This window comes from Chlamydia poikilotherma, assembly GCF_900239975.1.
In the GTDB taxonomy this organism is placed as follows: Bacteria; Chlamydiota; Chlamydiia; order Chlamydiales; family Chlamydiaceae; genus Chlamydia; species Chlamydia poikilotherma.
Map to the genome: position 1 here is coordinate 634,387 of NZ_LS992154.1, position 57,671 is coordinate 692,057.

Sequence of the window (57,671 nt, forward strand, 5' to 3'; positions counted from 1 at the left end):
TAGGCCCTAGAACTTTGATTTCTATGCGAAAAGCTTAAGAGAATAAAAAAATTTATGGTCATTGAAATACCTAGATTATTCAAAAAATATAGCTGAAAATGATACCCCATTTAATACTTTCTAACTAATTAATCTCCTATTATTTAAGTAAATTTCTAATGTTAAGAATATTAACATTAGCCCCAACTTTTCTTATGGATATCTGAATATAGGGCATTCACTACAGGTTTATATCAAAAATAGAAGATCATAATTACTATTTGCAAAAAAGCCTTAACGTTCTCTAATAATCAGTACATGGTTTCCCGCAGGATCTGTGCGTATTCTTCGAATACCAATGGTACGTGGATTAGTAAATCCCCGCAATTTGGACAGCTCTTCCCTTTGTTCAGATAAGTAGTCTAATACATGAAGATCTGCCCATTCTTGAGGAGAATAACCAGGTTGGTTATTAATTCTGTAGGAACCCATAGACTCAAATTTTAATCGCGGAAAATCTGGATGTGTGAAAAAAATATCGTCATTATCCCCTAAAAGATCGTCACTATCTATTTTAGATTTAATACCTATACCCATTCTATTCAGAATTGATTTTCTTCCTATGTTTCTTAGACGTTGATGTTCATTTAGGATTATATCTAAATTCTCTCGATCAAGAGGTGGTAGATGAAAATTCATAGCTTTAAGTTGATCTTTCGTAAATATATAAGGTAGGCTTTCATTTAATTGTTCAGGAGGACTGATAAAAGTAGTCTGTTCAGACCATCTCTCACATCCCCTGTATTTGTAATATAAGGCTACCTTAATGATTATCTTGATAATAAAGACTATAATCGCAGGAATAACAAACAAATAAAGAAATAACGTTTTCAACCTCTCCTGAAAGAGTAGTGGTATTTGAATATCCATGTAAACAAGCTGTCCCTGTGGATTTATCCCCTCAACGTATAGAACTCGGGATCTATCTCTAAACTGGAGGATTCTATCCACTCTCTCTACTAAAGATTCTAAGTCACCTGTCCCTCTACCCAACCTTGGAAGATCTATAAGGAAATTATTTGAAAAAATCATAGATGAGAAGAAATGCGAAATCATGAATTCACTAGAAGAATTAAAATTGGAATTCAAATAAAACGATTCGGAGACTATAGAAATCCCCTAGAAGAAACGATAGTTGTTTAATACAACGTTAAAAGATCCATTCGAACTACGAACTATCTTTACATTCATCGTGAAGTGCCGTGATCCGGCTCTCATCAGCTAAAAAAGATACTAATAAACCCAAGAAAAATTATCACGAAAATCTGATTTGCATCATTGCAAATGCATAAAATAAGAGAAACTACTTTGCATCAGCCCTCCTGAACAATCAAATAAAAACCCTCTCCATATATTTTTAGAGATCGAATCGAACTTTAGTAATATTATAGATTTGATCTTCAGAAAGATTGTCGTGTTCTTTTCATAAGAAAGCTTGTATCTAAAAGCGTACAACAGTCCTTTTCGATCTTTGATAAGTAATTGAATATCTTGTTTAAAAGAATTATTTTTGTATCGCTATCCGCAAATGAAGAAACTATAGCCTCTACGTTGAGTTGTATAATTTCTTTAAGATTTAAAGGTAAAGATTCGACAAGAGTCAATTCAGAATCTTCATCAATAGGAAGTCCGGATAAAAGCAACATCGTGTTTTGCAAAGAAAGTCCTCCCATTTGAGGATTATCAGAACTCAATGCTACTCTAAGCTTATGCTCTCTGAATAAAGCAAAGAAAGGATGCTCATCAAGGCTATTAACGGCTGTTTTACCTATTTTTTTTAATTCAGAATATTGATGTAATGAAGCTCCGAGTATAAGGTTAATAGCTGGGGCCATAACAAGCGTGATGTTTTTTAACTGGATTTCACGGATAGTTGGCAAATGTTCGATTGCTTGGAATCCATGTGCTATCCTTTGTAAAGGTAATGCCTGCAACGTTTGGCTCAAATATAAAAATCCCGTCCCCTCTCCTGCATGAGCTTCACAACCAAATCCCTTATCATACGCTTGGCGATAGCCCGTGGTTAATTTATTAGGCGCTGCCTGAGGGCAAATTTCAGCTCCCGCAGATTGCAGGCCAACAAAAAGATTGGGAAATAAAGACTCAGCTTCACTAAGCCAATTTGCAGCCTCCTCTGATCGTTCTTGTGTAGTTTGCTGGAGATTAGAGGAACCCGTTTTATTAAAACAATTAAGAAAACGAAGGATGACTCCTTGACTCTCAAAAAGTTGAGAGGCTCTAAAAAACAAAGCATATAAGCGTGAACGAGCTTCTTGAGGTTCAAGCAATGGATAAATTGCGTAAGCTATACGGATATTTTGCTGGACTTCAGCATAAATGATGTTATCTTGTCGGCATTGTTGCAAATAATTCTGTAGAACAAACCAAAGATCATTTTCATTTTGAATTCCTCCCGGAGGATATCTATGTCCCTGTACAGTAGCCATAACCCTATCAAAGCTAGAAAAATCACGAGAAATGACATTATATTTTAATAAAGAAACATCAGGATTCCGTTCGTAGCGAATGCTCTCAAAATTTTGGAATATTTCAGAATAACTATTATGAGGGTTTCCGTTAGATAAGGAAGTAGATATCCACAGGCTATTTTCCCACTTTATAAGACCATTTCTAACTCCCAACTCCCAAGCTGTTTCTGGTGAAATTGTCCCTGGAAGATGCACATGGATATCTGCTTTAGGAAGATCTTTAATAAACTGACTTGTACAGGACATACTCTGATACAATTCAGAGGATATCCGTGATAGCTGTTGAATAAAAAAAAAAGCCTCTTATCGATCATATCCGATTTTTACTTTCTTAGTGTCAGATCTTATTCCCACTCAATAGTTGCTGGAGGTTTATCAGAGATGTCGTAAACCACTCTACTAACTTCAGGGATTTCGTTAATGATGCGTGATGAACAACGGTTAAGGAATTCTCTAGATAAAGATGGCCAGCACGCTGTCATAAAATCAGTAGATTCTACTGCTCGTAAAGCTATTGTATAACCGTAATGACGACAATCTCCTTTTACAGCAACAGACTTAATTGGTAAGAAAACAGCAAATGCTTGGCTAACTTTATGGTATAAATTAGCTTTCTTTAGTTCTTTAATAAAAATATCATCAGCATTTTTTACTATTTCTACGTATTCTTGGCAAACTTTCCCAAGAACCCTAACTCCTAAACCAGGCCCAGGAAAGGGGTGTCGAGATATTAGGGAATCAGGTAAACCCAGAACCCTACCTAAAGCTCTAACTTCATCTTTAAAGAGAAAACGTAGAGGTTCTAAAAGTTTCAGATTCAATTTTTCTGGAAGTCCGCCGACATTATGGTGAGACTTGATTACTTGTGTTGCATCACAAGATTTGGCAGATTCAATTACATCAGAGTAGATAGTTCCTTGAGCCAACCATTGAACTTCAAGATTTCTGGATACTTCGTCAAAAACTTCAATAAAGGAGGATCCAATAATTTTACGTTTTTGTTCAGGATCTTCTATTCCATCTAGGTCTCGGAAAAATTTTTCGGAAGCATCTTCTACAATTATCTTTAATCCCAGAGAAGAGAATTGCTGTTTTACCTCCTCAACCTCATTTTTTCTTAATAATCCTGTGTTAACAAAGACACAAGACAATCGATCACCTAAGGCATTATGGAGCAAAACTGCTAAAACAGAAGAATCCACACCCCCAGATAGGCCGAGTAATACTCGTTCTGTTTCTCCTACCCTATCTTTAATGTTATTGATCAATTGTTTCTCTATTGTTTCAATTTTCCAAGTTTCTGAAGCTTGACAAACATGTTTCACAAAATTTGATAAGATTGTATCACCTATTGCTTGAGAATCTGAAACTTCAGGATGGAATTGAAGACCAAAGAGTTTTTTCTCAGGACATTCTATAGCAGCAATAGGACAATGTTTAGAACTAGCTGTAACAAAAAAATCATCAGGAGGAACAGCGACAGAATCACAATGACTCATGCGAATTTCAGTATGAAAACTATCCTTGTCAACAAGACCTTTAAAAAGTTCACTTGGATAAAAAACTATAGGCGTGTAACCAAATTCATTTCCGCCTTCTCTTACTTCGCTTCCAAAATCTCTAGCAATAAGCTGCATACCATAACAGACTCCAAGTATAGGAATATTAATGTTATAGATTTCTCGATCCACTTTCGGACTATTCTCATGATAAACTGAATGAGGACCTCCAGAAAAAATTAAGCCCGAGGGAGCTGATTGAAGAATATTCTGTAAAGGTGTATTCCAAGGAAGCACCTCACAAAATACAGACAATAAACGTATCTTTTTCGCTAGAATGTTGGTGTATTGAGAACCAAAATCAAGAATGAGAATCTTACTCAAGATAGATTACCTTTTACTATTTAGAGATTAGATAATTTGGAGCATGTTGAATGTGTTGTAAATTATGAATATGACTTTCAGCTCGTCCAGAATGGGTAATTCGGGCAAATACAGCGTTCTGGCGTAATTCTTCTAAATTATGAGCTCCCAGATAGCCCATGCCTGATCGAATTCCCCCTAGAATTTGATAAAGCACATCATCAAGAGAGCCTTTGTAAGGCACAAGTCCTTCAACACCCTCAGGAACAAATTTTTTCGCATTATTCTTTTGGAAATAGCGCTCAGCACTCCCTCTTTTCATTGCTCCGAGAGAACCCATGCCTCGATATGTCTTATAAGCTTGTTCATTAATCCGAACAACTTCTCCTGGTGTTTCATCAGTTCCTGCTAGCATACTACCAAGCATAACACAATGGGCTCCAGCGGCTAGAGCTTTAACAATGTCTCCAGAATAGCGCATGCCTCCATCGGCAATGACTCGTACAGAAGAATCACGCAATGCTTCAGAAACGTCGATAACCGCTGTCAATTGAGGCAATCCCACACCTGAAATGATCCGCGTTGTACATATAGATCCGGGACCAATCCCTACTTTAACAGCATCTACACCAATTTCAGCCAAACAAAGAGCTGCTGCTCTTGAAACAATATTCCCCACAATGAGAGTTACTGAAGGATAATTCTTTTTAATGGTTAAGGCTGTATCAAGTACCAATTTAGAATGTCCATGAGCAGTGTCTACCACTAAAGCATCTATACCTACTTCAACTAAAGCATCAGCTCTTTCTAAACCTTCTTGACCAATACCTACGGCACCGCCAACTACTAAAGAAGAACTTTGTGATTTTATTTGTTTTACAATAGAAACCTGTGCACTCGTATCCATATTTTTATGAACAATTCCAAGTCCTCCAGCTACAGTCATCGCTCTAGCCATAGACAACTCTGTCACTGAATCCATTGCTGCAGACAAGATAGGGATAGTTAAAGGTAAAGATCCTGAAATAGAAGAAGCTAAACAAGTATCTTGAGGAAGAACGTCAGAGTACTGAGGAACTAATAAAACGTCGTCAAAAGTCAAGGCTTCGCGCATATACTTCTCAATGAGGAAAATGATTAGGACCAAACGCTGATTGAGGAACTCATTCTTCTCATCAGAAACAAATAAAAAGAAAATCGCATTCGAATAAAACTAAAAAGACTCCGATTAAATTAGAAGGATCGTAATACCACTATACAATAATTTCAATGGATTATTGAAAATTTTTAGAAAAAATTTTCAACGAAGGCATCAAGTTATAGATGGCTACCGACGGCAGAATATGCTAAAGTTAAAGATGGTTTGATTTAGAACTCAAAATAGAAAAAATGGGAGCCTATAAATAGCTCCCAGAGCAAAAGCTACTTGCTTCATCCTTATTATAAGAGAAATTTAATAACGCAATGGAGAGTCTTTGTATTCTTCATGAATAGTCTTTATTAGCTGTTCATTAGATAAAAATGTCGTATCCAGATAATCTTGAGCAAAATTATCTCCGAAATCCTCTTTTACATTATCAGAATCTACTGCAGCCCAAATCATAGAATAATAACCTTTTACAGGCAAAATATCACTGGAACATACTTGCGATCCAGCAATCCAAGCAAAAGCTATACTATGGTTGCACTTCCCTAAAGACGTATAATCAGATACTATAACAGGCACAAATTCATAAACTCCTTCACGACGACGACAAGCTACAAAATCATCTTCTCCAATAGCCAAAATAATACCGTTGCAAGATTTTCCTGATGCACGTTTTAAATTTAAAAAACCGCGATTTTTAGGACCATCTGCTTCGGTTAATCTAGCACAACCCCCTAAGAGATCAATATCCAAATTAAATATTCTCACATAATCATGTAACCAAACAGCGTGAGGATGGTATTCCTCAAGAGTATTTCTTGCTGAAATTGGATTCATGAAACTCCCATAAACAAACATAGGAATATAAGGAGAGGTTAGATGCATTTTTGCATGTATTTCCCTCCAGATCCTACGAGATTCTTTATTCGCCCTCTCAATAACTTTAGGGTCCTTATTTTCCTTTGCCAAGCATTGAGCTGGCGTATAAGCGGCAGGATATGAAGAAAAATCAGAGATAGGTAAGTTAATACAAAATACCTGATCAACACTATGATTCTTTAAAGAAACGGGTTCAGAACAACCACTAAGAACTAATAATAAACATCCGAATAGGCATGTTATTGATTTATACATTAAAAATCCCTCCTATATCATGAGAAAAAACCAACTGATATCGTATGAGCACTTCCTAATTAACTTCTATGAAAGTTAGAAATTTATTAAAATTTTGAATATATTCACATAAGTTTTAATAAGATTACAAAACATTATAAAAACACCTATGTGCATTCCAGACAACCTTCAAGATATAAGTTTCAGCAAGATTCTATCATTAACGAATACAGAAACAAATCCAACTAACCGGTAAGTTAATTAAAAAAATCTATAAGAAGCGAAAACAAGAAAAACAAGTATCCTCATGAGACTAAATGTCTTTTCTCTGTTCAAAGATTGTTATGAGCTATCTATCCCATCTAAGAATTCAGATGACCCATTGCGGTTAAAAAAAAATTTATATATCCTACTTAACCAAAAATTAATAAACCAATTAGGGATTCGGCATGTCAAATCCAATACCTACACAACACCCAAATATTTCTTCTCTTCACTCAATTACAAGTCAAACTGAGATTGCAATGAATTTTTCTTCACGAAGGTCGTCTCTAAGACTATTTCTAGATACAATGTTGATTGTTTTAGGTTTTTCTACTGTAGTTTCAATCTTTGTAGCAATGTTTTTTCTGAATGGACTCAGTATGTTAAATGCAACAACAATTGCCTTGTCAGCATCTTTGATTCTGATGGGTATTGTATTTATTAGTGTTGGAGTACTTTTCTTTGTGAATAATATAGAAGAAGGACTCTCTGGAATTTTAAGAAAACGTTTAAAGGAAACAGAGTCAGAAATAAAAGAGCTTAAAAGTCAGATTCAAACTTACGAAATTAACCTTGCATTTGCTCCATCGGAAGATCCTGTAGAAACTTCTGAAACAATAGAAATACCTACATCTCCAGAAATAATTATAGACTCTGTAGGGGTGGACTAGATGATAATTCATTAAATAAAAATTTAGATCAGACTTCAGTTAAAATATTGCAAAAAACAAAGAATCAAAAAATCAATCATTTAGACTAATTGTTTTAAAATTATTGTTATCAAAAATCACCCTTTCACCGCCATTCGAACACTATTTTTTTGTTTTTATTCAATATTTTTATCGCAAACAAAGTTGTAAGTTGCTAGATTCTCTTGCTTTTAAACCAAAAATTGCGCATGAGGCAAGGATATGAGAACACAAAACTTCTTTCTATCGAAAATCAGATTATTGGGTGCTTTATGCCTAGCTTCCCTTTCTGTTTTAATTACTGGATGTACTGCTGAGGATATATTTACTACCGACAAACATCTAATTGAAGAAGCTAAAAGTTTAGCTCCAATTTTCACAGAAACGAAAGATACTGATCATGTCTGGGATACAATAAAAAAAGCTTGGGGATTATCTGAGCGGTTGAATTACGTTCCTATAGTAATTTATGACGATCTTATGAATCCTGTAAGATTTCAAACTAAAGGAAAAAGTCTTTGGAATATTCCTGTAAACGTTTCTAACAGCAAGCGTATTTTCAATTACGATGCACGTACCGATAAAAAAGATAATTCTGCAAAAAATTACGCAGACATTAACGCTCTAGATTTAGGAAATTCTAAGCAAGCTTCTTATTTTTCTGCTATTTTACACGGCATTGAAAAAGAAACATTTGTTAATTTATGTAAGCATTATCCACAACATAGTTTAGTACCTGTAATTGTAACTAGATCATTTGGTCCAGATACTACTTATACTCTTGGATTTATGTTCTCAGTAACAAATCCTGCTTTACAAACTCGTCAAGACGTACTTCCTAATCAAGAACGTTTCTTAGAAATCTGGAATAGCATCAGCTCTGACGATGTTACCTATTTTTACGGAGAGAATTTCCCAGCTGATTATATCAATACAACAGTACTTGCTAATGGGGAGCCTATCAACTCTTTAATCCCAGCAAGTAAATATCTAAAGTAATCTTTAGAATACTTATTAGAATACTTAATTGTGAAACCCCGCAAATATCCGTGCGGGGTTTTTTCATTTAAAGCTAATTACGAACAAATACCCATCGTTAAAAAAGCACTTCTTATCCACATCTTGCTCATCAAAAACCTAAACAACCTTACGAAACTAATTTAGATTTTTTTAACCAAACATGGAAACATTCCTGCTTGGTAAAAAATCCTTACGTATGGGTTAGAGGATATGACATTATTTTCTTGTTCTGCCCTAAAGTCTTCTTTATTAAGTTTACTCCCTATTTTAGGATCTATTCGGACCTTAGCGCGTCTTTACAGTATTTATTCTGTTAAAGATAGAAGTAAGGATATAACTTCAACTTTAACAGTACACACCCTAGTAGGTATTTTTGAAACTTTAGGCCCAGACATAGTTCCTATCTTCTATGACCGTTTTAGGAACCATTCGTGGTCTAGCGCGTCTTTTTTCATGTTTGGTCTGTTAAAGGCACTATAGAGCAAATAAACAACACGATAATTCATACAATTACGGGTATTTTAGAAATGCTCGGTTTAGGAATAGTTCTTTTGATATTTAGAATTGCCTTAGCAGCGCTGCTTGTTCCTATAGTATTTCTATAATTACCGCATTTATTAAACACCTCTCCCAGAATTCATGTCCAAAAACACCTTTATTGTTTTATTTCAATGATTTGTGTTATAATTCTATCCTAATTGAAAAATTTATGTGGAGAAAAACCATGTTCATTAATAGTTATGAAAACCCTAATACTTTTCTAGAAAGAACTTCCAATCACCCAAGTTTCATTAAAAGTGCCTACGCGCGTTATGATAGAGGTATCAGATCTCCTCTGAAGGAAGATCTAAAATCTTTGTTGTTGGGAGCACTTCCTATCTCGGGATCTATTCGCGGCTTAGCGCGTCTTTACAGTATTTATTCTGTTAAAGATAGAAGTAAGGATTCTAAAAAAGATGTAATCACTCATACAGTAATCGGTATCCTGGAGTTCCTTGGATTTGGCGCTCTCTTACTAGTATTGAGTATTGTCCTAACTATTATTGGAATTTTCTTCCTCATCGCCGTCGGAACTATAGGTCTGTGTTGTCAAAGTCTGAAACGTAAGTTAAGTTCTTAACAAAATCTTATCTATCCAACAAATGTTAACTCTCTTTATGTATTTTCCTCTCGTAAACCATGAGTAAACGCTTTGTTTATCTGTCATTTCTAGTTTTGTTTTAATTACTTACGCGATAAAGTGCTTTTGATTTATAAAATTTTTTCATGGATCAGGTATGCTTACACGGTATGAAACAAGTTCCGATTTTGTACTAGGAACCGAGAACCATCCAGAATGGATTAAAAGTGCCTACGCGCGTTATAATAGAGGTATCAGATCTTCTTCTCCTCTGCTTGATTTGTTCTTAGATGGTAAGAAAAGCTTAATATCTAGCGCATTAAGCTCTCTTCCTGTCTTGGGATCTATTCGCGGCTTAGCGCGTCTTTACAGTATTTATTCTGTTAAAGATAGAAGTGAGGATTCTAAAAAAAATACTGTTTTCCACACGATCGCAAGTATTCTAGAAATCCTAGGCCTAGGAATTTTCATGCTTATTGCTAAAATTCTTATCCTTAGCCTCATTAATGCTTATTTTCTTTATTAGGATCTAAGTTGAACTTAATCTAAAGAAGGCAACTCGATTTGTGAAAATAACCTCGCCTTTTCCAAGGAGATCTTTTGTTTTTTAAAGTTAGATCTCCTTAATATTTTTAATAAATTAATATTTCTTCGCTTCATTTCTTGTATCAAAGTAGCTCTTAAGCAAAATAGATACAAATTAACTTATCTTCTCTATATACTTTTAGATCATTTACTAATCTAAATTCTTCCATAATCAATTTATCTAGGAATGCCAACTCCTAAGGAGTCTCAAACTAAGGAGAATCTATTTTGCATAACGAAATGATTTTTATAGCACAAACCGTGCTAATCGTACTTTCAGGAATATTTTTCGCTTCTAAAAGTACAGGATGGCTAACAGGATGGTTAGCTACTCTATCAGTAATCATGAATGTATTTGTATTGAAGCAGATTTTCCTTTGCGGTTTAGAGGTGACATCCGCTGATGTCTATATGATCGGCATACTTTCCTGCTTAAATTTCTCTAGAGAGCTCTATGGACAAAATAAGGTAAATGAAGCCATGATCGGTTCCTGGGTTATCACAATAGCATTCCTCACTCTAACGCAATTGCATCTTGCTCTTATTCCTTCATTAAATGATACAACCCAAAATCATTTTATAGCGCTATTCTCACCAACATTAAGACTAACTTTAGCCTCTCTTATCACTGTAATTCTCGTTCAGATTGTCGATCTCAAGCTCTTCTCGTATCTAAAAAGCCTATTTCAAGATAAGGCTTTTGGAACCCGCTCAGCCATATCCTTAATCTCGTCACAAATTTTAGATACCCTATTATTTTCTTTCCTGGGTCTCTATGGCATCGTATCTAACCTCACTCATGTCATCCTATTTTCTCTCATCACAAAGGTATGTGTAATTGCTATGTCAGTTCCTGTTGTGGTTCTTGGTAAATATTTTAGAAAAAGAAAAGAAGCTTAAATCTCCCCATAAATTCTATTTACAGTAAAATATAGGCTCGATACGCTTGCTTTCCTCTTTTCAAGCAAGATATAAAACAACAGTGTTCCCTGGGGATAATTCAGGTTCCTAATCGTGGCATTAAAATTTCACGTCCTTCACCAATCTAAAAAATCACGAGCTCGTGTAGGCAAAATAGAAACTGCACATGGAGTCATAGATACCCCTGCTTTTGTTCCTGTTGCGACTAATGGTGCTTTGAAAGGCGTTGTCGATCACAGCAATATCCCACTCATGTTTTGCAACACCTACCACCTCTTGGTACATCCTGGAACAGAAGCTATTGCCGCTATGGGAGGGCTACATAAATTTATCAATAGAAATGCTCCAATAATTACAGATTCTGGGGGCTTCCAGATCTTTAGCCTTGCCTACGGCTCAGTAGCAGAAGAAATTAAAAGTTGTGGGAAAAAGAAAGGTTCTTCATCCATCTTAGAGATTAATGACGAAGGCGTGTGGTTCAAATCCTATAGAGATGGCCACAAACTCTTTCTATCCCCGGAAGTTTCTGTACAAGCTCAGAAAGACTTAGGAGCTGATATCATTATTCCCCTTGATGAGCTCCTACCCTTTCATTCTGATGAAAAGTATTTCCGATCATCGTGTTCTCGAACATATGTCTGGGAAAAACGTTCTTTAGATTATCATGAAAAAGACCCTAGATATCAATCTATGTACGGGGTAATTCATGGGGGTATAGATCCAGAGCAAAGAAAAATAGGTTGTCGGTTTGTTGAAGATCATTCTTTTGATGGATTTGCTATTGGAGGCAGCTTAGGAAGAAATCTAAAGGAAATGGTACCTGTTGTTGATGTTACTACTTCATACTTATCCAAAGATCGTCCTGTACATCTTTTAGGAATAGGAGATCTTCCCTCGATACACGCTACAGTTAGCTTCGGTATAGATTCTTTTGACAGCTCCTATCCAACTAAGGCGGCACGCCACGGCTTGATCCTATCATCTCAAGGTCCTATCAAAATTGCCAATCAAACTTATGCTAATGATCTTTCTCCTATAGATCCTGAATGCACATGCATAACATGCAAGTCAAATATATCCAGAGCTTATTTACGACATCTTTTCAAAGTACACGAACCTAATGCAGGAATATGGTCCTCTATCCATAATTTGCATTATATGCAAGAGGTTATGAAAAATATCCGAAAACAAATCTTAAATAACGAGATTTAATCCAACTTATCTTTAGAATTAATCTCATTAATCAATTCTAATGTGATTTAACTTAAACCACTTAAAATTATAATTAATGAGAATACGAAATAGAAAATTGCTTTTTATTAAAAATAAGCATAATTTTTCTGAGTTCTATGTAAGAGACTCCCTTCACAATTATATAAGAACCATTTTTATAAAATAAAAAAACTTATACTTAATAATTATTATACTCCAAGCATAGATATGGATTGTTTTATCTATAGGTATAGAAATAATACGGAGTTTTTTTTTGATCACCAGAATGCCTGCTGGTTATTTAAAGAAGGCTTTATTAGATCAGAAACCCATATGTTACCTTACACTATGGATTGGGAAATCAATATAGCTAATACTGATGAAATCAAAGAACTCCTTATTCGCTGTATTCCTATAATAGGCAACATTCTTGGCTTCGGAAAACTTTATAGCCTATGGTCCACACGAGATCCTTCGGATCGATATGAAGATATCCTATTCCATACGCTCTCGGGAGTATTAGAAGCCTTGGGATTAGGTATAGTAGCTTTAATTTTAAAGATCGTTAAAACAATAATTTTCTATATCTTTGAATTTCTTGAATGCCTGTTGTATACAGGAATTTCTATACTTTTCTCAACCTCCCCGTCTTCAGAAAGATTTTCTCTTATATAAATAAAGATAATCTTGATTTTCTAAATGCTAAATAAACGACTCAATCCTTCTAAAAAGAAGATTTGATTAAAATTATTATTTTAATAATACATTTTTTTAACGATTTTAACGATCAGACAGTAAGCAACTTATATATTTTATTTGTTTTATTATTGAAATTATTCACAAATAAAAATAAAATGCTTCGCGCTAATTTTTAATAAAATAGTTGAATATTTTATTATACAAGATAAATTGAACTAACCAGGATAGTATTCATGTTCATAAATACCTATAATAGTAGTGAGGAATTTTATAATACTACACAAAACTTCCCTACACTTTTTAAACTTGGCTTTATTCGCGATCAATTCGGACTCAAAGATTGGAAATTTGATTGGTTAATTTCCAATGATATTGAAGATTTAGATTCTGATGGAATTTTTATACAAATTTTACGCGCTCTTCCTATTATAGGGACAGTTATGGGTATAAGTAGGATCTATAGCGTATGGTCTACAAATACCTTGGATGATAGTCTGAAAGATAAAATCATTCATACAATAGTCGGGCTGATTGAAACCTGCGGATTAGGCGTCATTACCTTGATCATGAAAATTTTTTATTTCATCCTTGCAAACGTTATTTTAGCCATTGTACCTCCATGTGTTCGAATAAGAAGAGGCTCCGAAGCAGAAGAAAATATGAAAGAACTCTTAATCGATACACTTTCTTTCGGGCTATGATTCTATTCAACTTTCCCAACTCTATCTTAGCCAGAATAAACTATTGAATGACAAAGATTTCCAAAATGAAAAATGCTAAATTATTGCCTTTTAATAACTTGTAAAGTCATTTTATATTTATAATTGAAACTATTTCAAACAATACATAAACTATTCCGCACTTAATATTTAAAGGTGAAAAATATAGTTATGTTTATTGATAGATATCCAAATAATTGGAATTTCTCACTTCGAACAAAGAATCATGGTTCTCTAATTCGCTCAAGTTTTGTTCGCAATCAATTTGGTGTTCAACCTATTCACAGAGAATGGAATATTTCTACAAAGAACGGTGTTTTCTCCAAAGCAAATATACTGGAAATTAAAAAAGCCGCTCCTATTTTAGGAACAATCATGGGTCTAGGTAGGCTGTATAGCGTTTGGTCTACAAAAGATCATACTACAAGTAAAATACAACTACTCTTACATACCCTAACGGGTGTTGTCGAAACCCTAGGCTTGGGCATTATCCTTTTAATCGCAAAAATTATGCGTATAGCAATTAAAATGTTATGCGAAAAAGTCGGTTCATATTGCTGCTGTAATCGCTATGAAAATCTAGAAACTAGCTCTACATCTTCTGAAGATTCAACAGGAATCGAAGATTTTAGATCTAATCTAGATTTAAATGAAGCAAGCTTAGCTAACATCAATCCACAACAGTTTGCTAATCTATTCTCTACTACTGTCCATGGAGATCCTTCTAAAGGAGAAAGAGTTACAGTATCTCTAACAGTAGATCCTCAAGCAATGGAGCAGATGATAAATACAACAACCCAGTTATTATCCAATATCATAAATCTTGATGAGGAGGATGAGGAGAGTATAATGATGGGTATTGCTCAATTTCAAAATATTGTAGGTACGGGTCCTATACAAAACCAAGTCCATGCGATGACCGCTTCTTTAAAAGAATTGTCTCCTGTAGAAGAGAAAAACTCTTAAAGAAAAATTACACTAGTCTTTTATATAGCATCCTTAAGCATGTTATAAGGAAACTGAACCTCTTCTCCTGTATTATCTCTTATAAACTACAAAATATAAGAGAAGAGATATTTCTTCGCTTCCACAGGAAACTCAAATCTATCTTTTTTTACTTCCCGATAAAATCAATAAACAAGAAATAGCACAAAATGCCAATGCTGATGCCATGGGAATCGTAATAAATCCAAAGATAAATAATTTTGTTGAACAAGAAACTCTGCCGCAAATGTCTATGGTCATTCCGGAAATTTCCTGAAGACAAATCTGATAAACAGCGGTTATCATACCTATAATAGATAAAGGTAAAGCATAAATCCTTACCAAACTATCTTCACGATATGTAGCAATTCCTAAAATAATCGATAAAGGAAATAAGCAAATCCTTTGATAATAACATAGAACACAAGGTTCTATGTTTAACAGATAGCTGTAATAAATACTTATTACTGTCCCTGCACAACAAATCAACCAAGCGAAATATAAAGCATAATTACGAATGAATCTAATCATCGTTTTCCTCTGTAGCTTGTAAATGGCGGATTTGTCGAATGACACGTTCTAGCTCATCAAATGTAGGATCCTCAATCAGATAGTCTCCAACTACAGCTGTTGGTGTTGCTAACTGTCCCCCAAGAACCTGAGAGCCATAAATATTGTTCTTCTTAATTTGCTCTTCATATTGCTGAGAATCCACACACTGCATTAATCCCTTAGGATTGATACTACGACCTGAATGCGTTTTCAAATTCTCAGCAAGCTTAGTTAATACTTCAGGAGTTGCCCAACGTTTCCCCTCTTCCTTAGGATAAATAAGTAACCTATGGAAATACTCAATATAAGCCTCTGTGTCAGGCTGACGCGGGTCATGATGATAGACACAAAGTAACGCTTGAGCAGCCGGCATGGATCCGCGAATGAAACATACAGGAATTAACGTAAATGACACCTCACCGGTATCAATGTAGTTTTTCTTTAAAATAGGGAAAACCTCAGTACTGAACTCCGCACATGCGGAACATGAAGGTTCTTCAAACACTGTAATATTAATCGGTGCATAGGGATTGCCAAGAGTTGGAAAATGTTTGGCATTGGTAGGGATATGAGCTTTAGGAGGTAATATCGTCTGCTTTTTATAAATCATTAATCCAAAGCATAGTATAAAAAAAGCACTGGTAACTATGACTAATATCTTTTTATTCAATGATCGTTCTCTTCTCTTATAAGGCTCACACAGAACTAAGAAATAGAATAAAAAAATAAAAATTTAAAACTATTTTTTACACAAATAAGGATGGAGCATCTCATTTTTGTCTCTTATTTATCTATCGAGACAAGTTGAATTCGATAAAAAACCTTTTAGTTTTATTATTTTCATTCTATTTAGAAAGAAAGATCCCGGTATTTTTCTTTTTATGGATAAAGAAACTTTAGAAAATATTTATAAGCACTTTCGTTACCGCTTTTTTAAATTAAGTATTCTCCCTGCATTTTTAGGACTACTGCTGATATCCACACCAAATACTCTGAATTATCAAGCACCAAGCGTTATCCTTTCTGATAGAGTTTGTGGAAGCCTGTTAATCATTTTAGCATTGATATCTTTTTATAGACGTTCTGTACTTTGGTTTGGTGTATTCATAGGTATTTGGGTAACTCTTTTCCCTTGTTTTCCGGAACGTTCCTCTATTGTTTTTGCAAATGATACACTCATAGGATTTGCCATCTTTGCTGTTGTTTGTATTCCACCTACACGGCCAGAAGCCTTGGAGGTTGGTCCTACTCTTCCTGAAGGAATGACTTATAACCCATCTTCAGGAGGACGAAGAGCCGCTGTTTTAATATTAAGTTTATTAGCCTGGTTGCAATCACGCTTTTTAACAGCATCTGCTTTAGGAATCTCTAGAACTGCTTTTGAATGCAGTTTTCTTGTCTACGCAGCAATGATGACTGCTTATTCCTTACTTGTTGTTCTATCTTTATCGGGGGGAGAACGCCGTTGGCATACACGACCAAAAATAGTATTAGCAACAGCACTTACCCTGCTTTCTGCTATTATCCTTACCTTTATCCCTATTGTATCAAAACAAATGACCTTAGATTGTTGGATATGTTTATCTCTAACAATACAACCTGCTCTAGCCTTTGTTTTTGCTTATGATGAATTCAGAGCAACTTTCACATATCTAGGACAATTTATTGGGAAAAAACGCGAACTACTTCGTATATCATTATTCGGATCTGAATACTACAGAGATTCATTATTTTGGGAAGAACGCACCGTTCTTCCTTTTATAAAAGCGTGCAAACAAGCTTTCCAGGGTATTTCTTTTCCTATTAATCTTTTGATTGCTGTTTGTGTAGCGATAGGATTTATCAAAGTAAGTGATGAGTTTGCTGTTACAGATAAACTGAGGAATTATATAGACATTTGCTGTTGGTTCATCATTGTATTAGCCACCCTATCTTTTGCTAACAGTCTTCGCCATCTTAGATGGTTATGTGTAATTTTCTCAGCGGCAATTCTACTTTCTCCTGTTTTCTTCCATATTCCTCTACACTCTCCTATACTGATTCCAACAATTATCATAGGAATTGCTTTAATTTTTCTATCTGTAGGAAAAATAACACAGAAAAAGTAAATAGTTTTTTATCAAGTTAACGCAGAACTAATTCCCGAGGTAACTTCTCTTTGCTGTGCCTCAGCAGCTTGATCCTCTTCTTCTTCCGCTTCTATACGATTTCGTTTCTCTTTGTCGTACTCACTTGCATAAATATCATCTCGAGCACGATCTATACCCTCAGCAATGACAGTATCATGAATAGAAGTGTGCGGAGAATCCTTATGAGGAATAACCTTTATAGTCTGTAATAAGGTAACATAAGAAAATCTTTTAGGATATTCGCGAAGTAGAACTTCAGATTCTACAAACTCCGCGACCTCTTTTTTCGTAAATTTTCCTCTTTGACTGTTGCAGTAATTCAAAATTTGCAAGTAATTACTCTCTGCCAGTTGCTTGTGTTTACTTAGTGCTCCTTTATGATGCTGGAACGCATACATAATTAGAGGCGCGGAAATAAGTACGAAAGAAAGAATTCCTGGGAGAAGGAAAGGGAGAAATATATCTGAGACGAAAGAAAAGCCTTCACAAGGATATCCAGCTAAAAGAGATCCTATCAATAATAATATTATAGAACAGACGAAAATAATCGTAGCAATAATTACAAGAGGTGAACCCTTACAACGATGTGAATGAATACCGCTATAAAGAGAGAGCTTATCATTAGAAGAAAGTAGAGTGTAGTCTAATTGTGAAGATTGTGCATTAGCAAGTGGTAACGTCATGTTAAAAGACACTCCCGGATATCCTCTATAAGCATATGGACATTACCGGAAGAACGCATTGAATCATCAAAGAATAAAGGAACAAGTCCGCGATTTTTAAGCACATAAAATGCATCTCCAAGAAATGCGACATCACGAAAATCATGAGTAACGAGCACTACAGTTTTATAGTCCTTTCTTGCTAATCGTAAAATGTACTTATACAGCAATTCCTTAGTCGTAATATCTAAAGAAGAAAATGGTTCATCTAAAAGTAATATTGGTTTAGGAGATAAACATTGACAAGCTAAAGACACTCTTTGTTTTTGTCCTTCAGATAATTCATCAGGATAGCAATCCAACAAATTACTTATATTAAAGCTCTCAATTACTTCAGTCAACTTCTCAGAAAATATAGAGAAACGTTTATTCTTTACTCCTAATTCAGAACCTAGATAAATATTTTTCAATACGGTTCTCCACGAAAGTAGAGTCTGCTTTTGCTGCATATAAGCAACATCTGTTTGCTTAATAGGTTGGCCAAGCCATAAGATTTCCCCTTCAGAAGGAGATAAAAAATTAGCAATCAAACGAAATAGGGTAGTCTTCCCTATTCCAGAAACGCCTAAAATAATAGAAATCTTTCCTGGACGCGCAGAAAAAGAAGCTTTTTTAAAAATTAACTTATCCGAATAAGAATAGCTAAGATCTTTGACTTCTAGCATGTAGAAACCATGATTTTGAGAGGAAGATGGCTTGCGGTTACCAAGACTTGAACTTGGGACCTCGACATTATCAGTGTCGCGCTCTAACCAACTGAGCTATAACCGCGAGTTTTGGAGACTAGGAGAGTCGAACTCCTGACCTTCTGAATGCAAATCAGACGCTCTACCAGCTAAGCTAAGTCCCCGTTTATTCTTCTCTTATTATTATAGAAAAACAAAAAGTTATCTTAATGACTAAGAGATTTAACCTCAACCAAAGAATTAGGAAAAAAAACGAATCAATGGGTTAAACAGATTTCTTTGAGGACACTTTTTAAAAGAGAATCCATGTAAAATTTACTTGTTTCGCTTTGAAGTTGTAGCCAGCTTGTATTACTTGAGGATTCAAGAGGATGAGGGATAACAATATTGACGCCTAAACAAGGAACATCAAATTCATAGCATACCTGAGAAACTGCTCCCCCAGCACTATCAAAACCTTGAATGTCGGAATGAACCTTTTGAAGAGAAAGAAAATAATTCTTAGACATTGTAAATGCCTCTCCAGTAGCTATTATACCCTCAGTAAGATCATGTTCTGTGGACGTCATAGGTTTCAAGTAACCATGCACCTTTAATAGATCTTCTATAGCTTCTTTATGAGCAGCAATAAACTGTCTTCCTCCGTTCTTTGCGGCCTCTCTATAGGCTTCGCTTGTGGCAAAAATGTATTGATTGATATCTGGTATTTCAAATCTTTTGAAAAACGGACGGACATCGGAATCATAATTAACATAGCCATTCGAAATTAAAACATTTCCAAAACGACTAGTTTCCGAACGTGAATAACATGTGCCAATAATTAAAATAAGCTCTACACGATGCTTTAAAATCATGTTACAACTAATTAAAGCTGCTGAAACTTTATTGGGCCAGAAAGAAGACATCACCAAATATTTTCCAAAATAATCTCCAGAATAATATGTCCTTCTTCCCTCTAAAGTTTTCTTACTATTAGCAAACCACGGTATAGGACATTCTGTATTAGAAGATTCAGAAATTTCAGGAAGAGCAAAAATGATTCCTATACGAGATAAAGGGGCATTCTTTTCATTAAAGATATCCACAGGTTCCGCTTTTAAAGAGATGAAAGCACAACAAAGAATAGAGACAAAAAAAATCCGAAGAACCATAAAAATTCCATCTATAGAATCCTGGTTCCTTATAGAAAAACGAATTGTTAAAGAGAATGAAAAAGCTGGAAGTGAAGATAGCCCTTTCGACTCTAGAGGTAGCGAAAAACTAGACTCGAAAGAGCAAACCTTCTATGAATCTTTATTCATAACAAAGAGAAATACTCATTTTTCAAAGTCTGACTTTCTTTTTTAAATCTATAGTTCTTGCTTCGCGCACTTTGGTAATCTTAAATGATTTTGTGAACGTTTCGTATTCTTTATCCAAAGCTTTAGCGTCTTTATTTTTATAAACCATGAAAACTTGATAGAGAGTATGGTTTACTGAAATTAACATCCCTCTAAAATAGATATCCTCACAAGATATCCAAAATTCTAAAGCTTTATGTCCTTGCACCTCTTTTGCCTGCATAAATAGAACTTGAGACTCTGGTAGAGCCTGCAGCATTCCTGAAAAGCCTTCTTGAAGGTTTAATTCTGGACGACTGACATCAACTTTCTCGGGATATTCCCATACAGACACTACATATACAGTATTATCTGATTGTGTTTCTGTAACATATGTATCATAGCGTATAGTAAGTTCTGACTGAGGAATTTCTATGATCTGACCAGAATGATCTGGATCCCCCGGAAACTCTGCAGAAAATCCGCAATTTTTCGTATAGTCATAACGTTTCCACTTGAGATGATCTTTAATTTGAGAAATGGAGATATCGCTGTCTTTGATCTCTTTATTAGAAAACCAGTTCTTCATTTTAGATAGGAAACCAGTCTTCGATTCCCCCGCAACTAATGAAGCTGGACATAGGGCTTGAAGAGATATTAATACGGTTAATATGAACTTACTTAATTTTGAAAGCATAATAAAAATAAAATATGTTTATTAATTTAATAATATAACTTCCGCGAGTTTTTATTATAAATAAAACATAAAAAATCAAAATCATCAAAAAACCTTGTGTTTTATAAAATCCATAATGATAATCCCGCTTGTGAAAAAATCTTAGAAATTAAGAGTTATAGCGCATATGAAAGAGCAAGTATTTGCTAGTAAGAAAGTTGGAGTTTTGCCAGCACGATGGGGTAGTGTTAGATTTACTGGAAAGCCCCTGGCAAACATCCTCGGAAAATCTTTAATACAAAGAACTTACGAGAATATTAATCAAAATACAACACTAGATAAGGTTGTTGTCGCTACTGATGATCAACGTATTATGGATCATGTCTTAGAATTTGGTGGTGATTGCGTAATGACAAGTCCAGAATGCGCTAACGGAACAGAACGTACAGCAGAAACAGTATCGCGTTATTTCCCTGAAGCTGAGATTATAGTGAATATTCAAGGAGATGAGCCGTGTTTGCAACACACCGTTGTTGACACTCTTGTTAGAAAACTCGAAGAGTTCCCTGAGATCCAAATGGTTACTCCAGTTGCTAAAACTATGGATCCGCATGAGATCTTAACGAATCAAAAAGTGAAATGTGTTTTCGATAAAAATGGAAAGGCTTTATATTTTAGCAGAAGCCCTATTCCACACATCTTAAAAAAAGAGACACCAATTTATCTTCATATTGGCGTATACGCATTTAGAAGGAATGCCCTTTTCAATTATATTGAATATTCCCCTACGCCGCTAAGCCAAGTTGAAGATCTTGAGCAACTGCGGATGCTAGAACACGGTGGGTCTATCCACGTATGTGTAGTGGAAGCTAAGAGCCCTTCAGTTGATTATCCAGAAGATATAAATAAGGTGGAAAAATACTTAACATGCCATTCAAGTGCATCTTTTTAACAGGAGGAGTTGTTTCTTCCTTAGGCAAGGGATTAACCGCAGCCTCTTTAGCTCTATTATTAGAGCGTCAAAACCTTAAAGTTGCCATGTTAAAACTGGATCCTTATCTTAACGTTGATCCGGGAACCATGAACCCTTACGAACACGGTGAAGTCTATGTTACCGACGACGGTATAGAGACGGATCTAGATCTTGGTCACTATCATCGATTTTCTTCAGTAAACCTATCTAAATATTCTACAGCAACTTCAGGACAAATCTATGCTCGCGTGATTAAGAGAGAACGTGAAGGATTCTATTTAGGAAGCACTGTTCAAGTTATCCCTCATATTACTAATGAGATCATTGAAGTAATCCTAGAATGTGCTAAAGAAAATCAGCCTGACGTATTAATTGTGGAAATCGGTGGTACTGTTGGTGATATAGAATCCCTACCCTTTCTTGAAGCCATTCGCCAATTCCGCTACGAGCATGCTGATGACTGTTTCAGCATTCATATGACCTACGTACCTTGTTTGAGAGCTGCCGGAGAGGTGAAAACAAAACCTACTCAACATTCTGTTCAAAATTTGCGAGGTATCGGAATCATTCCGGATGCTATTCTTTGTAGGTCCGAGAATCCTTTAAGTAGCGAAGTAAAAAAGAAAATCAGTCTATTTTGTAATGTGCCCAATAACGCAGTCTTTAATGTTATAGATGTTGAACATTCGATCTATGAAATGCCCTTGATGCTCTCTCAAGAAAAGATCTCTACATTTATTACAGAAAAATTAGGGTTATTCACAAAACAAGAAGATCTAAGTGATTGGAAAATCTTAGTAGAACGTTTACGCAATCCCCTTCCAAATAAAGTACGTATCGGTCTGGTGGGCAAATATGTACAGCATAAAGACGCTTATAAATCTGTTTTTGAATCGATTACCCACGCTGCGCTAAGCTTAAATTACTCCGTCGAAATTCTTCCTTTAGATTCTGATGACCCTCATTTCCTTGAAACTTTAGAACAATGTGATGGTTGCTTAGTTCCTGGAGGTTTTGGAGCTCGTGGATGGGAAGGAAAAATTAAAGCAGCCAAGCTCTGCAGAGAAAGAGGAATTCCTTATTTCGGCATTTGCCTAGGCATGCAAGTTCTTGTTGTTGAATATGCCCGCAATGTTATGCATTTAGAAAAAGCGAACTCGACAGAAATGGATAAGGATACACCTGATCCTATTATCTGTATGATGGACGGACAAGCATCGCTAGTCGCTACAGGGGGGACCATGCGGCTGGGAGCCTATCCTTGCACACTATCTCCAGGGACTAAAGTGTATGAGGCATACGGACAATCGGAAATTATGGAACGCCATCGTCATCGCTATGAAGTGAATTTTAACTACGTGCAGCAATTAAAAAACCATGGTCTGAATATTGTAGGTACATGTCCACAACAAGGACTTTGTGAAATCGTAGAAATTGAAGATCATCCATGGATGATCGGCGTACAATTCCACCCAGAATTTCTGTCAAAATTAATAACCCCTCATCCACTGTTTGTAGGTTTTATTCAGGCAGCAATTCTATATTCCAGGAATAAAAGCTGTGTCTAATCCCCAAGAAACAAAAATCTTCCTCGGCATAGACTATGGACAGAGGCGCATAGGCCTTGCTTATGCAGCCTCTCCCTTGCTCATCAGCTTACCTATAGGATTTATAGAAGCAGGAAAAACACTGGAGGCAACAGCCAAAATTCTCGCTAAAATTATTCAAGAACGCAACATCTCTTGTGTAATTTTAGGAAATCCCATTCCTATGCAAAAAGGTCAAAAATCTGTTCTACAAGAAGAAATTATCAAACTTTCTTCCTTAATTCATGAATCTTGTTCTGTTGAGATCATCCTTTGGGATGAAAGACTCTCCTCAGCACAAGCAGAGCGTATGCTAAAAGGTGATTGCGGTTTAAGCAGAAAAAAAAGAAAAGGGAAAGCGGATAGTATCGCTGCGACTCTTATCCTCACAAGTTTCTTAGAAAGTTTACCTAAAATACCATCCTAACTAATCCCTCCATAAATTTCTCATTGAGAATATTCTAATTCCTTAAGAATTAAAGCTTAAAATTTATTTAGATAATTAATTAAACAGTCTGTGCATATAAATTATTTCAATTCGAAAATGAATAAAATTACTTTGAAGAAAAAACTAAAAAATCTTAATCTCCTAGCCTTGAAAATCTCAATCCTATTAATCTAAAAGATTTTTAAAATTGCCAATCTGACACTATCCAATAAATTGCTGTGTCCCTTCTTAAAAAAATACAATGAGGGTGTTTTTCTTTTATATGATGTACATAGGGTGGCTGTTTGCTGTTGTCTTCGCGTCTTCAATTTTAGGAGGCTGTTTTCCAACAGCTTTGAGATCGTCAAAAACTCTCACAATTGCCATTCATGATGATCCTGCATCTTTATCTCCGGAACAAGCAAAGCGTGCCTTAGACCTTTCTATCTCCAAACTCATTTTTGAAGGACTTATAAGGGAAAATTCTTATAAAGGTGATCATGTAGAATTCGGGTTGGCAAGTCATTACACTGTGTCTGCTGATGAAAAAACCTATACTTTTTTCATAAAACATGATGCCTTATGGAGTAATGGTAGCCCAATTAGATCTCAGGATATTGCTAGAGCTTGGGAACATGCAAAAATGTTTTCTCCTCATCACCAAGCCTTTGAGGGAATTAATTTTAAGGCCTGTTCACCATCCAGTATCACTTTAACCCTAGACACCCCAAATCACAATCTACTGCAACTGTTGGCATTCCCAGCATTTTCTGTTTTCAATCCCGAAGATTTAAATATATCTAGCGGACCTTTTCACTTAATAACTCATAATCCTGGCCACTGCCTACTATTCGAAAAAAATCCTTACTATTATGATAGAGAAAAAGTCAGTATATCCTGCGTTAATCTACTAGTTATTCCAGACTTATATACCGGAGCACTTTTACTAAATCGAGGAAAAATTCATTGGCTAGGACAACCTTGGCATCAAGGACTGACTAAAGAACTAAAAGAAACTACACCCTACCACTACACTAGTTATCCTGTGGAGGGGGCTTTCTGGCTTATACTTAATACAAAAGATCCTGTCCTATCTCAAATTCACAACCGTTATAGATTAGCAGCAGCTATTAATAGAGAAGAAATTATCGATTATGCTCTACAAGGAAATCAAGAGCCAGCCTATACGCTATCAAGAAATACTCCTCCCTATTATCAATACAAAAAACAAAAACTGATCACCCCCACAGAAAAGCTGACCCTAACATATCCTTCAAATATCTTAAGATGCCAACGCATTGCAGAAATTCTCAAAGAACAATGCAAATCCGTAGGTCTCAATCTATTTTTGGAGGGATTAGAATACCATGTTTTTCTCAGCAAACGACAAATGTGTGATTTTACAATGGCTACAGCAACAGGGGTAGCCTACTATCCTAACGCTGCAATCCTTCCTCAAGCAGAAAAGCTTATCAGAAATTTGGAAATCATTCCTATCTACCATATGAGCTATGATTATATTACACTATCTCCAATAGAAAAAATTCTCCACAATGCTTCTGGAGCCGTTGATCTTAAATATGCACGTTTGCCTTAAAACTTGTTTACAGTATGAATACGAAATTAAAAATCTCGGTTTTTTAGATCCAGGATTGGAAATTATTTTTTTAACCAGTAGTCTAAATCTACTATTCAACTTCAAGGCAATCTTATGACGAATAGATTCAAAAAATACTGCGCTATTTCTTTCCTATCTATTGTTAATCTGTTTCTAGTCGGTTGTCATCAACAAGCTTCCCAAGATATGGGGAAGTGTTTAAGAATCGGGATGACATACGATCCTATTTCATTAGATCCTAGATGTACCTATTTAAAAAAAGATATCTCATTAGCAAAAGCCCTTTACGAAGGTTTAGCTCGCGAACGCATTTCTAACGATCTTGTGATCTTAGGAATAGCTAAAGATTACACGGTATCTAACGAAGGTACTGTATTCACATTTAATCTTAAAAACACAAAATGGAGTAATGGAGATCCTGTAACAGCATACGACTTTGAAGAGTCAATCAAACAAATCCATACAAAAAATCTGCCTATATCCTATCACAACCTTCTCCATATTATCAAAAATTCCAAAGAAATTATGGAAGAGCAATTACCTATAGAACAGCTGGGAATTAAAGCTCTAAACTCGAAGACATTAGAAATTACTTTGGAGCATCCTTCATCGAATTTTATAGAGATTGTCTCCCATCCGTTATTTTTTCCTGTCCACACATCTCTGAGAGAATATTATAAAAATCCAAAAATCAAGCCCGTTTATATCTCTAATGGGCCTTTTACATTGGATGATTTTCAACCGCAAAAACATCTAATAATGCGAAAAAATATTCACTATTATGATGCCAATAAAGTAAAAATCGATACACTGATCTTCAAAGTCATGTCTGACGTACATACAGCAGTAAAATTCTTCAAAAATAATCTTATTGATATTCTTGGTAATCCTTGGATATCTAAAATCCCTCAAGAAATGTTAAACAACACCCCTACGGAGATAAAACACGTGTATCCCGTATGCTCAACATCTATACTTATTTATAACCTAGACATGCCTGTACTACAAAATAAAGCCTTAAGAAAAGCTCTCGCTTACGCTATTGATAAAGAATCTCTTATTCCTCTACTCAATTCAGCAAGAATTGCTAATTCATTTGTACCGCCAGAACTATCTGAAGTGCATGGTCAAGATATTCTTACCAAAGAGCAACGAGAAAAAAAAGCACAAGAATACTTCAAAGAGGCGGAAACTACTCTATCAGAAAGAGAACTCTCCGAACTCTCTCTTATTTATCCTCAAGAATCTGGAGTTTTTTCTCTTGTAGTTCAAGAACTTCAACAACAATTCAAAAATGTTCTGGGCATTCATATACCGATTCAAGGTATCGAATACTTCTGCTTCTTAGAAAAAAGAAATAAGGGCGATTTTTATTTATCGGTAGGAGGCTGGATTGCAGAATATCTCAATGCTAGAAACTTCCTCACAATACTTGGAAATCCAGAAAACAAGGAAACAAGTCATCAATTAGGGAAATGGAAGAATAAACAATTTGATGAAATCTTAAGAAAATACCATACCCAAGCATTCACCAGAGAAGATCAAATACTAGCTGAAAAACTCATTGAAGAAGATATTCCCGTATTTCCCTTATACCATTTTAACTATATCTATATCACACAACCGCAAATAAATAATCTCTATACCTCTCCTCTAGGACATATGGATCTTAAAGAAGTCGAATTTCTCCCCATAATGTAATTCAGATTTTATCAAAATATTTCTTAAAGATGAAAATGTCTACAAATCAAGTATATAGATTTAAAATGCCTAATAAATCTATTGATTCAGCGACTCTAATTGCACAATCCAGTAAAATGAAACCGGTATGAAAAACCTTCAATAAGCACGCGACATGCTTCTTAACCTTATGACAAGAAAACCGCATAAGCTTCTAATACTTACCCTATCGACTCTCCTTTTTTTAGGAATTTTTCCGTTATGCACAAGCTGTCACACAAATATTTCTAAAAATCAAAATTCTTTAAAAATAGCAATTAGCCATGATCCCATGTCGCTAGATCCGAGAAGTGCTTGCTTAAGTAAAGATATTTCAATAGCTCAAGCACTTTATGAAGGTCTCGTAAGAGAACGTCCAGGAAATCCTGAACTTGCTTTAACAAAATACTACACAATATCTGATGATCAGACTGTCTATACTTTCTACCTTAAAGACGCCTTATGGAGTAATGGTGATCCTGTAACAGCATACGATTTTGAAGAATCAATCAAACAAATTCATAAACTTGAAGTTACCCTATCCTCTAATTTCCTTCCTCGGGTGATTAAAAATTCCCAAGCAGTAATAAGTAAGAAACTGCCCATTGATACTTTAGGCATTCGGGCCTTAGATAAATCAAAATTAGAAATCACCCTAGAAAAACCTGTCTCCCACTTTTTAGAACTTCTTGCTTATCCTATTTTCTTTCCAGTACACAAATCTTTAAGAAACTTTTATTCTTCCGGAGGCATGAACCTTCCTAATATCTCTAATGGACCTTTCGTCATTCAAGATTACCAACCACAAAACAAATTAGTTATTAAAAAAAATCCATTATATCATGATAAAAGTTCGGTTCATCTTGATACTATTATATTTCAAATTGTTCCCGATACACGTACAGCGATGCAGCTTCTACAAAAAAATCTCATCGATTGGGTAGGCTCTCCGTGGAGCTCCCCTATTTCTAAAGAAGACCAGCATCATATCCCGAAAGATAAGCTTTATAATTATCCAGTACTTGGAACAACAGCACTAATATGCAATTTAAAAAACAGCCCCATAAACAATGTAGCACTGAGAAAAGCTTTAGCTTATGCTATTGACAAAACGACCTTGCTACAGTTTATTAGCCACGGAAAGGTTGCTGAGCATTTTTTACCCCCAGAATTATCAAAAATCTCCAAACGATCTTATCTCTCGCAAGAAGAACGCCAGGAATATGCTCGGGCATGTTTCAAAGAAGCTCAAAAAGAACTATCTCAAAAATGCATCTCAGAATTATCTATTATCTATCCTTTAGAGTCCGCCTGTTTAAATGCGGTTGTTCAAGAAATACAACAACAAATCAAAAATGTCTTAGGTATCTGTATCACAATCCAAGGCATGGAATATCATTGTTTTTTAGATAGAAGACGACGTGGAGATTTTACTCTAGCTACAGGAAGATGGGTAGCAGATTATCCAAGACCTACATCCTTTCTGGCAATTCTTGGAAACTTTAAAAGTGATGAACCTACAAAATCTCTAACGAAATGGGAAAATAAAGAATACAACCATATTCTCGACTCTCTTCTTTCTCCAGAAGAAAATCCTCTAGATCAAATGCTAGCTGAAAAACTTATTGAAGATGAGCTCCCTATTATCCCTCTATACCATTTCGAATATACGTACGCAGCCAATCCTAAAATTCAAAACTCTTACACTTCATTATTGGGGCATATTGATTTGAAAGAAACAGAATTTTCAAAATAATATTCACTTTTTAAAGCTTCTAAAAACCCCTTCAACTTTCACCTAAGTCAAACAAAATATTGACTTAAACTTGAAAAAAAATTTCTTAAAAACGACTCTCCATACGAATGAATGAATTATTTTATATTGAAGCTACGATAAGTCAAAGATATAATGCTTGGGTTTGGTTAAGATTTTAAATTAGGATTCTTACCAACTTATCAAAGACATTAAGGGTGTAGATAATGTTCCGCTATATAAAAAAGCGCCTAGTATTCAACCTGCTTTCTTTATGGATCATCCTAACCCTAACTTTCCTTGTAATGAAAACTATTCCCGGGGATCCATTTAATGATGAAAGTAGCAATACTTTGTCTCAAGAAACTTTGCAGATCCTTAAGTCACGCTATGGGTTAAATAAACCTCTATACCAACAATACATTCATTATCTAAAATCTTTGGTAACTTTAGATTTTGGAAATTCCCTTGTTTACAAGGACCGCAGTGTAACGAGTATTATCTCTACAGCATTTCCTGCATCAGCGATACTTGGAATTGAAAGCCTTATTCTTTCTATATCTGGTGGGATCTCGTTAGGAACCTTAGCAGCATTAAGAAAGAAGAAAGAAGGGCGTTACATCCTGCTCTCTTCTATTTTACAAATTTCTATTCCTGCATTTGTCCTAGCAACCATGCTACAATATATTTTTGCAGTAAAAATACCTATTTTCCCTATAGCCTGCTGGGGAAATTTTTCTCATACGATTTTGCCATCTCTAGCTTTAGCAATCACACCCATGGCATTTATAACTCAACTAACTTTTTCTTCAGTATCTTCAGTCTTAAACAAAGACTATGTGTTACTTGCCTATGCTAAAGGACTCTCACCAATAAAAGTTATACTTAGACACATTCTCCCCTATGCGATATTTCCAACCATTTCCTACGCCGCATTTCTTGTAACCACAGTCATGACAGGGACATTTGCTATAGAAAATATCTTCTGCATTCCAGGTTTAGGGAAGTGGTTTGTCTGTAGTATTAAACAACGTGACTATCCGGTAACTCTAGGATTATCTGTATTTTATGGGGCTTTCTTTATGCTATCCTCATTACTATCGGATCTTATACAGGCAATGATAGATCCCCAGCTTCGCTATTCCTATAAAGAAGTTGAGCATGAAACAAACTTTTCCCAAGAAAGCGAACATCTCTAACGAAATCCATAGAACTTAGGTGACGAATAAACAAAACTAAAAGAAACAAATAAGGCGATCGAAAAATTTCATGGACATTCCTTTAAAATCTTATCAACCCACTCTTTGGCAACGTATGAAAGGAAATACCATGTTTATGGTAGGAATCTCCATACTTGGGACTTTAATTTTAGGTGCCATTCTTCTTCCATGGATTTATCCTAATTATGAACAAACCTCTTTAGAACATACTTTAGCCCAACCAGGAAAAATGTTTCCTTTTGGAACAGATTCTCTAGGACGTTGTATGTTGGCTAGAACTATTCAAGGCATTCGCCTATCGTTACTGATTGCTGTGACAGCAACTCTTATAGATGTCTTGGTAGGGCTCCTTTGGTCCACTGTAGCACTGTCTTCGGGGAAAAAAGTTGCCTTCTTAATGATGCGTATTACAGAAATTCTATTTTCAATTCCTAGAATTCCTGTAATCATTCTTCTTCTTGTCATCTTTGATCATGGGATTCTCCCTTTAATTCTAGCTATGACACTTACAGGATGGATACCGATAGCACGAATTATCTATGGACAATTCTTATTATTGGAAAATAAAGAATTTGTACTTTCTGCAAAAACGATGAACGCATCTACATTTCATATTCTGAAAAAACACCTTTTACCGAATACACTTACGCCGATTATCTCTACGCTCATTTTTACTATTCCTGGAGCAATATATACAGAAGCCTTCATTAGCTTTTTAGGCTTAGGAATCCAACCTCCACAAGCTAGCTTAGGAACATTAGTAAAAGAAGGTATTAACGCCATTGACTACTACCCCTGGCTATTTTTCATTCCATCATTCTTCATGATTACACTCTCAATAAGCTTTAATCTAATTGGAGAAGGAGCAAAAGCTCTATTTATAGAGGAAAATTCTCATGCCTGATACGCTCCTCAAGATACAAAATCTTAAAATAGCATCAAATAATCCACACAGATTGCTAATAGATAATCTTAGTCTTACAATAAAAAAACAGCACAGCCTAGCTCTAGTAGGAGAGAATGGTTCAGGGAAAACAATTATTACTAAAGCAATTCTTGGTTTACTTCCAGATAATTGTGAAATTATAGAAGGCAATATCTTCTTCGAAGATCAGAATCTGAAAACAATGTCGTATAAAAATTTCCAAAAGATTCGCGGGAGGAAAATAGCTACGGTATTGCAAAATGCTATGGGATCTCTTACACCATCTATGCGTATAGGAGCGCAAATTGTAGAAACCTTAAGACAACATAACTCGATAACGAAAAAAGAAGCTTATTCAAAAGCTATAGAACTATTAGCAAGCGTACGCATACCCAATCCAGAACGTTGTTTTCATCTCTATCCTTTCGAATTAAGTGGTGGCATGCGTCAACGGACAGTAATTGCTATATCTTTAGCTAGCTCTCCAGAACTTATTCTTGCTGATGAACCTACAACAGCGCTAGATTCTGTATCACAAGCTCAAGTATTGCGTATATTGCGTAAGGTTCATAAAGAGAATAATACAGCAATGTTGCTAGTTACCCATAATCTAGCATTAGTAACAGAACTCTGTGATGATATTGCGATTATTAAAGATGGCCAACTCATAGAAACTGGGAGTGTAAAAGAGATTTTTTCTTCTCCACAACATTCTTATACAAAACGTCTTCTCAAAGCTGTATCGAAAATTCCTCTCACAGACTCCTCTTCGCCTATTTTAAAAGCAAAGCTTGCAATTTTAAGAAATACAGACACCTTATAGAAAATTCATGACTAATTTAGTAACTATAAATAATTTATCGATTGCGATTAGGAAACAAGTTATTCTTAACAACATCAATCTCCAATTAAAAAAGGGAGAATGTTTGACAATTGTTGGTGCGAGTGGATCAGGGAAGTCTTCATTAGCTCTGGCTATTTTAGGATTAATGCAACCTAATCAAGGTACGATTACCTTTCATGTTGATCCCAAAACACCAAAAGCAAAAACAGTACAAATTGTCTGGCAAGATGTACACTCAAGTTTAAATCCTACAATGAGTATCGAAGATCTCATTTTAGAACCTCTGCATATTATAGGAACATACTCTAAAGAAGAACAAAAAGAAAAAATCCAACGTGTTTTACAACTCGTTAACCTACCGCTATCCGTACTACGCTTAAAACCTCATAAACTAAGCGGGGGTCAAAAACAACGTGTGGCGATTGCAAAAGCTCTAGTATGTGAACCTGATCTCCTTATTTGTGACGAACCGATATCTGCTCTAGATACCCTGAATCACTCACTCATATTAGACCTTTTCCAAACAATAAAACAGCAATGCGAAAGCACTCTACTCTTCATTACACATGATATGTCGGCAGCTTATTATATTGCAGATACTATTGCTGTTCTGGACAAAGGATCCCTTGTAGAATATAGTCCCAGAGATAAAATTTTCTTAAATCCTAAACATGAAAAAACCCAAGAGCTCCTTGACGCCATTCCGATATTTTCTCTAGAAAATACTGAATGTAATTCCTCTTATTCGCCTCAAGAGAAAGCATTTGTTTAAATTAAACAAAAAAAAATTAGATGAAATCTGAATACCTAAAGTTCTTTGTAGTATGTGAGGAGTTATGTATACTGCGATGCATACTCATCTTTGATTTGTCTTAAATTGCATGATTGTAAAACAACAATTATAAAGATAAAAATAGTCTTATACATTACCTAGAGAATTGCCTCTCAATAGCATGTAAAAATCGTTATCGATTGCTTTAGACGTTATGTGTAAATCATTGACAGGAAGAAGTTGAGCATGCTACGAATCAAACTAACAGCCGTTGAAATGGAGCATCATTGACGATGGAAATTTCTCATATCTTGGAAGACCTCGCTTACGACGAAGGGACACTTCCCAGAGAAGCTATAGAAGCTGCTATCGTCAAACATACGCAAATTACTCCTTATTTACTTCAAATTCTTGAAGACGCAACCGAACGCGTACCAGAATTAATCAACGATGGCAGTTACCAAGGCCATCTTTATGCTATGTATTTATTAGCACAGTTTCGAGAAACCCGAGCTCTTCCATTAATTATCAAGCTTTTTTCTTATACTGATGATACGCCTCACGCAATTGCTGGTGATGTTCTTACTGAAGACCTTCCAAGAATTCTTGCTAGTGTGTGTGACGATGCATCTTTGATTAAAGAGCTTATAGAAGCTCCTGGAATCAATCCTTATGTAAAAGCTGCAGGAATTTCTAGTCTTGTACATCTTGTAGGAATAAAAAAGATCTCTAGAGATACAACTATTCGTTATTTTGGAGAATTGTTAAACTATAGATTAGAAAAAAGTCCTTCTTTTGCTTGGGATAGTCTCATAGCTGCTATATGTGCATTATATCCCGCGGAATTATTCTATCCAATTAGCAAAGCTTTTAATGCCGGTCTCGTAGATATAACTTTCATCAGCATGGAAGACGTAACGAATATCATAAATGAAGAAACTACTGAGTCCTGCCTTCAAGAACTTCTATCCTCACCAGAACTCATTAACGACACCCTAGAAGAAATGGAAAAATGGCTCGAAGATTTTCCTATAGAGCCTTAATCCCCAAGGGATTTTCCAACAGATTATAACGCAAAGAGGTCCCAAGTGAATAAACAAAAACGTTTCTTATCTCTTTTATTCCTCACTCTCGCACTCCTAGGTATATGGTTTTGCCCTCACCCGGAAGCGATAAACCCTAATGCTTGGCATCTATTCGCTGTATTCACAACAACAATTTTAGGAATTATTCTACAGCCATTGCCTATGGGAGCCATAGTCATTATTGGGATTTCTACACTGTTACTTACACAAACCTTAACCCTAGAACAAGGGTTATCAGGATTTCATAATCCAATAGCCTGGTTGGTCTTCTTATCATTTTCCATAGCAAAAGGTATTATTAAAACGGGGCTTGGAGAACGGGTTGCTTATTTTTTCGTCAGTATCTTAGGGAAAAACCCTTTAGGATTAAGCTATGGTTTAGTAATCACAGATTTCCTACTAGCCCCTGCCATCCCCAGTGTAACAGCACGTTCCGGAGGTATTCTCTATCCTGTAGTTATGGGATTATCAGAATCATTTGGAAGCTCTCCAGAAAAAGGTACAGAAAGCCTAATTGGATCCTTTTTAATTAAAGTCGCATATCAAAGTTCTGTAATTACTAGTGCAATGTTTCTTACAGCCATGGCAGGTAATCCTCTAGTAGCAGCTCTAGCAAGTAATGCTGGAGTCGCTCTAACTTGGGCAACATGGGCAAAAGCGGCGGTAATTCCTGGATTACTTAGCTTAGTACTTATGCCTATAGTACTTTATAAGCTCTATCCACCAACAATTACTTCATGCGAAGAAGCAATCCGCACAGCAAAATTACGTCTTAAAGAAATGGGGCCTTTGAAAAAAGGTGAGAAGATTATCTTAATGATTTTCATTCTCCTTGTTGTCTTATGGACATTTGGAGACTTATTAAGAATCTCAGCAACAACAGCAGCTCTAATTGGCTTATCTCTACTCATTCTTACGAATATTTTAGATTGGCATAAAGATGTTATGGCTAATACCACTGCATGGGAAACTTTTATTTGGTTCGGTGCTCTGATTATGATGGCATCATTCCTAAATCAACTCGGCTTTATTCCTCTAATTGGTGATTCTGTAGCTGCAGGAGTTGCAGGATTATCTTGGAAAGTAGGCTTCCCTATTCTCTTTCTCATGTACTTTTACTCACACTATCTATTTGCAAGTAACACAGCACATATCGGAGCAATGTTTCCAGTATTCTTAGCGGTTTCTATATCATTAGGAACAAACCCAATTTTTGCCTGCCTAGTACTCGCTTTTTCAAGTAACTTATTTGGAGGGCTCACACACTATGGTTCAGGACCCGCTCCCCTTTATTTTGGCTCTCAACTTGTTTCAGTCAAGGATTGGTGGAGATCTGGTTTTGTGCTCAGCATTATGAATATCGTCATTTGGGTCGGTATTGGCAGCTTATGGTGGAAAATTCTCGGTCTTATCTAAACTGAACCTTCCTTAACAACGAGATAAATAAACCTTCTTTTAGAAGTTTTTCTCATTGTCGATAAAGACAAACACAACTAACTTGCGAAAATAACCGTATCCATTAATTGTTATGCATCCAAACTTTAGCGATCTCAATGGTGTAGTTATCCCAGGCACTCCTCCTTTGCCTAGAGAACTACAAAAATTTCCCTCTCTGCTTCCTACCAACGATTTGCGTTTTTCTCCCAAATTTGATGCTGATGTTGCCAAACTTTTTCCCAATACTTACGATAGCCCCTATCTAAAATTCACTTCAGGAACTATACCACCGATATATCCATTAAAAGTTGGGGTGATGCTATCCGGAGGCCCCGCTCCTGGTGGGCATAATGTCATTTGGGGATTATTACATAGTTTAAAAAAAATCCATCCAGATAGCTCTCTAATAGGATTTCTAAATAACGGTCAGGGAATTCTTAACAACAATACAGTAGAGATTAACGAAGAATTTATGGAATGCTTTAGAAATTCCGGAGGTTTTAACTGTATAGGAACAGGAAGAACGAATATCATCACTGAAGAAAATAAAGCCGCATGCTTAAAAACCGTGAGAGCTTTGGATCTTGATGGTTTAGTAATTATTGGTGGGGATGGCTCAAATACAGCAACCGCAATTCTTGCGGAATATTTTTCTCAGCATCACCCCAAAACATGCGTTGTAGGTGTTCCCAAAACTATTGACGGAGATCTCCAACACTTATTTTTAGACCTTACCTTTGGATTTGATTCAGCAACAAAGTTTTATTCTTCAATCATCAGTAATATCTCAAGAGATACACTATCTTGCAAAGCACATTATCATTTTATAAAGCTTATGGGACGATCAGCATCTCATATTGCTTTAGAATGTACCCTACAAACACATCCTAATATCACACTGATAGGCGAAGAAATCGCAGAAAAAAATGTCCCCTTAAAAACGATCATTCATAAGATATGCTCGATTATTGCTGATAGAGCCGCTATGGGAAAATACTACGGTATTATTCTCATTCCTGAGGGTATTATCGAGTTTATTCCTGAGATTAATAATCTTGTTAAGGAAATAGAAAGAATCCCCGAAGATATTGATAAATTCTCATCATTATCTCGAGAGTCTCAGAAACTATTAAAAAGCTTCCCTGAAGCCATTGCAAATCAGCTTCTTAATGATAGAGATGCTCACGGAAATGCCTACGTGTCTAAAATTAGTGTGGATAAGCTTCTCATCCACCTTGTAGACAATCACTTAAAGAAGTATTTCAAAAATGTTCCCTTTAATGCAATTTCACATTTCCTAGGTTATGAAGGAAGATCCTGTTTACCCACAAAATTCGATAATACATACAGTTATGCTCTAGGTTATGGTACAGGAGTTCTGATATTTAATCGTTGTAATGGTTATCTCACAGTTATCGAATCTCTAATCAATATAGTGGATAAATGGCGGCTACGCGCCATGCCTATTGTGAAAATGTTTACAACAAAGAAAAAATCAGATGGAACTATAAAACCCCTAATAAAAAAGAGTTTGATAGATATAAGTAGCCCAGCTTTCCTTAAGTTTAAGTTATATAGAAAAATCTGGGCTCTTGAAGACTCCTATCGCTTTTTAGGCCCATTACAAATTGACACACCACCAAACACTCATTCCGATCATTTTCCTCCGCTAACCCTCCTCCTCAATCATAATGAATGGCAAAAAAGATGCTCAATCTGTATGGAAATTCCTGACTGTGATTACTAATCTCATCATTCCTACATCCTTAAAATAAGAAGCGGAGTTTCTTCTCGACGAATTCTTTTTAAAAAATTAAATTAACATTATAAAAGCCTCCATAAATTAGGAGAAATATAACCAAATGAGCACTACGTGTCATAAACATGAACAACGCCACGTTATAAAATTTAATATTCTCAATAACATCACAACTTTCGGTGTTCTTCATACACCTTTACAGGCTTGTGCTCCCTACCCCTTGGTGATTACTCTTCATGGGTTAGCTTCAAGTAAAATTGGTTCCAAACGCACTCATGTACAGCTTGCTGAAAAACTCACAGAACATGGTATTTCTGTTTTGCGTGTTGATCTCCCTGGACACGGTGATTCCGAAGGTTCCCTATACGACTTCTCATTTAGTGACTATATCACTAGTGCAAATGAAATTATCTCTCATGGTTATGGCTTAAATAATATCGATACGAAAAATATTGCTGTCTTTGGTTCTTCATTAGGAGGAACGTTAGCTCTATTAAATATGCCTACCCTACAATATGTAAAAAGCCTTGCTGTATGGGCGCCAACAATTCAAGGTGCTATATGGTTACAGGAAGCTGTCAATATTCCTAATAATCTTATTGCCCATGCTCCATCCTCAGAAGATATTCTCTATGCAGGTATGCCGATAAACAAAACGTTTTGTTCACAATTCATTGAAATGGATGTAACTAAAGAAGTTTCTAAATTTTCTGATTCTCTATCTATACTGCATATGCAAGGAGAAGACGATACAACTGTATCTCTGCATCATCAGAAAATCTTTGCGGAAGCTATGAGCCATAAATCAAATCTTTATGAGATACGTACGTATCCAAATACAGGACATCATATTCCTCAGTCTTGCTCTATGTTACTAGAACTTGTACAATGGTTAAAACATCAACTTATTCCCTAGGAACTACCTATGGAGCTTCTCTCTGTAAATAAAAGTTACTTTGAATTGCAACGTTTGCATTATCGTCCAGAAACGCTAAGTTTCTTAAACGGTATTACATCGTTACATATTGTAGATTCTACAGAGTCCCCCTCTATTCCTAAAGATCTTCAAGAATATATTCCTAATTTATGTTCTATTCCTGAAGTAACTATTGAAAAAGGAGAAGCCACACCTTCACGACCATTAAAAATTGGTGTTTTACTTTCTGGAGGACAGGCACCTGGAGGCCATAACGTAGTTATAGGACTCTTTGAAGGCCTACGAGCCTTCAATCCAAAAACAAAGCTCTATGGGTTTATCCAAGGTCCTTTAGGATTAACGCGTGGACTCTACAAAGATCTCGATATTTCTGTAATTTATGATTATTACAATGTCGGTGGTTTTGACATGCTCTCTTCCAGTAAAGAGAAAATCAAAACCAAGGAACAAAAAAGTACAATTCTCACTAATGTGAAAAAGCTTAAGCTTGATGGTTTACTCATTATAGGAGGAAACGATTCTAATACCGACACTGCAATGCTTGCTGAGTATTTTCTTAAGCATAACTGCAATATTCCTATTGTAGGTGTACCTAAAACTATTGATGGGGATCTCAAAAATTTTTGGATTGAAACACCATTAGGCTTTCATACTTCCTGCCGCATCTATTCAGAAATGATCGGAAATTTAGAAAAAGATACTTTATCTATAAAGAAGTACCATCATTTTGTCCGTCTCATGGGACAAAAAGCCTCTTATACAACTTTAGAGTGCGGTTTGCAGACCTTACCTAATATCACTCTCATTAGCGAACATATCGCGATGAGAAAGATTTCCCTACAAAAACTTAGCGAACATATCGCTATGGGCTTAGTAAACCGTTACAGATCAGGGAAAAATTATAGTACGATACTTATTCCTGAAGGCTTGATCGAACATGTATTTGACACAAGAAAGCTGATTAATGAATTGAATGTTTTATTGTTAGACAACAATTTAAATTTAGATAATGTAAATAAAAAGCTTTCTCCAGAATCTCTGAAGACATTTTCTTCTCTACCTACAGAAATTGCTCATCAATTACTAATTGCCAGAGACTCTTATGGAAATGTGCGTGTATCTAAAATTGCCACCGAAGAACTCTTAGCTGCATTAATAAAAAAGGAAATCCAGAAAATAGAACCAAACATGGAATTCCAACCTGTAAATCACTTTTTTGGTTATGAATCTCGAGCAGGATTCCCCTCAAATTTTGATGCAAATTATGGACTAGCCTTGGGGATTATTTCCGCTCTTTTTCTCATTAGACAACGGACTGGTTATATGGTGACCATCAATAACCTCGCTCGTTCATATAGTGAATGGATTGGTGGAGCTACGCCCCTATATAAAATGATGCAATTGGAATATCGTTTAGGAGAAGATAATCCGGTAATTAAAACTGATTCTGTGAATCCTAATGCTCCAGAAGTACAGTACCTACTAAATCAAAGTGATACATGCTTAATGAAAGATCTTTACTGTTTCCCCGGACCATTGCAATACTTTGGTGAGGAACGCTTAGTAGATCAAAGGCCGCTAACATTACTATGGGAAAATAGAAAGTAGAGAAAAATAAGCACCTTTTAAGGCAACATAGCTGGCTACTTCAAAAAACCACTCTCTAAAAAGATGCTTATAAAAGAAAAATAGCGGTAGTCGGACTTGAACCAACGACTCGCAGATTATGATTCTGCTGCTCTAACCATCTGAGCTATACCGCCACACTAGATGGTAAAATTAATAGCGGGAGAAGGATTCGAACCTCCGACCTTTGGGTTATGAGCCCAACGAGATGACCACTACTCTATCCCGCGATAAGTAAAAGACTTTAGCAAAGCTCTATATTTTTACACAAGGGATATATCTCTTAAAAGATTCCCAGGTACAATCGAAAGCCGCTCTTTCTTCATGTAAGAACGTGTTCCCCTTATGAATATAAGCAATTCTTTCTTCAGGATGATCAAGTAAAGAGGTTATTACTTCTAGCATATTTCTCTCATCTAAACAGCAACCCGCCCCTATCGATAATAGACGCATCGCTAAATCTGATTGAGATTTAATATAGGGACCAAACATTAATGGGACACCACATTGCAAGGGTTCTAAAAGATTATGTCCCCCTACCCTATCATCAAATGTACCGCCAACAAAAGCAAGATCGGCAGCAAAATATAGTTGTTTTAACCAACCTATTGCATCAACAATAATCGCATCATTTTTATCAAATGTAGATTCCCGACTCCATAATCCATAAGAAATATTTTCTTTTACTAAAAGACTTTCTAATTCTTTAGTTCTCTCGATATGACGAGGCACCCAAAGCACTTTAAGATTTCTATGACGAAGTTGACGAATTACAGGAATCCAGGCATTGACATCCTTAGGATGTGTCGAGCCTAAAACAAGCAATTCTGCATTATCAGATATTTGGAGCTTCTGTCTCCAATAGCTCCGTTTGTTATTTTCAGAGGAAGTTTCCGTATAGGTTTTAATATTTCCTGTGACTGTTATCTTCTTCTCGTCGACACCAAGACGTAAAAAACGCGCTTTATGTTGATCGTCTTGAAGTAAAAATCCATCTATAGGAGAAAAATAATTCCTACCAAACCGTTTTAAAATTGTGAACCATTTACAAGAGTTTGCGGAGAGCTTGCCATTAATTACGATTGCTGTAGCTCCTATTTTCTTTGATTCTTCAACAAAATTCAACCAGCAATCTCCTTCTGAAAATACAAGCAGAGACGGTGAAATAGCTCTAACGACAGGTTTGATAATCAGACTTAAATCTAAGGGCAAAATGAAGGTTGTAACTCCTATAGGCCCGAACAACCTTTCCGCATTCTCGTATCCAGATTCACTACAGGCAGTGACAACACAACGCCAATGAGGATAATCTTTCATGAACTTCTCTACAATAGGGACAAGAAGAGATACCTCACCTACAGAAGCGCCGTGAAACCAAACTACAGGACCTTCTCCAAGCAGTTGAGGTTTCTTTAAACCAAAACGAATTTTTAATGCTTTCTTATACTTCCCATGAACAAATTTTTTATAAAGAATCTTAGGAAGCGCTATTGTAAACGCTAAGATTAAAAAACAATCATATAGAAAAGTATGTAACTTAGTCATTCGACGTTTAATCATAGAACAAAATTCACCAATCTATTAGGAACAAAAACTTCCTGTTTAATTTCTTTATCTTCTAGATATTTAGCGACAGCTTCTTTTGCTAAAGACAGAACATTTTCTTTAGAAGTTGACTTATCAATATCTAAGCGTGCACGTAGCTTTCCGTTTACCTGTATTACAAATGTTACTGAAGTATCTTCCAAATATTTAAGATCTACTTTCGGCCACCCTGCGGTATCTATACCAGGAGCATAACCTAAGACTGTCCATAGCTCCTCACTAATGTGCGGAGCTATAGGAGCTAAAGCTTGCACAACCATAGCTAAAGCTGCTTTAGGATAAATGTTAAGCTTCACAAATTCATTTATGAATTCCATAAAAGAAGATGGAATAGTATTTAAAGACATTTTTTCAATATCTTCACTCACCCGGTGAACCAATCTATGTGCTAAAGCTATCCCTTTAGGATCATCAATATCTTGAACCAAAGACGATGTTGCCATTTCATAGAAACGATTGAGGAAGCGTCTACAACCAGAAACACCTTGATTACACCAAAGCTTATTTTTATCTAAAGGTCCAGAAAACATTGCGTACATGCGCAATGCATCTGCACCAAATTCATCGATGAGGATTTGAGGGTCTACTCCATTTAGCTTGGATTTAGACATCTTTTCTTGACGCACTTCTAATTCTTCTCCGGAAGTACTTGTCCAAACACCATTATCTTCACGAGCATCTTCAGGACAAACGTAACCCTTACCAGGAATCCGATAAGAAGTTGCAAGAACTAAACCTTGATTTATTAGCTTTTTAAACGGCTCTGCATTAGAGACCATACCAGCTTCATAAAATACTCGATGCCAAAAACGCGAGTATAATAGATGTAAAACCGCGTGTTCCGCACCTCCGATATATAGATCTACCGGCATCCAATATCTTTCATTTTCATGAGACCAAGGGGCTTGAAAATTGTGTGCATCACAAAAACGTAGGTAATACCAACATGATCCTGCCCATTGCGGCATAGTATGCGTCTCGCGTCTGCCTAGGCGGTTAGTTTTTACATCATGAATATCCACCCACTCTTTTACTTTTGCCAAAGGCCCCTGACCAAAACCTTCAGGACGATAATCCTGAACTTCAGGAGGTAATAAAGGAAGCTCATCATCTTCTAAAGGACGAGAGGTGCCATCTTCAAAGTGAATAATAGGAATCGGCTCTCCCCAATATCTTTGTCGAGAAAACAACCAATCACGCAGCTTATAAGCAACTTTAGCTTCTCCTAAATTTTTCTTTTGCAAATAGGCAATTATGTAGTCTTTAGCTTCTTGATCTCTAAGACCGTCTAAATGAAAGTCTCTATGATTACTATGAACACAATACCCATCTTGATCAAGAACCTCATAAATAGGCAAAGAGAAGGTTTCAGCAAATTCTCTATCTCTTTCGTCATGAGCAGGAACACCCATAACAACACCAGAGCCATAACCCAAAATGACATAATCCGAAATCCAAATAGGAATATCTGCTCCAGTTATAGGATGTTTAGCATATGTTCCTGTAAATACTCCGCTTTTTACTTTAGTCTCGCTTATACGATCTCTTTCACTTTTACTTTGAGCGATACGGATATAGCTCTCTACGGCTTCACGCTGATTCTCAGAAATTAATTGATTAACCTCAGGATGCTCTGGGGCAATTACTAAAAATGATACACCGCATAGGGTGTCGGGACGCGTTGTAAATACTTCTAAAAAGTTTTTGTTGCTCACTTCAAAACGAACAAGAGCCCCTTCGGACTTCCCTATCCAATTTCTCTGAAGCTGCTTAACATTTTCTGGCCAATCAAGATCTTCTAAACCCTCTAAAAGCTGATCTGAATAAGCCGTAATACGTAAAATCCATTGGCGCAACATTCTCCGCTCTACAGGATACCCTCCTTCTACGGACAAACCATTTTCCACCTCTTCATTGGATAGAACTGTCCCTAGCTCCGGACAATAATTGACCGCCATATCCGCCATGTAGGCAAGACCCTTTTCATAAAGAAAAAGAAATAATTTTTGTGTCCAACGATAGTAATCCGGATCACTAGTGGCAAACTCCCTACTCTCATCATAAGAGAACCCCATAGCAGAGAGCTGCCTTCTAAAATTTTCTATATTCTTCTGTGTGGTTTCTCTAGGATGTGTACCTGTCCTAACAGCGTACTGTTCTGCAGGCAATCCAAAACTATCCCAACCCATGGGATGTAAGACTGAATATCCCTTAGCTCTTTTATACCGAGCCACGATATCTGTAGCTGTATACCCTATCAAATGACCTACATGCAACCCTGATCCAGAGGGATAAGGAAACATATCTAACACATAATATTTTGGTTTATCACTAGCCTCATCTGCCTTGAAGCTTCTGGCCTCCTTCCAAAATTCCTGCCATTTTTTTTCTATCAAACTAGGATCGTAGCGCATAATATCCCGACAAAGAGATCTTTTTAAAACAAAATAAAGGCTAGTGTATCGTTCACTTGATGAAAAGACAAGTATCTTCTAATTCAGAGGTCCTAAAAGATTAAAAATTTTTATAAAAAACAACTTGTGTTACAGTTTTGACCCGCCTTTCCTTTTCACCCCATTGACAAAAAAAATATAAAGTCCTATTTTAATTATCTTTTAGTTAGGTTGTCTTCCATGTTAGTTAAAATGCGCAAATTATCCGCATTTATTTCTTTATTTTTCATAATAGCAAACGCATCCTATGCCGAACCCATTAAAATCCCTGGATTCCCAGAAATTCCCGACACCCTACTTATTATTAATAAAACAAAGACTCCGAAAAATGAAATCTGTCGAGCAATCAATATACAAAGTGGCGAGCATAATCTTGTAGGGACCCTACACTTACCCACAACTCCAATGCCAGAAGACGGTTACCCTACGGTTATCCTATTTCATGGGTTCCGAGGTAACACAGTCGGAGGATTAACAGGATCTTATAGAAAGATCGCACGCTCTTTAGCTCAAGCAGGAATTGCTAGTGTACGCTTTGACATGGCGGGATGCGGTAACAGCGAAGGTATCGCTACCGAAGTACCTATTAAAACCTACTTAAGAAACGGTGAAGATATTCTTTATACTGTAACACAGTATCCAGAAATCAATCCGCGTAGATTGGGTATTGCAGGTTTCTCCCTGGGCTGCCACACAGCATTTCATTTAGCAAGTTTTTATAGGCCTAATCAGTTTCAGATTCGCGCCATAAGTATTTGGGCACCGGTTGCAGATGGAGCTATTCTATTTAAAGAAATGTATGAAGCTGTAAAAAACAACACAAATATCGTGGATAATCTTGGAAAAGATTTCGGATTTGGCCCAGCTCCCCTATTAGTGTGTGAAGAGGATGTAAAAGATTTTCTTTCTCTTCAAGATCATATTGTTTTAAATTCTCTACCCGTGAGAATACCTATTTTACATTTACAAGGTCTTGAGGATAATTTAGTCTCATTAACTCAACGGGATTTATTTAAAAATACCGCTCCGGGAAATACAGAATTTAAAACCTATGAAAATACCGACCATAATCTGGGCTCATCTCCACATTTGGCAGTTATTATCAACGACATTGTCGAATATTTCCAATCTATTTTGTAAACGTATATGATTTAGTGTGCGTATCTAAAAATACCTCTAGGGAAGAAACAGATTAACAAGCTCTTTCTTCATCATTACCTTCTTGATTCATCTGATCCTTTTCCCTATACTAGGTTTATTCGTTTCTTCTACTTATAGAGATCGATATGACAGATGTATTAGTCATAGGTGCAAACCCCACGGGTCTCATTTTAGCAAACATGCTGATTCAGCATGGTATTCTTGCAAAAGTTATAGACCATCGAGATTCTCCAGAGGATCCCGGTTTTATAGACTGTAGGGAATTGCCTGTTGTTTTGTCCTGCTCTTCTCTAGAACTTTTAGATAACGCAGGCCTATTGGATAATCTTATAGAAAAGGGTCATAAACTCTTTGGTGCTCGTTATCACTGGAAGAAACGTACTGTCTTGTTTAAATTTAACCAAGCATCGGAATCCCGCTTCCCCTTTGCTTTGTCGACCTCTTATCAAGAACTAACCAGGCACCTTATCCATAAGTTTGAAGAACAAGGTGGAGCTATACATTGGGGCACACGTCCTGTTACTTTGGTAGACAATAGCATCTTTATTGAAAGTACTAAGACATCACAAAATTTCGAGAATCGAGAAATTTATAACCCTAAATGGGTAATTGCTGCTGATCCTGACGCTGATCCTGATATTCGAGATCTCTTTAAAACCCAGTTAAAACTACGCAAACAAGCAAAAGAAATTCTTTTTGTTCACTGTGATGAAGGTGAACCTTTTGAAGAAAGCCATATTCATCTTGTTCCTAGCTCAAAAAGTTTCTTAAATTTTGTCTTTTATAATCATGAGAAGGGATCCAAGCAGCTTTGCTTAACCAACACTCCCTATCCCCTATCAGTTAAACACAAGCAAAAGCTTCTCTATAATTATAATCTTGCTGTTGCGGATGAACATTATCATGTAAAATCTGTTTTCCATCAGTACCCTACGGACTACAGCAATTTCCTGTTTGTTGGGAACCTAGCCAATAACTTGAATTTCTCTTATCTTACGGGAATAAATTCAAATATCCATGCTGCCTTTAACTTAACATGGAAGCTTATTCCTGTTGTAAAAAAAGCTGCCTCAAAATACCTCATAACAGCTAAAGAAAATGAAAGTGGAAATATTCTTCCCCATCTTAGTGAGAAAAGACAGAGACGCGCTAAAAATTTATTGTTTTCCAATCTTTATGCACCAGCCCTTATGTATTATTTCTTAAAGGGTTGTCGTCAACTAGATGTTTCTGGAGGGGAGTATTATTATCCTCCACACAAGGCATTGAAATATCAAAATAGTGATATTATTAAAATGTCTTCTCAAGATAAAGAGGTTCTTGGACCCGGTCCTGGAATGCGTGCTATTAACGCTCAGCTTGAAAACGGGAGTTATCTATTAGATGGTTTGAAGAGCACTAAGCATCTTCTGATCTTCTTTAAAGAACGTAATGACCTAGAACAGGCTCTCAAAGAAGAGTACGGGGAGTGGTTAGAGGTAATTGTTACCAAAGATCAAAAAATTTCCAATCTTTATCATGCAAATCCGGATTCATTATTTATTATCCGTCCCGATTGCTATATCGGTTATAGAACACATAAGTTCAAATTACACGAGCTTATTTCCTATCTATTGCGGATATTTGCCGCTGAGAAACTAGATTAAGAGAATACTGTATCTGAAAATTTCTGGCTTTCCAGATACAGTAAACTCCCCTTTCTCTACCTAATTGTCAATCTCATCTGAGAATAATCTATCTCGAAGTGTAGCTTTCTCTTGAACTAGTTGCTGTTTTCTTATCTGCAAATCTTGAAGTACCTGCGATAAATTTCGTAGTTCACCCTCCCAGGCTGCACGATTTTGAGCAAACATCTTATCCTTCTCTTCAACGACACTGGAAACTTTAATAAACTGCTTCTGCGTTTCTTTAACATCCTGTATCTTTTGTGTAGTCAGTAGAGCTTGAACTTTAAAATTCTTTATTACGCGCATTAAAATGTACTTAGGAAGCTTCACTAGTTTTCCATACAGATCGGGCAGATTCTCTTGATTATCAGAAGAACTGGAGCTGTCACAAGCTCGAATAACCTCTAACACATTAGAAATCAGATTTTTATTCTCTGTCTTCTCGACCTTCTTATTTATCCACTTGTGCATTCGTTTGATTGCTAAAGAACATAGATAATGGCGACCCAAAGTGATATTGATTCCAACGATCTCCTGAAGAGATTGTTTCTCTCTCATCATTTGTGCGCTTTTAATAAAGTTCTCATCTCCTAACAATGTTCCGTAAGCTAATGGAGATACCTGCCTTTCTAGATCTAAGTAAGAAGAAAGAAGTCTTTTGGCCTTCTTATACTCTTCGGAAGAAATCTCATCTCCAGAATCTATCTTCAATTTGAGAAGTTTAAGCTCTTTCAAAGCATCTTGAGCCATGGAACTTCCTTTCCCATGGATAGTAGAGGAAGAAAATTCTAAGAATGGAGAGATATAATTCACACCTAAGAAATCCAATACTCTCTTACGCACCTCGAGTTCTTGCTCACCAACTATGGATCTTTCAGAGATAAAATGTGGTCGTTGCGATCCTGCATCTTCACCAGATAGTGAAGCTGCCCTAGCAAGCTCAAGGCGAGAAAGCCGGTCTCTACGTGTTTGATCTAACCTTACATCGTTATTTCCTAAACATGCAGACACCTCTAACGCATCTCGGAGATCTTGAAGATTTCCTCTATCAGCGGCTTCTTTAACTACATTATCAAACTCTCGCTTGGCCTCTTGCACATCATTAGGGCTGGTGTTTGGATTGTGAATTTTAAACATTAACTGAGTAAGAAGATCAAGCTTGGCCTTAATTTCCTGAGGATCCGTTTGTGCAGCGGGCACTTGTGATAGCGCTTGGGTACAGATATCTACCATTCCCTGGCTCTCAACAAGATTTTTTTCCAAAACAGAAAATTGTGCTTTAGCATCGTCAAATTGCTTTCGCAACCGCTTACAATAAGCAGATTCCTGCTCATAACGTGTCATCTCAACACTATAGCGGAGACGATAATCTACTATCTTATTCTCCTCTTGCTCTATGCGAGAAATCTCCATTGTAATCTGGTCTAAACGATGCTGACGTGCAGCTATAGAAGCCTCTCTAGCGGGATCTGAAGGTTTCGTAACTACTCTATTTATTGCAGAATCCCGTCCTGGTTGAGAGGAAGTGTCCGGTTGGATCTCTTGAGCAGCTTCTGAGGCAGACTTCTTACGATCTATAACACTTTGAAGATCGGTGGTTCCAAAACGTTTCTTAATACTTTTATCTAAAGATTTGGAAGAACTTTTAAGTTCTTTGATCGATTTTTTGAAATCGTCTTTCTTATCAATAGGGGAACCGTCTAGATCTTTGATAATCCCCCTAGCCCAGGCCTGCTCATAACCTTCCAACTGCAAGATATCTTGAATCTGAGAGAGACGCTGAACATCTGGATTATCAAATTCTGAGGCAAGAATTTTTGTTGACGGAAGCATATCTTTTGCCAGAGATGCCGCACGCACATCAAAAGTCTTTTTCTCAATTATATGATTAAAGAACATTGGAATAAGCTGTAAGACAAGAGCCACAGCACTGATACCTATGGGCAACCATACCATCTGGAATGATAGCAGGGATAAACTGACAATAAGAAGAATCAAACCTGCAACGAACATGACAATAGACTGTCCCATATTCCATTTACTGGCGATTTTTTGTACCTGCTTTAAGAAACTATCTAAATCTTTATTACGTGTTTCCCAGAAACTCTTACCAACTTTCTGAGCATCCCTAACCGTCTGCGTAGTACTCTCTGCAGCCTCTCTTTGCTCCGTAGCCGACGTATGTGCAATACCCTCACTACGTACGGACAATAATTTTTCTAAATCTCCTAATTTAGTAGATTTAGGACTATGCATTACTGAAAATAGATGGTTAGATGCACGAATCACCTCCTCAACAACAATTTTGTCAGGGTCATTTAAAGACTTCTCTAACTCTCTCATACCTCCACAAAGAGCCTCTATCTGAACAATACCATCATCAAGCAACGTAGTGATACTTTCGTGAGATCCGGAAGGCTGTCCTTTAATTGCGGCTGTGAGTTCTGCTGTTTTTTTCTTGGAGGCGGCTTTTAAAGACGACTCTTTGCTGGTAATTGCCTGTAACAGCATCGATTTCCCTGAGGTGCCCTCAGTTTGAATCCTTTGTCCTATAGCCTGGATATTAGGAATTACGCTTTCTAATTCGTTAATTAGGGTTTTAAACTCTTCGGACCACGCGGTGATCTCTTCTTTAGTAGGAAGGTTTTGAGAACCTCCAAGAGCACCATAGGTGGTATCTAAAAATCTACGACAACCATCTATGAAATCTTCAACATCAGAGGCCTGATGATGTGTTTTTGATAACTTATCAATTTCAGACTCTATCGTAGAATAACTTTCAGAAAAGTCATTCATTAAGACTCGGCTCATCTTCTGAGCTTTAAAGTTATTGTACTTCTCGCTCCACTGATCAACCTGTTGTCGTGCTTTTTCTAAATCTTGTTTAATCTCATGCTTTTCTTTGAGAATCTCTTCTACGGATTTTGCAGATACAGCTCCCCAACTATCTCTATTTACCAAGTTTAATAGCTGATCTATAGAGCTTAAAATTCTAATACGTTGATTATCAGGATGTTTCTGGATGGCCTTTTCCATATCCATCCGGACAAACTTTCCAAGCTGTATACATTTATAGATCTTGTCGAATAAAGGACTCAAATTCCCTAAGCTTGAAAGATAACCGATAAACTTTTGCTCTGCCTTATTCAATAAATCTGCAGGTTTCGCGTGCTTATTCCCCAAGGATTTACACATCTTCTTAAACTCTATTTTTATAGATTCTTGAAGATTCGCATTCATTCTATTTACATCTACCGAATTCCCAGATTGATGTTCTGTGATTATAGCTTCAAGCTGAATAAGGATACTTCTCACCATAGCCTGGCGAGGTTTATCCATTCCCTCATGAATATTGAGCTTATTTGCACCTGCCACAATTTTTTTATGTAGATCGGGATCTGCGGGGTTCGCCGCTAAGGTACAAACATCCGTTTTCCAGGTTTCAAACTGCATCAGCCAATCGGCAAACTGTACTTGATTGATATGGGTTTGCAGCTTTGTGAACATATCTAAGCTAACATCAATAGTTTGTCGTTCCTGAGATAAATATAACTGTGTTGCAGGAGAGACTTCACATAACCAGGAGGAAAGCGTCTTACTATGTAAATACGTACGCTCATATTGATCGATAGATTGGCGGATCTCCAAACCAATTTTATTCCCGAATCCACAAATGCTCATTAAAGACTTAGCAAGATCTATGAAATCCATTCCTGGAAGTAATGTAGGTAAATCTACCCCGGTTTCTCGCAGGGCAGAGTTAGAAAGACCTCGTAAAGCTGCATAGGCAGAATTATTTTTTAATAATTCTACCTTAGCGTTCAATACATCGGTAAGACGTTTTTGCCACGCTGCATCATTGACATTATCCACGCCTAAAAGTGCTTCACACTGATAACGTGAGTTTATTTCCCCTGATAAACCTAAATTCTGATCTAAAGAGGCGCCGCCATCAAACGAATTTTGATGCATATCTGGACGCAATTGAGCAAGCAGCTTTTCTTTTAACGATCCCCCTTTAGGAAGCTCAACATGATACTTAGATAAAGTAGAGCTTTTGAGATCTGGATGTTTGCTAAATAAATGTCTACGATAGACCTGTAGTGAACGATATTTTAATCTTATTTCCTCGCAACGAGATCTTAGCTTATTGGTGACAGCTGCACTAATTAAAGATACTCCTAAAGTAATCACAATAGGAATCCAGATAGATACATTGAAAACCATAGCTACTGGAAGGACAAAGAGAATCGCCATCCCAATCACTGTCAGAATAACAAGAGCAATCTTATATAAACGCATCTTCTTGAGATCCGTCTGTTCCATGGAGGAGATCTCTCCCTCTACAGTATCTAAAAGAGCTTGTTGAGTGGTTAGGGAAGAACGAGGCCCCTTAGCCTCTGGACTCAATGGAGATGCTGGGGAAGCCGGAGAAGCCGGAGAAAAAGAGAGCCACTGAAGAAGGGTTTGATTAGTATCTCCGTTGGCTAGGAAAATAGACACAGGCTACCTCGAGATATAGCTATATTAAAAATATGTTTAATTTTAGATAAACATTATAACCTCATAAGAATTTATATTAAATCATATAAGGAGGAATAGAGAGGTTATTTACTTAATAATGAAAGTTAAGAACTTAACAAAAAGATAAAAAAGCAAGATTTTAGCTAGGGTAAAGGATTTTTAACAAATCACTCTCGGTTAAAATAGAGATCTTAAGCTCCCGAGCCTTTGTCAATTTAGACCCTGGGTCCTCCCCAACAACAAGATAATCTGTGCCTCTAGAAACTGAAGAACTTACCTTACCTCCACACTTACGAACAGAGGCCTCAGCTTCAGATCTTGTCATTTTTTCAAGAGTACCTGTGATAACAAAGGTTTTCCCTAAACATGATGAACTTTCCTTATGATACGATAAGACATTTACCCCTAGGGAAAGCATTTTTTGAATCTCCTCAATATTGCCTTGTTGACTAAAGTAGGCAACTATAGACTCAGCAACCTTATCTCCGATCCCTTCAATAGCTTTTAGCTCCTCTAAAGAAGCACCCATCACAGCTTCTAAAGTAAAAAAATGATGAGCAAGAGCGGCGGCTCCTCCAATACCAACATAGGGGATTCCTAAGGCCGCAATAAAGCGATCTAGAGGAACCCTCTTAGCCTTCTCTATGCTCTTAAGAACATTCTTCACAGATTTGTCTTTGAATCCCGGTACCTGAAGGAGATCTTCTTCGGTAATTTGGAAAATATCACAACATCTATGAATTATTCCGAGATCAAAGAGCTTTGTGATTACTTTTTCCCCGAGACGATCAATATCTAGAGCTCCTCTTCCAACAAAAAAACGAATTTTCTCTATAGCTCCTGCAGAACACGAAGGATTAACACAACGAACAGAAACCTTATCAGATTCACGAGTTACCTTTCCATGACATACCGGGCAATATTCTGGCATCATCCAAGGTTGGCTACCCTCAGGGCGTTTCTCTAAACATACGCCAACAACTTTAGGGATGATTTCTCCGCCTTTTTCTACATATACAGTATCGCCTATACGGATATCTTTCCTCTCGATTTCTTCTTCATTATACAAAGAAGCTCGTGAAACTCTTGATCCTGATAAAAATACTGGTCGCAGCTTAGCCACAGGAGTTAAAACTCCGGTCCTACCCACTTGAATTAAGATATCTTCTAAAATCGTCTCTCCCTGTTCTGGAGCATACTTATAAGCCAAGGCCCAGCGATAATGTTTTGCTGTCATTCCCAAGGTTTTCTGAGCCTCGATACTGTCCACTTTAATCACAACACCATCAATTTCCATAGGAAGCTGATCACGAAAAACTTCCACTTCATCAAGAGATTTCACTACTTCATCTATAGTTTTACACTTTCGTGGCTGTCCAAATACAGGAAATCCCCATGCCTCACATAGCGCAAGATTATCATAATGCGATTCTGTATTCTCATTACACAGGGATCCATAAACAGAGATCTCCAGATTTCTTTGTGCCGCTTCTTTAGCAGATAAAAGCTTTAATGTACCTCCAGCAGCATTTCTAGGGTTAGCAAACTCTGGCTTTTCAGCTTGTCTTTGCGCGGCGTTTATCTGCTCAAAAATCTCTCGTGTGAAGAATACCTCACCACGAACTTCAAGAAACTCTGGGGCCTCTTTTGGCAAGCGGAGAGGAAGAGAGCGTATTGTACGAATATTTGCTGTAATATCTTCTCCCTTACGACCATTTCCACGACTTAAAGCTTGAACAAGAATTCCCTGCTCATAACGGATAGCCACAGCAATACCATCAATTTTCAGCTCAAGAGTGTATGAGGGATTATACCCTAGGGCTTTCTCTACACGAGAAAAGAAATCATTAAGTTCTTCGAGAGTATAGGCATTAGCAATAGAGAGCATGGGATGAGAATGCGTAATGACAGGGAAACTTCCCGAGGCACGATCTCCAAGCCGCATAGATGGAGACCATAATACCTTCCATTCGGGATACTGAGCTTCTATAGCAAGAAGCTTCTGCATTTTCATATCATAATCATAATCTGAAATTATGGGATTATGAAGAACATAATAGCGATAATCATCTTCTTCGATATCTTTACACAGAGATAAATACTGTTCCCTGGAATACATACTTTGCATGCAGTGTTTACTTAACTCCTTTTGCACAGCGGAAACCGTAGGTACTATTTACCGCTCCAGGATTATTGCGATGACGATGAGCACAACGAAGATCGTCCTTTAAGCTCTTCCAACATCCACCTCTCAATACGCGATAAACACCTTGGGGAGGGCCTTGAGGAACATGTGATTCTTGAGCAGAGATTTCATAGAAGTCATAGCCATACCAATCTTCACACCATTCATATACATTCCCTGCCATATCGTACAATCCATAAGGATTCGCAGGATAGCTCATTACTGCCGTTGTGTCCGAGCTAAAGAAGTTTGCCTGACTTTTATCTATTTCTTCGCCACAAGGATAACGCAGCTGAGTCACCCCTCCATAAGCAGCGATTTCCCATTCAGCTTCCGTAGGAAGTCGTTTCCCCACCCAGGAGGCATAACCCGAAGCTCCGTACCATGTAACACCAACAACAGGATGTTTAGCATAACCAGGTTCTATGACAAGCTTGCCAGAACGACGTTGTATTCGTGAATCTTTAAGACGAATAAGCTCGTTATAGTATTTATCTTGTTCGCTCCCGGAACATTCTAAGTAACGAACAAATTGCTCATTCGTGACAGGATGAATATCTAAGAAAAAGCTCTGTAAAAAAATCTCATGTACAGGATTTTCATCGCGTTGTCCTTCGCGACTTCCCCGTGTGAATTCCCCACCTTCGATGAATACCATTTCTGTAAATAAAGGCTGAGGCTTTACTTCTTCTTTTTCTTCTTCTACATAACGGCTGACAACAGGTTCCCGTATTAATAATGACTGTAGAGCATTAGAATAACTTTCATCTTCCCTAATAATCTCTTCTGTAGAATCTACAGAAGTATTCATAGCTTCGTCTATAGATTTTGCTTCTACAAGGACAAATTCCAAATGATCAGAAACTTCTTCAATTATTTGATTCTCATCTTCCTGCAAAATATTTGCCACACTCGGAATTTGAGGTTCTTCTTTTATCTCTCTTAAATCTTCTCTACATTGCGTCTTTGCAGTAAGGAACTGCTCTCCCAACGTCTTTTTCACAAGTAAAGGAGCCAATTTCTTGGGTCTTTTGTCTGCTGTATAACTTAAACAAGACTGAATTAATCGGTCCCAATCATAAATATAATCAGGAAAAGCTTCGGAAGATAAAGGAAATACTCCCTGGGGAAGCTGTCGGAATAAAAGAAAATATATAATCACTCCAAATGCATAGACATCTTCTGCGACTGTGCCTAAAGCACTTTCTGGAGCTTGAAATAGAAGTCTCTGCTTTAACTTATCAAAAGAAGATTTCTCAGAAGAAACTGTTAAAAGATACTGAGTATATTGATCCTTAAGCAAAAACGAGAACCCTAATTCTGGTAGAAATATCTTCGGGGATTGTCCTAAAAGATCTATATGTACAGAATCTAAACTTAAACCACCGTGAATTAACCCATTCGAATGAGCGTAGTCTAAAATTTCACCAAGCTGACTGGCGAGATCTTGGACTTCTAGTTCTGATAATCCTTGAGGACAACTGGAAAGATATTGCGTCAAAGAAAGCGTAGGAACTTCTTTTTCTTCAGTCACTAAAAAATATTGACCATCTGATTGCGAAACATTTTCTATAGAGATAATCCCGGGATGCCTTACTGTTGCCAATTTAATAATAGCTTCATGAAAAGCATTCATAAATGTTTGGGATGAGGAAAGCTCAGAATGAAGTAATTTTAAAATGTACCGTTTTTTTATAAAACGATGCTCGGCAAGAATATCTTGACACCACAAGCCCTTTCGCAAATAACAGAGAATCTTATAGTCACCTAAAAATTCAACTCCTATATCTTGCTCGCCATCCATGGGGCAAACTCCTTGCCTTTTTGAGATTTTCTATCTTCAGCTTATATTGAGCTAACTATAGTAAGGGAAAGGGATGATTGCAATATACAAGAATAACAAAAAAGGACTCAGGAAAGATTCTCCTTAAAGTCCTTCTTTGTCTAAAGAATAAATGAAATACTATTGGGTTTCTAATTTACAATTCTCTCTTAACCACAGTTGGTTATATTCCAGTATCATTAAAATAATAGTATAGCTAGAAAAACACTACTATCTACTCATTGATAACGGATTGACTAGTAGTTGCAGGTTCTTCTGTAACAAGATTTCTTGCTAGGGGTTCCTGAATTATTTTTCCAACACCACATAAACGAAGAATCATTATTACAACCCAAGATAAAAAGAGGATACCCAAGACAATCGCACATCCACCTGCCAATGCTGATGTTGGACAACATAAATTTAAAGTTGTAACTCCTAGAACTAAAATAGCGATGGCAAATATAGCTCCAACAAAAGTAATAATAGCCCTGCTAACATCCACACATTTACGCTCTGTCCGAAAAGCAGGGATTTTTTCTACAGATAAATCACAACGTCCTAAACCACCAAAAACATCTTTTACATTTTCAATAAAAGGCATCCAAACCCCTCTATTTGCATAAATATTTAGAGACAGCTTATAGATTATACAAACAGAATTCAAATATTCAATCAGAGATTCCTCTCTGATTGAATATCACCAAAAAGAAATAATCTTGCAGCAGATAATTGCGCTGCAAGACTTCTATTTAGATGCTCTGGATCAAAATAAACTTACGTTTCTTTTTTCATAAAAAATCACCTATATCCAATGATGCAGGATATAAATGGCACTAAATCCATGAAAAGCAGGGATCTTTTATAATATTACAAAAGATCCCTTGGGACTTATTCTTAGGAAATAGTTCTGATTAAGAATAAGCTATCACACAGGAAATGATTAATGTTACAACAAAAAAAATTCCAATCCACAAGATTAAATTGACTTTGAAAGAACATAAATCTCGCCTGTATCATAAGGAGATATGACTTTTTCAGAACGACTAATTTCGCAACCTATTAAGTCCATATTTGTGTTTGATTAGAAACGCATAAAAATCTCTTATGGTTTCTTATCAAACATACGTTTTAAAACAACAATACTCCAAGAAACACCAAGTAAAGACAGGGCAATAGTAAACAAACCGCAGTATAGAGATGTTCCACCAACAGCGCAACAAATACAACCGACTACAATCGATGCAATTGCCATAATAGCTACTAAAAGCACAAAGAACAACTCTAGTTATACTTGCACATAGGGATTCTTCTTTCTTAAACCCAGGAATAGCTTCTTTAGAAAAATCAACTTTTCCTAATCCACTACAAGCCTGTTTTATATTTGCCATACAGCTCATGATTATCTCCTATTTTTTTAATTTCAGAGGAACGATATAGAATGTTGAGTTTTAAGCACATAAAAACAAAAATCGCTTACATAATTAAAATCAACTTGAGAGGTCGATTTTAAAAGATAATCACAAAGAAGAAATTGCTTATTAATTAGATAAATTCCAATCACACATATCTAAGAAAAGGTTTCTTATATTTATATAGATCAAGAACCACCTACAAACGCGAATTTCCTCATAAAAAAACCGTTCTATAACCTTAAAGTTACAAAACGGTTATCACAAATTTAAGCTATTTATCTAAAGATATCTTAAATAACAGATTGACAGTCTAAGACCGTATTAGACGTGTTGGATAGTTTCAGTCAGAGGGGCTTTTCTAGCCCGAAAACTAGCGAATACACCATAACTCCAGTAGCATGCTAACATTAACAGAACTATTCCTAAAGCTATAGCAGCACCACCGGCTAATGACATAGCCATAAACGATCCCGCTGTGCATGTACCAATACCACAAATTAACGCACCAAAGCCAAGAAACAGGGCCACAAGCGTCATAATAACACGAGTAATATTCACAGATAATTTCTGTTTCACAAGATACTTTGAGCTAAAACCACTACAACCCAAACCATCGCGCATCTCTGACATAACTTGCTTACAAGACATAAAACACCTAAAACATTGATAATAAAATTCTTGTGAAAGATCTTAAACTGAGTAGATAAATATGCACCAATAGAAAATTTAATTAGATGTTTAACAAGAATGTACACTTTCTGAGGAAGTTGATCCTCGGCTTCTTTTCGGTATCGCGATGTCAAGAGCGCGTTGCAAATCACTCGCGAAAGAATGCCAACGCATTGCGTGACTTCTCCAGCTTCTCTCGATTTTTAACTCCCCCTGTCTCAAAAGCGCTGATGTAGCGGCAAAAGTTAACAAAGCTGAACCTAAAGCAAATCCCGTAGGCACTAGCCATATACTACAGCCAACAACTAAAAGTCCGGTAGCAAGAGCAACAGCTACAGCAAAGCACGCCACCCCTAAAATAGCGGTTGCAATCTCAATAATCATTCTATACGTAGGAACGACCCGAACCTTATTCATCTCTAATGTAAGGTCATCATACCTAGTACGGATTTGCTGGTGAGACATTTGAACAAGATTCACTGTTCTCTCTATATTAGTACTCATAAAACACGCGATTCATAAACAAAAAGACAACTAACTAT

Annotated in this window: 47 protein-coding genes, 4 tRNA genes and 1 pseudogene; 28 read left to right on the forward strand and 24 right to left on the reverse strand. The window is 36.5% G+C overall.

Features of this window, described 5'->3' with window-relative positions; translation table 11 throughout:
- Positions 1 to 273 precede the first annotated feature (273 nt).
- From C10C_RS02865 to C10C_RS02885, 5 genes and pseudogenes are all read right to left on the reverse strand, one after another.
- On the reverse strand, positions 274 to 909 hold the full coding sequence (locus tag C10C_RS02865; protein WP_231913631.1) for a hypothetical protein: 636 nt from the start codon (positions 907 to 909) through the stop codon (positions 274 to 276).
- 530 nt (positions 910 to 1,439) lie between these two features.
- Positions 1,440 to 2,842: pseudogene (locus tag C10C_RS02870) on the reverse strand (amidohydrolase family protein).
- Positions 2,843 to 2,872: 30 nt separating this feature from the next.
- Positions 2,873 to 4,411, reverse strand: a complete 1,539-nt coding sequence (gene guaA / locus C10C_RS02875) for a glutamine-hydrolyzing GMP synthase (protein ID WP_117274348.1) — start codon at positions 4,409 to 4,411, stop codon at positions 2,873 to 2,875.
- Positions 4,412 to 4,427: 16 nt separating this feature from the next.
- The gene (gene guaB, locus C10C_RS02880; RefSeq protein WP_117274349.1) at positions 4,428 to 5,504 is read right to left on the reverse strand and encodes an IMP dehydrogenase; all 1,077 of its coding nucleotides are present in this window, start codon (positions 5,502 to 5,504) and stop codon (positions 4,428 to 4,430) included.
- Positions 5,505 to 5,843: 339 nt separating this feature from the next.
- Entirely contained in the window at positions 5,844 to 6,671 is an 828-nt protein-coding gene (locus C10C_RS02885) for a gamma-glutamylcyclotransferase family protein (RefSeq protein WP_117274350.1), read from the reverse strand.
- 428 nt (positions 6,672 to 7,099) lie between these two features.
- Between C10C_RS02885 and C10C_RS02890 the strand changes: the two genes are divergently transcribed.
- The 10 genes from C10C_RS02890 to C10C_RS02935 all read left to right on the forward strand — a co-directional run bounded on the left by C10C_RS02890 (position 7,100) and on the right by C10C_RS02935 (position 14,845).
- The gene (locus tag C10C_RS02890) at positions 7,100 to 7,585 is read left to right on the forward strand and encodes a hypothetical protein (RefSeq protein WP_117274351.1); all 486 of its coding nucleotides are present in this window, start codon (positions 7,100 to 7,102) and stop codon (positions 7,583 to 7,585) included.
- A gap of 240 nt (positions 7,586 to 7,825) precedes the next feature.
- A complete protein-coding gene (locus tag C10C_RS02895; protein WP_117274352.1) occupies positions 7,826 to 8,602 on the forward strand; it encodes a hypothetical protein in 777 nt (258 codons plus the stop codon).
- A gap of 231 nt (positions 8,603 to 8,833) precedes the next feature.
- Positions 8,834 to 9,103, forward strand: coding sequence for a hypothetical protein (locus C10C_RS02900; protein ID WP_117274353.1), 270 nt, complete (start codon positions 8,834 to 8,836; stop codon positions 9,101 to 9,103).
- Between the two features lie 244 nt (positions 9,104 to 9,347).
- Positions 9,348 to 9,743, forward strand: a complete 396-nt coding sequence (locus tag C10C_RS02905) for a hypothetical protein (RefSeq protein WP_117274354.1) — start codon at positions 9,348 to 9,350, stop codon at positions 9,741 to 9,743.
- A gap of 157 nt (positions 9,744 to 9,900) precedes the next feature.
- Positions 9,901 to 10,269, forward strand: a complete 369-nt coding sequence (locus tag C10C_RS02910) for a hypothetical protein (RefSeq protein WP_117274355.1) — start codon at positions 9,901 to 9,903, stop codon at positions 10,267 to 10,269.
- 287 nt (positions 10,270 to 10,556) lie between these two features.
- On the forward strand, positions 10,557 to 11,228 hold the full coding sequence (locus C10C_RS02915) for a queuosine precursor transporter (protein ID WP_117274356.1): 672 nt from the start codon (positions 10,557 to 10,559) through the stop codon (positions 11,226 to 11,228).
- 114 nt (positions 11,229 to 11,342) lie between these two features.
- Positions 11,343 to 12,461 carry a tRNA guanosine(34) transglycosylase Tgt gene (gene tgt / locus C10C_RS02920; protein ID WP_117274357.1) on the forward strand — a complete coding sequence of 373 codons (1,119 nt, stop codon included), beginning with the start codon at positions 11,343 to 11,345 and terminating at the stop codon, positions 12,459 to 12,461.
- A gap of 333 nt (positions 12,462 to 12,794) precedes the next feature.
- Positions 12,795 to 13,136, forward strand: a complete 342-nt coding sequence (locus C10C_RS02925; RefSeq protein ID WP_231913632.1) for a hypothetical protein — start codon at positions 12,795 to 12,797, stop codon at positions 13,134 to 13,136.
- Positions 13,137 to 13,393: 257 nt separating this feature from the next.
- Positions 13,394 to 13,861 carry a hypothetical protein gene (locus tag C10C_RS02930; protein ID WP_117274359.1) on the forward strand — a complete coding sequence of 156 codons (468 nt, stop codon included), beginning with the start codon at positions 13,394 to 13,396 and terminating at the stop codon, positions 13,859 to 13,861.
- A gap of 189 nt (positions 13,862 to 14,050) precedes the next feature.
- Positions 14,051 to 14,845: a hypothetical protein gene (locus tag C10C_RS02935; protein WP_117274360.1), complete on the forward strand. Its 795-nt coding sequence runs from the start codon at positions 14,051 to 14,053 to the stop codon at positions 14,843 to 14,845.
- A gap of 138 nt (positions 14,846 to 14,983) precedes the next feature.
- Here C10C_RS02935 and C10C_RS02940 read toward each other — a convergent pair whose 3' ends face one another.
- Positions 14,984 to 15,394: a disulfide formation protein gene (locus tag C10C_RS02940; protein ID WP_117274361.1), complete on the reverse strand. Its 411-nt coding sequence runs from the start codon at positions 15,392 to 15,394 to the stop codon at positions 14,984 to 14,986.
- Complete coding sequence (locus tag C10C_RS02945; RefSeq protein ID WP_174222245.1) at positions 15,387 to 16,025, reverse strand: thioredoxin domain-containing protein; 639 nt, start codon at positions 16,023 to 16,025, stop codon at positions 15,387 to 15,389. The genes C10C_RS02940 and C10C_RS02945 overlap by 8 nt, the downstream gene beginning before the upstream one ends.
- Before the next feature lie 271 nt (positions 16,026 to 16,296).
- Here C10C_RS02945 and C10C_RS02950 point away from each other — a divergent pair, with 271 nt between their 5' ends.
- Positions 16,297 to 17,523 (forward strand): SPW repeat domain-containing protein, encoded by a 1,227-nt coding sequence (locus tag C10C_RS02950; protein WP_174222229.1) that lies wholly within the window; start codon positions 16,297 to 16,299, stop codon positions 17,521 to 17,523.
- An 11-nt stretch (positions 17,524 to 17,534) separates the two neighbouring features.
- On the opposite strand, the gene C10C_RS02955 is transcribed toward C10C_RS02950, so the two are convergent.
- From C10C_RS02955 to C10C_RS02980, 6 genes are all read right to left on the reverse strand, one after another.
- Positions 17,535 to 18,239, reverse strand: coding sequence for a hypothetical protein (locus C10C_RS02955; RefSeq protein ID WP_117274363.1), 705 nt, complete (start codon positions 18,237 to 18,239; stop codon positions 17,535 to 17,537).
- Positions 18,224 to 18,931, reverse strand: a complete 708-nt coding sequence (locus C10C_RS02960; protein ID WP_117274364.1) for an ATP-binding cassette domain-containing protein — start codon at positions 18,929 to 18,931, stop codon at positions 18,224 to 18,226. Before C10C_RS02960 ends, C10C_RS02955 begins: the two co-directional genes overlap by 16 nt.
- A gap of 32 nt (positions 18,932 to 18,963) precedes the next feature.
- Positions 18,964 to 19,037: transfer RNA gene (locus tag C10C_RS02965), tRNA-Ile, on the reverse strand.
- Positions 19,038 to 19,043: 6 nt separating this feature from the next.
- A tRNA-Ala gene (locus tag C10C_RS02970) sits at positions 19,044 to 19,116 on the reverse strand.
- Between the two features lie 93 nt (positions 19,117 to 19,209).
- Positions 19,210 to 20,103, reverse strand: a complete 894-nt coding sequence (locus C10C_RS02975; RefSeq protein ID WP_117274365.1) for a 5'-methylthioadenosine/S-adenosylhomocysteine nucleosidase family protein — start codon at positions 20,101 to 20,103, stop codon at positions 19,210 to 19,212.
- 172 nt (positions 20,104 to 20,275) lie between these two features.
- A complete protein-coding gene (locus tag C10C_RS02980; RefSeq protein ID WP_117274367.1) occupies positions 20,276 to 20,968 on the reverse strand; it encodes a hypothetical protein in 693 nt (230 codons plus the stop codon).
- A 166-nt stretch (positions 20,969 to 21,134) separates the two neighbouring features.
- On the opposite strand from C10C_RS02980, the gene kdsB reads away from it, so the two are divergent.
- From kdsB to C10C_RS03055, 15 genes are all read left to right on the forward strand, one after another.
- On the forward strand, positions 21,135 to 21,899 hold the full coding sequence (gene kdsB / locus C10C_RS02985; protein WP_117274368.1) for a 3-deoxy-manno-octulosonate cytidylyltransferase: 765 nt from the start codon (positions 21,135 to 21,137) through the stop codon (positions 21,897 to 21,899).
- Positions 21,875 to 23,488 (forward strand): CTP synthase, encoded by a 1,614-nt coding sequence (locus C10C_RS02990; RefSeq protein WP_117274369.1) that lies wholly within the window; start codon positions 21,875 to 21,877, stop codon positions 23,486 to 23,488. Before kdsB ends, C10C_RS02990 begins: the two co-directional genes overlap by 25 nt.
- On the forward strand, positions 23,481 to 23,933 hold the full coding sequence (gene ruvX / locus C10C_RS02995; RefSeq protein ID WP_117274370.1) for a Holliday junction resolvase RuvX: 453 nt from the start codon (positions 23,481 to 23,483) through the stop codon (positions 23,931 to 23,933). Before C10C_RS02990 ends, ruvX begins: the two co-directional genes overlap by 8 nt.
- Positions 23,934 to 24,216: 283 nt before the next feature.
- On the forward strand, positions 24,217 to 25,530 hold the full coding sequence (locus C10C_RS03000; RefSeq protein ID WP_117274371.1) for an ABC transporter substrate-binding protein: 1,314 nt from the start codon (positions 24,217 to 24,219) through the stop codon (positions 25,528 to 25,530).
- A gap of 114 nt (positions 25,531 to 25,644) precedes the next feature.
- On the forward strand, positions 25,645 to 27,252 hold the full coding sequence (locus tag C10C_RS03005) for a peptide ABC transporter substrate-binding protein (protein WP_117274372.1): 1,608 nt from the start codon (positions 25,645 to 25,647) through the stop codon (positions 27,250 to 27,252).
- Positions 27,253 to 27,562: 310 nt separating this feature from the next.
- The gene (locus tag C10C_RS03010) at positions 27,563 to 29,026 is read left to right on the forward strand and encodes a peptide ABC transporter substrate-binding protein (protein ID WP_231913651.1); all 1,464 of its coding nucleotides are present in this window, start codon (positions 27,563 to 27,565) and stop codon (positions 29,024 to 29,026) included.
- A 224-nt stretch (positions 29,027 to 29,250) separates the two neighbouring features.
- Positions 29,251 to 30,222, forward strand: coding sequence for an ABC transporter permease (locus C10C_RS03015; protein WP_117274373.1), 972 nt, complete (start codon positions 29,251 to 29,253; stop codon positions 30,220 to 30,222).
- 70 nt (positions 30,223 to 30,292) lie between these two features.
- A complete protein-coding gene (locus C10C_RS03020) occupies positions 30,293 to 31,147 on the forward strand; it encodes an ABC transporter permease (RefSeq protein WP_117274374.1) in 855 nt (284 codons plus the stop codon).
- Positions 31,140 to 31,991: an ABC transporter ATP-binding protein gene (locus C10C_RS03025; RefSeq protein WP_117274375.1), complete on the forward strand. Its 852-nt coding sequence runs from the start codon at positions 31,140 to 31,142 to the stop codon at positions 31,989 to 31,991. Before C10C_RS03020 ends, C10C_RS03025 begins: the two co-directional genes overlap by 8 nt.
- 7 nt (positions 31,992 to 31,998) lie before the next feature.
- Entirely contained in the window at positions 31,999 to 32,784 is a 786-nt protein-coding gene (locus C10C_RS03030; RefSeq protein ID WP_117274376.1) for an ABC transporter ATP-binding protein, read from the forward strand.
- A 287-nt stretch (positions 32,785 to 33,071) separates the two neighbouring features.
- The gene (locus tag C10C_RS03035) at positions 33,072 to 33,827 is read left to right on the forward strand and encodes a DUF1186 domain-containing protein (RefSeq protein WP_174222230.1); all 756 of its coding nucleotides are present in this window, start codon (positions 33,072 to 33,074) and stop codon (positions 33,825 to 33,827) included.
- Positions 33,828 to 33,872: 45 nt separating this feature from the next.
- Positions 33,873 to 35,285, forward strand: coding sequence for an anion permease (locus C10C_RS03040; protein ID WP_117274378.1), 1,413 nt, complete (start codon positions 33,873 to 33,875; stop codon positions 35,283 to 35,285).
- A 112-nt stretch (positions 35,286 to 35,397) separates the two neighbouring features.
- Entirely contained in the window at positions 35,398 to 37,053 is a 1,656-nt protein-coding gene (locus tag C10C_RS03045; RefSeq protein ID WP_117274379.1) for a diphosphate--fructose-6-phosphate 1-phosphotransferase, read from the forward strand.
- A 115-nt stretch (positions 37,054 to 37,168) separates the two neighbouring features.
- Positions 37,169 to 37,981, forward strand: a complete 813-nt coding sequence (locus tag C10C_RS03050; RefSeq protein WP_117274380.1) for an alpha/beta hydrolase — start codon at positions 37,169 to 37,171, stop codon at positions 37,979 to 37,981.
- 9 nt (positions 37,982 to 37,990) lie between these two features.
- The gene (locus C10C_RS03055; RefSeq protein WP_117274381.1) at positions 37,991 to 39,610 is read left to right on the forward strand and encodes a diphosphate--fructose-6-phosphate 1-phosphotransferase; all 1,620 of its coding nucleotides are present in this window, start codon (positions 37,991 to 37,993) and stop codon (positions 39,608 to 39,610) included.
- An 81-nt stretch (positions 39,611 to 39,691) separates the two neighbouring features.
- Here the strand turns inward: C10C_RS03055 and C10C_RS03060 are convergent.
- From C10C_RS03060 to leuS, 4 genes are all read right to left on the reverse strand, one after another.
- Positions 39,692 to 39,765 (reverse strand) — tRNA-Met (locus tag C10C_RS03060).
- A 20-nt stretch (positions 39,766 to 39,785) separates the two neighbouring features.
- Positions 39,786 to 39,858 (reverse strand) — tRNA-Met (locus C10C_RS03065).
- 25 nt (positions 39,859 to 39,883) lie between these two features.
- Positions 39,884 to 41,188 carry a lipid IV(A) 3-deoxy-D-manno-octulosonic acid transferase gene (waaA, locus tag C10C_RS03070; protein WP_117274382.1) on the reverse strand — a complete coding sequence of 435 codons (1,305 nt, stop codon included), beginning with the start codon at positions 41,186 to 41,188 and terminating at the stop codon, positions 39,884 to 39,886.
- Positions 41,185 to 43,647 (reverse strand): leucine--tRNA ligase, encoded by a 2,463-nt coding sequence (gene leuS, locus C10C_RS03075; RefSeq protein ID WP_117274383.1) that lies wholly within the window; start codon positions 43,645 to 43,647, stop codon positions 41,185 to 41,187. Before leuS ends, waaA begins: the two co-directional genes overlap by 4 nt.
- Before the next feature lie 231 nt (positions 43,648 to 43,878).
- Here leuS and C10C_RS03080 point away from each other — a divergent pair, with 231 nt between their 5' ends.
- Positions 43,879 to 44,826, forward strand: coding sequence for an alpha/beta hydrolase (locus C10C_RS03080; protein WP_117274770.1), 948 nt, complete (start codon positions 43,879 to 43,881; stop codon positions 44,824 to 44,826).
- A gap of 146 nt (positions 44,827 to 44,972) precedes the next feature.
- Positions 44,973 to 46,493: an FAD-dependent oxidoreductase gene (locus C10C_RS03085; protein WP_117274384.1), complete on the forward strand. Its 1,521-nt coding sequence runs from the start codon at positions 44,973 to 44,975 to the stop codon at positions 46,491 to 46,493.
- 60 nt (positions 46,494 to 46,553) lie between these two features.
- On the opposite strand, the gene C10C_RS03090 is transcribed toward C10C_RS03085, so the two are convergent.
- The 7 genes from C10C_RS03090 to C10C_RS03120 form a co-directional block, all read right to left on the reverse strand.
- Positions 46,554 to 51,017: a hypothetical protein gene (locus C10C_RS03090; RefSeq protein ID WP_117274385.1), complete on the reverse strand. Its 4,464-nt coding sequence runs from the start codon at positions 51,015 to 51,017 to the stop codon at positions 46,554 to 46,556.
- Positions 51,018 to 51,177: 160 nt separating this feature from the next.
- Positions 51,178 to 53,166: an NAD-dependent DNA ligase LigA gene (gene ligA / locus C10C_RS03095; RefSeq protein WP_117274386.1), complete on the reverse strand. Its 1,989-nt coding sequence runs from the start codon at positions 53,164 to 53,166 to the stop codon at positions 51,178 to 51,180.
- Positions 53,167 to 53,173: 7 nt separating this feature from the next.
- Positions 53,174 to 55,027 carry an SUMF1/EgtB/PvdO family nonheme iron enzyme gene (locus C10C_RS03100; protein WP_117274387.1) on the reverse strand — a complete coding sequence of 618 codons (1,854 nt, stop codon included), beginning with the start codon at positions 55,025 to 55,027 and terminating at the stop codon, positions 53,174 to 53,176.
- Positions 55,028 to 55,280: 253 nt separating this feature from the next.
- Entirely contained in the window at positions 55,281 to 55,649 is a 369-nt protein-coding gene (locus tag C10C_RS03105; protein WP_117274388.1) for a hypothetical protein, read from the reverse strand.
- A 501-nt stretch (positions 55,650 to 56,150) separates the two neighbouring features.
- Positions 56,151 to 56,300 carry a hypothetical protein gene (locus tag C10C_RS05235; RefSeq protein WP_231913633.1) on the reverse strand — a complete coding sequence of 50 codons (150 nt, stop codon included), beginning with the start codon at positions 56,298 to 56,300 and terminating at the stop codon, positions 56,151 to 56,153.
- Between the two features lie 481 nt (positions 56,301 to 56,781).
- A complete protein-coding gene (locus C10C_RS03115; protein ID WP_117274389.1) occupies positions 56,782 to 57,108 on the reverse strand; it encodes a hypothetical protein in 327 nt (108 codons plus the stop codon).
- Between the two features lie 90 nt (positions 57,109 to 57,198).
- Positions 57,199 to 57,633 (reverse strand): hypothetical protein, encoded by a 435-nt coding sequence (locus tag C10C_RS03120; protein WP_174222211.1) that lies wholly within the window; start codon positions 57,631 to 57,633, stop codon positions 57,199 to 57,201.
- Positions 57,634 to 57,671 lie beyond the last annotated feature (38 nt).

What these genes read in the sequence shown, in the direction of transcription:
- C10C_RS02905 (WP_117274354.1), top strand. Translation starts at nt 9,348, where the DNA reads ATGTTCATTAATAGTTATGAAAACCCTAATACTTTTCTAGAAAGAACT.
- C10C_RS03080 (WP_117274770.1), top strand. Translation starts at nt 43,879, where the DNA reads ATGCGCAAATTATCCGCATTTATTTCTTTATTTTTCATAATAGCAAAC.
- guaB (WP_117274349.1), bottom strand. Translation starts at nt 5,504, where the DNA reads ATGCGCGAAGCCTTGACTTTTGACGACGTTTTATTAGTTCCTCAGTAC.
- C10C_RS03025 (WP_117274375.1), top strand. Translation starts at nt 31,140, where the DNA reads ATGCCTGATACGCTCCTCAAGATACAAAATCTTAAAATAGCATCAAAT.
- C10C_RS02885 (WP_117274350.1), bottom strand. Translation starts at nt 6,671, where the DNA reads ATGTATAAATCAATAACATGCCTATTCGGATGTTTATTATTAGTTCTT.
- C10C_RS02900 (WP_117274353.1), top strand. Translation starts at nt 8,834, where the DNA reads ATGACATTATTTTCTTGTTCTGCCCTAAAGTCTTCTTTATTAAGTTTA.
- C10C_RS02925 (WP_231913632.1), top strand. Translation starts at nt 12,795, where the DNA reads ATGTTACCTTACACTATGGATTGGGAAATCAATATAGCTAATACTGAT.
- C10C_RS02980 (WP_117274367.1), bottom strand. Translation starts at nt 20,968, where the DNA reads ATGCTTTCAAAATTAAGTAAGTTCATATTAACCGTATTAATATCTCTT.
- C10C_RS02895 (WP_117274352.1), top strand. Translation starts at nt 7,826, where the DNA reads ATGAGAACACAAAACTTCTTTCTATCGAAAATCAGATTATTGGGTGCT.
- leuS (WP_117274383.1), bottom strand. Translation starts at nt 43,647, where the DNA reads ATGCGCTACGATCCTAGTTTGATAGAAAAAAAATGGCAGGAATTTTGG.
- C10C_RS03045 (WP_117274379.1), top strand. Translation starts at nt 35,398, where the DNA reads ATGCATCCAAACTTTAGCGATCTCAATGGTGTAGTTATCCCAGGCACT.
- C10C_RS03105 (WP_117274388.1), bottom strand. Translation starts at nt 55,649, where the DNA reads ATGCCTTTTATTGAAAATGTAAAAGATGTTTTTGGTGGTTTAGGACGT.
- C10C_RS03020 (WP_117274374.1), top strand. Translation starts at nt 30,293, where the DNA reads ATGGACATTCCTTTAAAATCTTATCAACCCACTCTTTGGCAACGTATG.
- C10C_RS02910 (WP_117274355.1), top strand. Translation starts at nt 9,901, where the DNA reads ATGCTTACACGGTATGAAACAAGTTCCGATTTTGTACTAGGAACCGAG.
- C10C_RS03120 (WP_174222211.1), bottom strand. Translation starts at nt 57,633, where the DNA reads ATGAGTACTAATATAGAGAGAACAGTGAATCTTGTTCAAATGTCTCAC.
- C10C_RS02865 (WP_231913631.1), bottom strand. Translation starts at nt 909, where the DNA reads ATGGATATTCAAATACCACTACTCTTTCAGGAGAGGTTGAAAACGTTA.
- C10C_RS03000 (WP_117274371.1), top strand. Translation starts at nt 24,217, where the DNA reads ATGATGTACATAGGGTGGCTGTTTGCTGTTGTCTTCGCGTCTTCAATT.
- C10C_RS03115 (WP_117274389.1), bottom strand. Translation starts at nt 57,108, where the DNA reads ATGTCTTGTAAGCAAGTTATGTCAGAGATGCGCGATGGTTTGGGTTGT.
- C10C_RS03010 (WP_231913651.1), top strand. Translation starts at nt 27,563, where the DNA reads ATGTCGCTAGATCCGAGAAGTGCTTGCTTAAGTAAAGATATTTCAATA.
- C10C_RS03015 (WP_117274373.1), top strand. Translation starts at nt 29,251, where the DNA reads ATGTTCCGCTATATAAAAAAGCGCCTAGTATTCAACCTGCTTTCTTTA.
- C10C_RS03050 (WP_117274380.1), top strand. Translation starts at nt 37,169, where the DNA reads ATGAGCACTACGTGTCATAAACATGAACAACGCCACGTTATAAAATTT.
- C10C_RS03100 (WP_117274387.1), bottom strand. Translation starts at nt 55,027, where the DNA reads ATGGATGGCGAGCAAGATATAGGAGTTGAATTTTTAGGTGACTATAAG.
- C10C_RS02960 (WP_117274364.1), bottom strand. Translation starts at nt 18,931, where the DNA reads ATGCTAGAAGTCAAAGATCTTAGCTATTCTTATTCGGATAAGTTAATT.
- kdsB (WP_117274368.1), top strand. Translation starts at nt 21,135, where the DNA reads ATGAAAGAGCAAGTATTTGCTAGTAAGAAAGTTGGAGTTTTGCCAGCA.
- C10C_RS02945 (WP_174222245.1), bottom strand. Translation starts at nt 16,025, where the DNA reads ATGATTTATAAAAAGCAGACGATATTACCTCCTAAAGCTCATATCCCT.
- ligA (WP_117274386.1), bottom strand. Translation starts at nt 53,166, where the DNA reads ATGCAAAGTATGTATTCCAGGGAACAGTATTTATCTCTGTGTAAAGAT.
- C10C_RS02935 (WP_117274360.1), top strand. Translation starts at nt 14,051, where the DNA reads ATGTTTATTGATAGATATCCAAATAATTGGAATTTCTCACTTCGAACA.
- C10C_RS02890 (WP_117274351.1), top strand. Translation starts at nt 7,100, where the DNA reads ATGTCAAATCCAATACCTACACAACACCCAAATATTTCTTCTCTTCAC.
- C10C_RS02975 (WP_117274365.1), bottom strand. Translation starts at nt 20,103, where the DNA reads ATGGTTCTTCGGATTTTTTTTGTCTCTATTCTTTGTTGTGCTTTCATC.
- C10C_RS03030 (WP_117274376.1), top strand. Translation starts at nt 31,999, where the DNA reads ATGACTAATTTAGTAACTATAAATAATTTATCGATTGCGATTAGGAAA.
- C10C_RS02950 (WP_174222229.1), top strand. Translation starts at nt 16,297, where the DNA reads ATGGATAAAGAAACTTTAGAAAATATTTATAAGCACTTTCGTTACCGC.
- C10C_RS03005 (WP_117274372.1), top strand. Translation starts at nt 25,645, where the DNA reads ATGACGAATAGATTCAAAAAATACTGCGCTATTTCTTTCCTATCTATT.
- C10C_RS02990 (WP_117274369.1), top strand. Translation starts at nt 21,875, where the DNA reads ATGCCATTCAAGTGCATCTTTTTAACAGGAGGAGTTGTTTCTTCCTTA.
- waaA (WP_117274382.1), bottom strand. Translation starts at nt 41,188, where the DNA reads ATGATTAAACGTCGAATGACTAAGTTACATACTTTTCTATATGATTGT.
- C10C_RS03085 (WP_117274384.1), top strand. Translation starts at nt 44,973, where the DNA reads ATGACAGATGTATTAGTCATAGGTGCAAACCCCACGGGTCTCATTTTA.
- C10C_RS05235 (WP_231913633.1), bottom strand. Translation starts at nt 56,300, where the DNA reads ATGGCAATTGCATCGATTGTAGTCGGTTGTATTTGTTGCGCTGTTGGT.
- C10C_RS02930 (WP_117274359.1), top strand. Translation starts at nt 13,394, where the DNA reads ATGTTCATAAATACCTATAATAGTAGTGAGGAATTTTATAATACTACA.
- C10C_RS03055 (WP_117274381.1), top strand. Translation starts at nt 37,991, where the DNA reads ATGGAGCTTCTCTCTGTAAATAAAAGTTACTTTGAATTGCAACGTTTG.
- C10C_RS02940 (WP_117274361.1), bottom strand. Translation starts at nt 15,394, where the DNA reads ATGATTAGATTCATTCGTAATTATGCTTTATATTTCGCTTGGTTGATT.